General features: G+C 33.4%; 69 protein-coding genes and 3 tRNA genes (1 of these 72 running past the window's edge). 40 read left to right on the top strand and 32 right to left on the bottom strand.

Annotation, left to right across the window (positions count from 1 at the left end):
- Positions 1–188, bottom strand: partial view of a hypothetical protein gene (locus tag K5781_RS07425; protein ID WP_297442288.1) — the beginning only. 868 nt of this gene lie to the left of the window's left edge; only the first 188 of its 1056 coding nucleotides appear in the window; it begins with the start codon at positions 186–188; its stop codon lies beyond the left edge, outside the window.
- Positions 189–223: 35 nt separating this feature from the next.
- Complete coding sequence (locus K5781_RS07420; RefSeq protein WP_297442286.1) at positions 224–5305, bottom strand: hypothetical protein; 5082 nt, start codon at positions 5303–5305, stop codon at positions 224–226.
- A gap of 341 nt (positions 5306–5646) precedes the next feature.
- On the opposite strand from K5781_RS07420, the gene K5781_RS07415 reads away from it, so the two are divergent.
- Positions 5647–5838 carry a hypothetical protein gene (locus K5781_RS07415; protein ID WP_297442284.1) on the top strand — a complete coding sequence of 64 codons (192 nt, stop codon included), beginning with the start codon at positions 5647–5649 and terminating at the stop codon, positions 5836–5838.
- Between the two features lie 34 nt (positions 5839–5872).
- A complete protein-coding gene (locus K5781_RS07410) occupies positions 5873–6250 on the top strand; it encodes a hypothetical protein (RefSeq protein WP_297442283.1) in 378 nt (125 codons plus the stop codon).
- A gap of 61 nt (positions 6251–6311) precedes the next feature.
- Here the strand turns inward: K5781_RS07410 and K5781_RS07405 are convergent.
- From K5781_RS07405 to K5781_RS07390, 4 genes are all read right to left on the bottom strand, one after another.
- A tRNA-Arg gene (locus tag K5781_RS07405) sits at positions 6312–6386 on the bottom strand.
- A gap of 38 nt (positions 6387–6424) precedes the next feature.
- Positions 6425–7246 (bottom strand): hypothetical protein, encoded by an 822-nt coding sequence (locus K5781_RS07400; RefSeq protein WP_297442281.1) that lies wholly within the window; start codon positions 7244–7246, stop codon positions 6425–6427.
- A complete protein-coding gene (locus tag K5781_RS07395) occupies positions 7239–7670 on the bottom strand; it encodes a hypothetical protein (RefSeq protein ID WP_297442279.1) in 432 nt (143 codons plus the stop codon). Before K5781_RS07395 ends, K5781_RS07400 begins: the two co-directional genes overlap by 8 nt.
- Positions 7671–7709: 39 nt before the next feature.
- Positions 7710–8423: an aquaporin gene (locus K5781_RS07390; RefSeq protein WP_297442277.1), complete on the bottom strand. Its 714-nt coding sequence runs from the start codon at positions 8421–8423 to the stop codon at positions 7710–7712.
- A 102-nt stretch (positions 8424–8525) separates the two neighbouring features.
- Between K5781_RS07390 and bcp the strand changes: the two genes are divergently transcribed.
- Positions 8526–8990, top strand: a complete 465-nt coding sequence (gene bcp, locus K5781_RS07385; RefSeq protein WP_297442274.1) for a thioredoxin-dependent thiol peroxidase — start codon at positions 8526–8528, stop codon at positions 8988–8990.
- A gap of 21 nt (positions 8991–9011) precedes the next feature.
- Here the strand turns inward: bcp and K5781_RS07380 are convergent, their stop codons facing one another.
- From K5781_RS07380 to K5781_RS07370, 3 genes are all read right to left on the bottom strand, one after another.
- Positions 9012–9968: a trans-sialidase gene (locus K5781_RS07380; RefSeq protein WP_297442272.1), complete on the bottom strand. Its 957-nt coding sequence runs from the start codon at positions 9966–9968 to the stop codon at positions 9012–9014.
- Between the two features lie 90 nt (positions 9969–10058).
- Complete coding sequence (locus K5781_RS07375) at positions 10059–10250, bottom strand: hypothetical protein (RefSeq protein WP_297442270.1); 192 nt, start codon at positions 10248–10250, stop codon at positions 10059–10061.
- A 68-nt stretch (positions 10251–10318) separates the two neighbouring features.
- Complete coding sequence (locus K5781_RS07370; RefSeq protein ID WP_297442268.1) at positions 10319–11005, bottom strand: trans-sialidase; 687 nt, start codon at positions 11003–11005, stop codon at positions 10319–10321.
- A 63-nt stretch (positions 11006–11068) separates the two neighbouring features.
- Between K5781_RS07370 and K5781_RS07365 the strand changes: the two genes are divergently transcribed.
- Both K5781_RS07365 and K5781_RS07360 read left to right on the top strand, forming a co-directional pair.
- Complete coding sequence (locus K5781_RS07365) at positions 11069–11443, top strand: hypothetical protein (RefSeq protein ID WP_297442266.1); 375 nt, start codon at positions 11069–11071, stop codon at positions 11441–11443.
- Between the two features lie 41 nt (positions 11444–11484).
- Entirely contained in the window at positions 11485–12927 is a 1443-nt protein-coding gene (locus tag K5781_RS07360; RefSeq protein WP_297442264.1) for a menaquinone biosynthesis decarboxylase, read from the top strand.
- Here K5781_RS07360 and mqnC read toward each other — a convergent pair.
- On the bottom strand, positions 12922–14040 hold the full coding sequence (mqnC, locus tag K5781_RS07355; RefSeq protein ID WP_297442262.1) for a cyclic dehypoxanthinyl futalosine synthase: 1119 nt from the start codon (positions 14038–14040) through the stop codon (positions 12922–12924). The genes K5781_RS07360 and mqnC overlap by 6 nt on opposite strands.
- A gap of 155 nt (positions 14041–14195) precedes the next feature.
- Between mqnC and K5781_RS07350 the strand changes: the two genes are divergently transcribed.
- The 10 genes from K5781_RS07350 to K5781_RS07305 all read left to right on the top strand — a co-directional run bounded on the left by K5781_RS07350 (position 14196) and on the right by K5781_RS07305 (position 23732).
- A complete protein-coding gene (locus K5781_RS07350; protein WP_297442261.1) occupies positions 14196–14978 on the top strand; it encodes a 2-amino-3,7-dideoxy-D-threo-hept-6-ulosonate synthase in 783 nt (260 codons plus the stop codon).
- Positions 14971–16029, top strand: a complete 1059-nt coding sequence (locus K5781_RS07345) for a 3-dehydroquinate synthase II (protein ID WP_297442259.1) — start codon at positions 14971–14973, stop codon at positions 16027–16029. Before K5781_RS07350 ends, K5781_RS07345 begins: the two co-directional genes overlap by 8 nt.
- Entirely contained in the window at positions 16026–16697 is a 672-nt protein-coding gene (gene aroD, locus K5781_RS07340; protein ID WP_297442257.1) for a type I 3-dehydroquinate dehydratase, read from the top strand. Before K5781_RS07345 ends, aroD begins: the two co-directional genes overlap by 4 nt.
- Positions 16698–16748: 51 nt before the next feature.
- On the top strand, positions 16749–17570 hold the full coding sequence (gene aroE / locus K5781_RS07335; protein ID WP_297442255.1) for a shikimate dehydrogenase: 822 nt from the start codon (positions 16749–16751) through the stop codon (positions 17568–17570).
- Positions 17570–18424, top strand: a complete 855-nt coding sequence (locus K5781_RS07330; RefSeq protein WP_297442253.1) for a shikimate kinase — start codon at positions 17570–17572, stop codon at positions 18422–18424. Before aroE ends, K5781_RS07330 begins: the two co-directional genes overlap by 1 nt.
- Entirely contained in the window at positions 18414–19682 is a 1269-nt protein-coding gene (aroA, locus tag K5781_RS07325; protein ID WP_297442251.1) for a 3-phosphoshikimate 1-carboxyvinyltransferase, read from the top strand. Before K5781_RS07330 ends, aroA begins: the two co-directional genes overlap by 11 nt.
- 319 nt (positions 19683–20001) lie before the next feature.
- Complete coding sequence (aroC, locus tag K5781_RS07320) at positions 20002–21099, top strand: chorismate synthase (RefSeq protein ID WP_297442249.1); 1098 nt, start codon at positions 20002–20004, stop codon at positions 21097–21099.
- Between the two features lie 4 nt (positions 21100–21103).
- Positions 21104–22474 carry an aminotransferase class I/II-fold pyridoxal phosphate-dependent enzyme gene (locus tag K5781_RS07315; protein ID WP_297442247.1) on the top strand — a complete coding sequence of 457 codons (1371 nt, stop codon included), beginning with the start codon at positions 21104–21106 and terminating at the stop codon, positions 22472–22474.
- The gene (locus K5781_RS07310; protein ID WP_297442245.1) at positions 22471–23322 is read left to right on the top strand and encodes a prephenate dehydrogenase/arogenate dehydrogenase family protein; all 852 of its coding nucleotides are present in this window, start codon (positions 22471–22473) and stop codon (positions 23320–23322) included. The genes K5781_RS07315 and K5781_RS07310 overlap by 4 nt, the downstream gene beginning before the upstream one ends.
- A 5-nt stretch (positions 23323–23327) precedes the next feature.
- Entirely contained in the window at positions 23328–23732 is a 405-nt protein-coding gene (locus tag K5781_RS07305) for an NUDIX domain-containing protein (RefSeq protein ID WP_297442242.1), read from the top strand.
- Here the strand turns inward: K5781_RS07305 and thiC are convergent.
- The 3 genes from thiC to K5781_RS07290 all read right to left on the bottom strand — a co-directional run bounded on the left by thiC (position 23715) and on the right by K5781_RS07290 (position 25692).
- Positions 23715–25043, bottom strand: a complete 1329-nt coding sequence (gene thiC, locus K5781_RS07300; protein ID WP_297442240.1) for a phosphomethylpyrimidine synthase ThiC — start codon at positions 25041–25043, stop codon at positions 23715–23717. The genes K5781_RS07305 and thiC overlap by 18 nt on opposite strands.
- A 232-nt stretch (positions 25044–25275) precedes the next feature.
- Positions 25276–25494, bottom strand: a complete 219-nt coding sequence (locus K5781_RS07295) for a hypothetical protein (RefSeq protein WP_297442238.1) — start codon at positions 25492–25494, stop codon at positions 25276–25278.
- 6 nt (positions 25495–25500) lie between these two features.
- Positions 25501–25692, bottom strand: a complete 192-nt coding sequence (locus tag K5781_RS07290; RefSeq protein ID WP_297442236.1) for a hypothetical protein — start codon at positions 25690–25692, stop codon at positions 25501–25503.
- Positions 25693–25784: 92 nt separating this feature from the next.
- On the opposite strand from K5781_RS07290, the gene thiD reads away from it, so the two are divergent.
- Genes thiD through K5781_RS07275 form a run of 3 tightly spaced genes read left to right on the top strand, consistent with a single transcriptional unit; the run spans position 25785 to position 28289 of the window.
- Complete coding sequence (gene thiD, locus K5781_RS07285; protein ID WP_297442234.1) at positions 25785–27086, top strand: bifunctional hydroxymethylpyrimidine kinase/phosphomethylpyrimidine kinase; 1302 nt, start codon at positions 25785–25787, stop codon at positions 27084–27086.
- Positions 27087–27141: 55 nt separating this feature from the next.
- On the top strand, positions 27142–27843 hold the full coding sequence (locus tag K5781_RS07280; RefSeq protein WP_297442232.1) for a nucleotidyltransferase family protein: 702 nt from the start codon (positions 27142–27144) through the stop codon (positions 27841–27843).
- An 8-nt stretch (positions 27844–27851) separates the two neighbouring features.
- On the top strand, positions 27852–28289 hold the full coding sequence (locus K5781_RS07275; RefSeq protein ID WP_297442230.1) for a GNAT family N-acetyltransferase: 438 nt from the start codon (positions 27852–27854) through the stop codon (positions 28287–28289).
- Here K5781_RS07275 and K5781_RS07270 read toward each other — a convergent pair.
- Together K5781_RS07270 and K5781_RS07265 are read right to left on the bottom strand one after the other, a co-directional pair.
- Positions 28286–28726: a hypothetical protein gene (locus K5781_RS07270; protein WP_297442228.1), complete on the bottom strand. Its 441-nt coding sequence runs from the start codon at positions 28724–28726 to the stop codon at positions 28286–28288. The genes K5781_RS07275 and K5781_RS07270 overlap by 4 nt on opposite strands.
- A gap of 41 nt (positions 28727–28767) precedes the next feature.
- Positions 28768–29784: an HIT domain-containing protein gene (locus K5781_RS07265; protein WP_297442226.1), complete on the bottom strand. Its 1017-nt coding sequence runs from the start codon at positions 29782–29784 to the stop codon at positions 28768–28770.
- 228 nt (positions 29785–30012) lie between these two features.
- Here K5781_RS07265 and K5781_RS07260 point away from each other — a divergent pair, with 228 nt between their 5' ends.
- Complete coding sequence (locus K5781_RS07260; protein ID WP_297442224.1) at positions 30013–31299, top strand: alkaline phosphatase family protein; 1287 nt, start codon at positions 30013–30015, stop codon at positions 31297–31299.
- Here K5781_RS07260 and K5781_RS07255 read toward each other — a convergent pair.
- Entirely contained in the window at positions 31283–31846 is a 564-nt protein-coding gene (locus tag K5781_RS07255) for a DUF309 domain-containing protein (RefSeq protein ID WP_297442222.1), read from the bottom strand. The two genes, K5781_RS07260 and K5781_RS07255, sit on opposite strands and share 17 nt — an antisense overlap.
- Positions 31847–31928: 82 nt before the next feature.
- Here K5781_RS07255 and K5781_RS07250 point away from each other — a divergent pair, with 82 nt between their 5' ends.
- Both K5781_RS07250 and K5781_RS07245 read left to right on the top strand, forming a co-directional pair.
- A complete protein-coding gene (locus K5781_RS07250) occupies positions 31929–32348 on the top strand; it encodes a hypothetical protein (protein ID WP_297442220.1) in 420 nt (139 codons plus the stop codon).
- Complete coding sequence (locus tag K5781_RS07245) at positions 32348–32521, top strand: 30S ribosomal protein S27ae (protein WP_297442218.1); 174 nt, start codon at positions 32348–32350, stop codon at positions 32519–32521. The genes K5781_RS07250 and K5781_RS07245 overlap by 1 nt, the downstream gene beginning before the upstream one ends.
- 66 nt (positions 32522–32587) lie before the next feature.
- Here K5781_RS07245 and K5781_RS07240 read toward each other — a convergent pair whose 3' ends face one another.
- The 6 genes from K5781_RS07240 to K5781_RS07215 all read right to left on the bottom strand — a co-directional run bounded on the left by K5781_RS07240 (position 32588) and on the right by K5781_RS07215 (position 37813).
- Complete coding sequence (locus tag K5781_RS07240) at positions 32588–33298, bottom strand: hypothetical protein (protein ID WP_297442216.1); 711 nt, start codon at positions 33296–33298, stop codon at positions 32588–32590.
- A 167-nt stretch (positions 33299–33465) separates the two neighbouring features.
- Entirely contained in the window at positions 33466–34611 is a 1146-nt protein-coding gene (locus K5781_RS07235) for a tRNA pseudouridine(54/55) synthase Pus10 (RefSeq protein ID WP_297442214.1), read from the bottom strand.
- A 20-nt stretch (positions 34612–34631) separates the two neighbouring features.
- Positions 34632–35957, bottom strand: coding sequence for a signal recognition particle receptor subunit alpha (locus K5781_RS07230; RefSeq protein WP_297442212.1), 1326 nt, complete (start codon positions 35955–35957; stop codon positions 34632–34634).
- Positions 35950–36639, bottom strand: coding sequence for a diphthine--ammonia ligase (locus tag K5781_RS07225; RefSeq protein ID WP_297442210.1), 690 nt, complete (start codon positions 36637–36639; stop codon positions 35950–35952). Before K5781_RS07225 ends, K5781_RS07230 begins: the two co-directional genes overlap by 8 nt.
- 117 nt (positions 36640–36756) lie before the next feature.
- Positions 36757–37167 carry a translation initiation factor IF-5A gene (locus K5781_RS07220; protein ID WP_297442209.1) on the bottom strand — a complete coding sequence of 137 codons (411 nt, stop codon included), beginning with the start codon at positions 37165–37167 and terminating at the stop codon, positions 36757–36759.
- Positions 37168–37201: 34 nt separating this feature from the next.
- The gene (locus K5781_RS07215; protein ID WP_297442207.1) at positions 37202–37813 is read right to left on the bottom strand and encodes a hypothetical protein; all 612 of its coding nucleotides are present in this window, start codon (positions 37811–37813) and stop codon (positions 37202–37204) included.
- A 109-nt stretch (positions 37814–37922) separates the two neighbouring features.
- On the opposite strand from K5781_RS07215, the gene K5781_RS07210 reads away from it, so the two are divergent.
- Positions 37923–38049, top strand: a tRNA-Tyr gene (locus K5781_RS07210).
- Positions 38050–38137: 88 nt separating this feature from the next.
- On the opposite strand, the gene K5781_RS07205 is transcribed toward K5781_RS07210, so the two are convergent.
- Complete coding sequence (locus K5781_RS07205; protein ID WP_014964711.1) at positions 38138–38329, bottom strand: cold-shock protein; 192 nt, start codon at positions 38327–38329, stop codon at positions 38138–38140.
- A gap of 70 nt (positions 38330–38399) precedes the next feature.
- Positions 38400–38711, bottom strand: a complete 312-nt coding sequence (locus tag K5781_RS07200; RefSeq protein WP_297442204.1) for a translation initiation factor eIF-1A — start codon at positions 38709–38711, stop codon at positions 38400–38402.
- A 99-nt stretch (positions 38712–38810) separates the two neighbouring features.
- Here K5781_RS07200 and K5781_RS07195 point away from each other — a divergent pair, with 99 nt between their 5' ends.
- Both K5781_RS07195 and K5781_RS07190 read left to right on the top strand, forming a co-directional pair.
- Positions 38811–39374, top strand: coding sequence for a YkgJ family cysteine cluster protein (locus K5781_RS07195; RefSeq protein WP_297442203.1), 564 nt, complete (start codon positions 38811–38813; stop codon positions 39372–39374).
- A gap of 67 nt (positions 39375–39441) precedes the next feature.
- A complete protein-coding gene (locus tag K5781_RS07190; RefSeq protein WP_297442202.1) occupies positions 39442–39942 on the top strand; it encodes an AsnC family transcriptional regulator in 501 nt (166 codons plus the stop codon).
- Here the strand turns inward: K5781_RS07190 and K5781_RS07185 are convergent.
- Both K5781_RS07185 and K5781_RS07180 read right to left on the bottom strand, forming a co-directional pair.
- Positions 39934–40683 (bottom strand): response regulator, encoded by a 750-nt coding sequence (locus K5781_RS07185; RefSeq protein WP_297442201.1) that lies wholly within the window; start codon positions 40681–40683, stop codon positions 39934–39936. The two genes, K5781_RS07190 and K5781_RS07185, sit on opposite strands and share 9 nt — an antisense overlap.
- A 51-nt stretch (positions 40684–40734) precedes the next feature.
- Positions 40735–41787 (bottom strand): alcohol dehydrogenase, encoded by a 1053-nt coding sequence (locus K5781_RS07180; RefSeq protein WP_297442200.1) that lies wholly within the window; start codon positions 41785–41787, stop codon positions 40735–40737.
- Positions 41788–41881: 94 nt separating this feature from the next.
- On the opposite strand from K5781_RS07180, the gene K5781_RS07175 reads away from it, so the two are divergent.
- The 11 genes from K5781_RS07175 to K5781_RS07125 all read left to right on the top strand — a co-directional run bounded on the left by K5781_RS07175 (position 41882) and on the right by K5781_RS07125 (position 48454).
- Positions 41882–42559 carry a chromosome segregation protein ScpA gene (locus tag K5781_RS07175; protein ID WP_297442199.1) on the top strand — a complete coding sequence of 226 codons (678 nt, stop codon included), beginning with the start codon at positions 41882–41884 and terminating at the stop codon, positions 42557–42559.
- A gap of 11 nt (positions 42560–42570) precedes the next feature.
- Entirely contained in the window at positions 42571–43143 is a 573-nt protein-coding gene (locus K5781_RS07170; protein ID WP_297442198.1) for an SMC-Scp complex subunit ScpB, read from the top strand.
- 68 nt (positions 43144–43211) lie between these two features.
- Positions 43212–43595 (top strand): 30S ribosomal protein S8e, encoded by a 384-nt coding sequence (locus tag K5781_RS07165; RefSeq protein ID WP_297442197.1) that lies wholly within the window; start codon positions 43212–43214, stop codon positions 43593–43595.
- 1 nt (position 43596) lies between these two features.
- Complete coding sequence (locus tag K5781_RS07160) at positions 43597–43896, top strand: signal recognition particle subunit SRP19/SEC65 family protein (RefSeq protein ID WP_297442196.1); 300 nt, start codon at positions 43597–43599, stop codon at positions 43894–43896.
- 74 nt (positions 43897–43970) lie between these two features.
- The gene (locus K5781_RS07155; protein ID WP_297442195.1) at positions 43971–44240 is read left to right on the top strand and encodes an H/ACA ribonucleoprotein complex subunit GAR1; all 270 of its coding nucleotides are present in this window, start codon (positions 43971–43973) and stop codon (positions 44238–44240) included.
- Positions 44237–45190 carry a TFIIB-type zinc ribbon-containing protein gene (locus K5781_RS07150; protein ID WP_297442194.1) on the top strand — a complete coding sequence of 318 codons (954 nt, stop codon included), beginning with the start codon at positions 44237–44239 and terminating at the stop codon, positions 45188–45190. Before K5781_RS07155 ends, K5781_RS07150 begins: the two co-directional genes overlap by 4 nt.
- A 98-nt stretch (positions 45191–45288) precedes the next feature.
- Entirely contained in the window at positions 45289–46059 is a 771-nt protein-coding gene (gene sufC, locus K5781_RS07145) for a Fe-S cluster assembly ATPase SufC (protein ID WP_297442192.1), read from the top strand.
- Positions 46060–46092: 33 nt separating this feature from the next.
- Positions 46093–46305 (top strand): DUF167 domain-containing protein, encoded by a 213-nt coding sequence (locus K5781_RS07140; RefSeq protein WP_297442190.1) that lies wholly within the window; start codon positions 46093–46095, stop codon positions 46303–46305.
- Between the two features lie 45 nt (positions 46306–46350).
- The gene (locus K5781_RS07135) at positions 46351–47025 is read left to right on the top strand and encodes a chlorite dismutase family protein (protein ID WP_297442188.1); all 675 of its coding nucleotides are present in this window, start codon (positions 46351–46353) and stop codon (positions 47023–47025) included.
- An 85-nt stretch (positions 47026–47110) separates the two neighbouring features.
- Positions 47111–48109 carry an aldo/keto reductase gene (locus tag K5781_RS07130; RefSeq protein ID WP_297442186.1) on the top strand — a complete coding sequence of 333 codons (999 nt, stop codon included), beginning with the start codon at positions 47111–47113 and terminating at the stop codon, positions 48107–48109.
- Positions 48110–48115: 6 nt separating this feature from the next.
- Positions 48116–48454, top strand: coding sequence for a hypothetical protein (locus K5781_RS07125; RefSeq protein ID WP_297442184.1), 339 nt, complete (start codon positions 48116–48118; stop codon positions 48452–48454).
- Here K5781_RS07125 and K5781_RS07120 read toward each other — a convergent pair.
- Positions 48451–49467 carry an Lrp/AsnC family transcriptional regulator gene (locus K5781_RS07120; RefSeq protein ID WP_297442341.1) on the bottom strand — a complete coding sequence of 339 codons (1017 nt, stop codon included), beginning with the start codon at positions 49465–49467 and terminating at the stop codon, positions 48451–48453. The two genes, K5781_RS07125 and K5781_RS07120, sit on opposite strands and share 4 nt — an antisense overlap.
- 103 nt (positions 49468–49570) lie before the next feature.
- Here K5781_RS07120 and K5781_RS07115 point away from each other — a divergent pair, with 103 nt between their 5' ends.
- From K5781_RS07115 to K5781_RS07100, 4 genes are read left to right on the top strand one after another with little or no spacing between them, the layout of a single operon-like run.
- Positions 49571–50224, top strand: coding sequence for a bifunctional precorrin-2 dehydrogenase/sirohydrochlorin ferrochelatase (locus K5781_RS07115; RefSeq protein WP_297442182.1), 654 nt, complete (start codon positions 49571–49573; stop codon positions 50222–50224).
- Complete coding sequence (gene hemA, locus K5781_RS07110; protein WP_297442180.1) at positions 50221–51486, top strand: glutamyl-tRNA reductase; 1266 nt, start codon at positions 50221–50223, stop codon at positions 51484–51486. The genes K5781_RS07115 and hemA overlap by 4 nt, the downstream gene beginning before the upstream one ends.
- A gap of 30 nt (positions 51487–51516) precedes the next feature.
- Complete coding sequence (hemB, locus tag K5781_RS07105; protein ID WP_297442178.1) at positions 51517–52497, top strand: porphobilinogen synthase; 981 nt, start codon at positions 51517–51519, stop codon at positions 52495–52497.
- On the top strand, positions 52494–52805 hold the full coding sequence (locus K5781_RS07100; protein ID WP_297442176.1) for a hypothetical protein: 312 nt from the start codon (positions 52494–52496) through the stop codon (positions 52803–52805). Before hemB ends, K5781_RS07100 begins: the two co-directional genes overlap by 4 nt.
- Before the next feature lie 49 nt (positions 52806–52854).
- On the opposite strand, the gene K5781_RS07095 is transcribed toward K5781_RS07100, so the two are convergent.
- The 4 genes from K5781_RS07095 to K5781_RS07080 all read right to left on the bottom strand — a co-directional run bounded on the left by K5781_RS07095 (position 52855) and on the right by K5781_RS07080 (position 54801).
- Positions 52855–53031, bottom strand: a complete 177-nt coding sequence (locus K5781_RS07095) for a hypothetical protein (protein WP_297442174.1) — start codon at positions 53029–53031, stop codon at positions 52855–52857.
- 76 nt (positions 53032–53107) lie between these two features.
- Positions 53108–53728, bottom strand: a complete 621-nt coding sequence (locus tag K5781_RS07090; RefSeq protein WP_297442172.1) for an HD domain-containing protein — start codon at positions 53726–53728, stop codon at positions 53108–53110.
- Entirely contained in the window at positions 53729–54349 is a 621-nt protein-coding gene (locus K5781_RS07085; RefSeq protein WP_297442170.1) for a hypothetical protein, read from the bottom strand.
- Positions 54350–54700: 351 nt separating this feature from the next.
- Positions 54701–54801, bottom strand: a tRNA-Leu gene (locus K5781_RS07080).
- 119 nt (positions 54802–54920) lie between these two features.
- Between K5781_RS07080 and K5781_RS07075 the strand changes: the two genes are divergently transcribed.
- A complete protein-coding gene (locus K5781_RS07075) occupies positions 54921–55235 on the top strand; it encodes a DNA-binding protein (RefSeq protein ID WP_297442168.1) in 315 nt (104 codons plus the stop codon).
- Between the two features lie 89 nt (positions 55236–55324).
- Here K5781_RS07075 and K5781_RS07070 read toward each other — a convergent pair whose 3' ends face one another.
- A complete protein-coding gene (locus K5781_RS07070) occupies positions 55325–56179 on the bottom strand; it encodes a hypothetical protein (protein WP_297442166.1) in 855 nt (284 codons plus the stop codon).
- Positions 56180–56327: the final 148 nt, after the last annotated feature.

Below are 56327 nucleotides of genomic sequence, written 5' to 3'. Positions count from 1 at the left end.
TCAGGTTCTACTTCTGAACATAATCTATCACCACAAACTATTCCTTTTGTTGCAGAACCATATTGTGATGAAGGTACACCTTGACCTTTTAATGCATCAGCTAATGGAATTAAATCCAATGTACCTACAACAGCAAGTAATAATATAGAAATACTAAAAATTGCAATAAAAGATGTTTTGTTTTTCATCTCAATTCATATTATATTTAGTTCTACTTAAAAGATCAGGAAACAATAATCTCAAAATTAACAGTAGGACTGAGAGGTAATGGATTATCTAAACTAGACCATACAAAAATTGTTGCAGTATAACTACCAGGAGTATCAGGAATCCAAGAAACAGAAGGAGACAGTAATTGTCCTTTTGACATAGTACCAGAAATCCAAGATAATGAATTTACAGAATCTGAAGAATCCTGAATTTGAACCAGATAAGTAAAGGGTTGAGTTCCCACATTATTATTCAGAATACTTGCAGATATTTGGATTTGGTTATCCACCTTTATCAAACTAACATCGTTTCCAAAGGAATCAACAATTCGAGGATTATACACAGGTGCACGTTCCATGGGTGGAATAATTGGTCCCACAGTAGTACTAGAGGTAATTTTTAATTCATCATTTCTGGAATAAGGTTTAGGCAAAGTATTGTCTTCATATTTTGCAGTTACATAGTCTCCTTCACTTACTCGTAATTTATGACCAGATGATTGATCTTTTGAAGAAAATGTAATTTGTCCCTCAAATATTCCAGTTGCAGGTCCTGTTTCAGTTACAGTCAAGTCAATACCACCCAAATCTGAATCAGACCAAGCATCTATGACGAATGTGTTTACAGTTTCAGGATTAAGGTTCATGTCAGGATCAATTACACGAATAATGCCATTCCCATTAGCTGATGATGCACCTTGAACCCATTCAATATCTCCAATATTCCATCTAATCAATGCAGATGCAGTAGAGGTTTCTTTATCAGTAAATTGAAAGGATATAGTTAGACCATCATCATTTTTAGTTTCCAAGAAACCGTTTGTAGGACCACCGCCACTCTTTGGTTGAGTTCTAGGATTGGTATCGATTCCATCAATATTCCCAGTTCTAGAATTTCCATCAGCATCATGTTTGAATCCGGTTAGAATTACTTCTCCAGTAAAAATTCCTGTATCACCACCAGTTTCTGCAAGTTTGTATTGTGAGAGTTTGTTGGCTCTAGTAGAAATTTTTATTTCATTTGTAGATTTTGAACCTATTTCATCAATCTTATTTTTATCAAAATTATGATCAGGGGCAGTAATTGTAACATAGACTTTGTCTGTCCATGTATACACTTTCTTATCTAAAGAAATCAAGGATTGGAAATTAGATGTAAAGAATTTCAATTCTGCTTTTTGATCATTTTTACCCACAAAATCAGAACCGGATGTTCCCCAATCAGTATAGGTTATTTTGATTTGATCTCCCCTGTCAAGAGATTTGCCATTAATTTCAGATGGAATTTCGATAGTGGTTTGGAAAATTCCAGTAGAATCACCAGTTTCACGTAATCCAAATGGTTGTGAGTTGAATATTTGTCCATTATTTGTAATAGAACCGCCCATCTTACCCATAGTGGTCTTGATATTATTTGAGTTCCATTCTAGCAAATCAAGTGAATGCGTCTCTGCTTTTTTAGAATCAAAGTTTAGATCAGGATCAATCAAAGTAATTAATGCATCACGTCCTATAATGTAAGATTGAGTATCAGATTGTAATGAACCAATTCGAAGATCAAATGCAGCAGAGCCAGTTACAGCTCGTGGAGAACCAGATGCATCTGTTTGATCAGAATATTCCACAGTGATAATATCACCTTGTAAGATACAATAATTTCCTGTGGACGGAGATACATCAAATCTTGACAGTACACCAGATTTTGTTTTGTCTAATTTTGTAAATCCTGAATCAGGAGTTATCGGACATTTAGTTGAAGAAGGACCATCAACATATCTTATGGGCAAACTAAATTGGAAAACCCCAGAACTAGGAGAAGTTTCTGCAATAGGACCAAGCTCCCTAGTAATTCCACTTTTTGTATTCTTTCCCGTTGTTATCACTCCTGCTTTTGCCTCTTCACCACCAGCTGTAGCTAAAAGTAATGTTGAGCTTCCTCTTGTAACAAATACTTTAACTGGACCGTTAGTTGTTCCAGATATGTTTTGGGAAATAGTATCTTCTCCATTGACAGACAGGTTAAAATCATTATCACTGATACGAACATAAATTACAGTATCTTTAGGTCCTATTTCTTCACCAGAGTCTATTGCATTTACATCTCCATTTTTGGTGATTGCAGTCAAATGATATGGAAAAATCGATAAATTGTTGGGTCTAGATGCAGTAGATTTTCCAGAAGTAAAAAAGTCAGAAACAGAACCTACAGGAACAGGATAACTTGTGCGGTCAAGTTGAACACTTCCACTTGTTGCACCTACAGCAGCACTAGTACTAGTAATTGCAGCCTGACTTGATTGTCCTCTAAAGTCATAGTATCTTGCTCCAATGTCTACACCAGTAGTAGTTTTGATTGTACCGCCACTGTTTCTTGAACAATATTGGGATGGGATTTTAAAATCACCTTTAAACTCCCCAGTTTTGCTTCCAGTTTCAACTAAAGTAAAACCAGTCGAGGCCAATCCATCAGTACCAGATATTGATGAGCAGGACTTTCCATTCTTAGAAACAGATGATTTTATCCAAGTTTCATCATCAAATGTAACTTCCAATAGTCGTCCATACGGTTGATTACTACTAGTAAGTCCTAGATTTGGAAGACCTACAGTATCTACAGCTGGATCATTAGGATATTTTGAAGGATCAACTACAGTGTAAATTTCAACTAAATCTGAATTGGTGTTAAGATCTTTGTCAGACAAAGTAACACCAACTGTATCTCCAGGTTTGAATGTCTTTACAGAAAGTACAACAATACCCATGTGCGATAAGATATCTTGTTGGTCTGAAACAGCAGTAAATACTCCATCTGAACCCAAATCATTGTAGTTTATTCTTGGTGCATCGTTTCCTTTTAATTCATCAATCATTAGAAAGACAGGTTCATCATCTATAGGAATTATTTTCTCAAATGTTTTTGAATCAAAAACGTTCAATTGGTTTAACATGATAAATTCAAGACTTCCTCTGAACTTTCCAGTATTTGCTGCAAGTTCTTCTAACTCCATACGAACAATTTGATTTGCAATTCTTTCACTTTTTAGCTGTCCATCTTTAATCAAACCATATGAGAAAAAGTCAGATACAATAGGTCTTGTCTCTGTTCCAATATTTTGAATTTTTGGATATACAAACATCAAACCGATTTGTTCATTTCCAGAAAATGAATTTGAAAATAAATTAGAATGTAATAGTTGAGGATTTGTAATTTGTTGGGTTGAACTAAGATTGATTAGATTTTGTAAAGAAGAATCAGATGCAATTTTGATTGCAGTAATATCAGATGTTGGATTTCCAGAAGAGTCAAGAATAGGAGAAGAAGATTTTCCGACTAGCAGATAAATGTCAACATTAGAAATAGTGTTGTTAATAGAGCGTATGTCAAAGTTAAACATATTCACACCTCTAAAATTTGTTGTAGAATCAAAGGGGTTGTTAATAGAAGAATAAAGTTTGTTGAGATTTGTTTTAAGATCAATTACCAAAGCATCAGAATCAACATTGCTGAGAGGATCTACTCTTGCCCTGTCACTGAATTTTTCAACTACTACTGAAGAAGTAGTGCCCAAAACTGCGCCTGTAAGGGTAAATTGTTCAGAAGTGGTTGGATTTAAGGTAAATCCATCTAAAAAGGATGCAGAGATTTTACTATTTGTTTCTGTACCACTTTCTCCTAAAGTATATGGATTTCCAGTACTCAATGCAGGAATTGCTTTGTAAGAAGGATTGAAAAGATCAAGGTCTTCTTTTTCTAAATTATTTTTATTTGCATCAGGATCAATCAGAATAACAGGCATTTCTTCGCCAGAGTTCCATTCAGTTCCTTTTAGGGTCTCATCAAGAGACAAACTAGCCTTTCCAAATCCAATTAAAAGAGTTAAGGGTTTTTTGTTATATTCTATAGATGTAGAAGTCCCTCTTTGAGCATCTTGAGTAGTAATCAGTACTGAATTATTATTTGGATCATACGTAGTAAAAATACCGCTGTTTGGAGAAGTTTCAGTGATGGTGACGGGTTGTTTTCCAGCTCCGATTGTACCTGCACCAGAAGATACTAATGAAATATTTTTTTCTCCATCACCATTAGTTTCTGAATGACTATTGTCTTTGATTGTAAGCACATTTGTTTGTCCTTGAGAACTTGGATTGATCTTAAGAATACCGTTATCTTTGAACATCATTGAAGCAAGGTGAGGTACAAGATTTACAGCACCTAAAGTTCCATCAGAATGAGATTGTCCTGACTCACGATATAGAAGATAGTATGTAGATGGATTTGTGGGAGAGGTTCCAAAAGACCAAGAATCTACAGATGTAGGATCAATGTTTAGTGTGAGGTCTGTAATTTTTAAATTAACATCAGAAGATCTAGGATACGATGCTCTATCAAGTTCATGCTTAATGGATTTTTCTACAGAATCAAATGTCAGAGTTGTTTTTTGAGCACCTCCGCCTTTGTTGTATTGTACTATTACATTACCACCTTTTGAAAAATCATACAGTTGTATGAATGGCCAAAGATCCTTTGATGCAACTCCTATCTGTCCAAGATTGACCTTAGTATTACCAGGATTCATTTCTTTTGCTTGCCTTACAACATTAATCGATTTTTTTGAATAAGGCAAAGTTAATGAGCAGTCTTGAATGATTTGATTGGGAGGATTTTTGCCATTTTCTCCACCTACAGACACACCGTTGATAGGAATAGAAATTCCCTCAGTGTCAGAAACGGAGACTCCTAAAATCGAAGTATTTCTAGAACAAAATGTACCAAAATCAAGTCCTTTTCCAGTTAAGCCAACTGTACTATCAGCTATTTGAGCTTGCTTTCTATCAGAGAAATATCCATACCAATTTCCATCAGTTGCCTGAACCATACGCAAATCTTTTCCGTTAACCGTAACGTCAGGTTCTCCCTTTCCTTCACCAGTATTACTGATATTTTGATCACGAATTACCACTTCTATTACTTGAGGACCTGACATTCGATTGTCAAACAAGGAATTGTCTGCAGAAACAAAAAGATTAGAAGTTTGGGCTTCAACATTTGAAAAACTTCCCAAAGACATGCTTCCAGTAAGAATGAGAGTAGTCAAAACAATTGCAGAAATAGTTTTGTTTAAAATCATAACGTTTATCGAATAAAATCAATTATTTTCATAGTATGAAAGCATTGTGATGGAAAAATAAGATTTAAACAATTTTAGATGGAGGAATCAAATTAAAATATCTAGTGCGTCATAAGACTGTGCTGTCTGGATACGAGGGCATCACTATGACATGCTATGTCTATGTCGCACGGAGTATGCATAAGTGAAAGAAATTCTTAAAGATATTTTGTTTTGATTTAGTTCTGAATGAAATCAACTGATTGTTTATACCATCATTATATTCAAAAATCCTCTGGCTTAATAGGTTCTAAACCATAGAACATTTCATGAGTCAAATCATACAAATTGCAAAGGAAAGTACATCCAGAGCATCTCTGAAAATGAATGATGCCAAAAACGCTTCATTATTCAGAGTAGAAAATAATGCTGAAGACATAATGGGACTTTCATGGATGATTTTAGATTATCCAACATTACACTTAGCCCAACCTGAGAGGAGGTGTACTGTAACTGGATAAACCAATTTTAGAAAATAAAGGTGATTTCTATGGAATGTGGAAAGGATATACAGACAGCATCTATACGTATGTCGAAAAAACTGTTCCTCAATATCATCAATCTATAACTAATCTGTTTCAAGAATATATTGAAACATGTAAAAATATTGCATGTTCATCTATTGATATTCAGAAAGGATTTGCATCAAAGATAGGAAATAATGCAAGATTGTCAGAAGCTACAATAAAAATTGTTAACGATATTGAAAGAGAATTAAAATCATCTATAGATGTTCAAAACAAGATTGCAATTGCATCGATTAATGCTACAAAAGAAACACTGAGTACCATTAATGCAAACTCTAATGAATTTGCATCGTTGAATAGACACATCGTAGAAGTTTTACCGTCAATGATCCCAAAAAGAACATAATTTTTTTATTTTTCTTTTTAATTTTTAATTTGAATTTTTAGTAACAAGTTAAAGATAAAAACGGACCCGATCGGATTCGAACCGACGACCTAACGCTCCGCAAGCGTTCGCACTATCCAAGCTATGCAACGAGTCCGAAAAGTTTGGGAAAGTTACGCTTAATTTGGATTGCTATTAGTGAGGTTCTGCAAAAATATAGGATGTTTCATCAGGTTCATGAAAAGTCCAAGCGGTAGGTAACGAAATAGTTTGAATTGATTTTAGATTGCTTTTTTCTATCAATGTGCCCCAACCTGCCTCATTTTTAGGATCAGGAGCATATTTTTGAGACAAAGTTCCAGCAAATACCCATCCAGTATTTTTTTTCAGATTAGGGATCGAATCAATTATTTTTAAGATTCCAGATACCAACGAGACACCACCCATCTGTGCAAGCCCTCCAATGAAAAATATGGATTTTGATAAATTCAATGAAGAATAATCAAATATAGTTGCATCAGAGCAATATGGATTAAAATCCAAAATAAAGGTCAATTGTTTTTGCAAATCAACAAGCATATTATCAATTTCAATGCTAAAGGATTCTAATCCTAAAATTTTTGCACAAAAAGCAATACGACCATCGCCAGAACCAATGTCAACCACTTGCAAATAGCCCAAATTCTTTGCAAGTAATGAACCAAGATAGGCAGACATCATCCAAGTAGGAGAAAAAGGAGCTTTGCTTGAACCGTGCTGTATGCTGTTTAGCCAATATTTGTTAATGTCACCCTCATAGACAATACAATCAACTGAACCAACTTGTTTTTCATATGAATTGTAATAGATAGGATTCTTTGATGCAAATTGATGTAGCAGTTCTAAATGAGATTTCTCAATGGGGAACAAATCAGATTTTGATTTTGGAATTACCTCCTGTATCTGACTTTTACCGTCATATACTTTAACAAATTCTTTTTTTAATTCAACTAAATTTTTTGCAATATCCTCAATCATGAGAAAGACCATTTTCATATTGTTGGACAAACTCTCTAGTACTCATATTCTGACGTAGTTCTTCGAAGAGTTTAGCATCTGATTCTGTTTGCTCTTTTGATTTCTCACCAGAGCCTGATTGCAGAGTCTTTGTCAGTTCTTGAATAGACAGAGATAGTTTTTCCATAATTTTTGGATGGATTGTAGAATCAAACCTTGAAGAAATTAGTTTTTCAGTTTGCTGAATTGTTTTTGTTAATTCCTCAGATTCAGTAGCCTGTTGTTTAAGCATAGATGCCATAGACGAGACATTCATGACTTGATAATATGTCTCGACAATCTCATGAATATTCACATCAGTTTTTGAATCAGCAGTGTCAAATAGAGAAACAAGTTTTTCAGATTCACTGTAAAACATTTTGGAAATATCTTCAGCAGAAGTCATATGTAAAAATTAAAGTTCAAATTTTTAAAAATGTTAGGATTATGCTTCTTGTTCTGCTTTGTTGACATAGATGTAATTCATTATCAAGCCAGCAATGATACCACCAACGATTGGGCCTACCCAGTACAGCCATTGTACTTCCCACAGTCCTGCGTCACCTGCAAATAGTGTAGGAGAGAAAGATCTTGCAGGATTCATTGAAGCTCCAGTTAATGGAACACCTACCAAGTGCAATAAGAAGATCATTCCACCAATTACTGCACCGTAAACGCTCTTTGGGGCTTTTTTGTGAACTGCAGTCATAAAGATTACAGTTACCAAGAAGAAAGTCAAAATGATTTCAACTATCAATCCAGACATCATGCTTCCTCCAAGCAAATCACTTGGTCCTCCATGTGCACCCCAGAAAACATCTTTTCCAACTTCAGGGAACAGTGCAACTAGAGTACCGGTTGCAATTATTGCCCCAATTATTTGAAATACAATGTATCCAATACCGTCTGCAATTCCAATTTTCTTCGTAATCATCATAGGAATTGTAACTGCAGGGTTGATGTGAGCACCAGACACGTGTCCAAATGCATAGACCATAAATGCGATAGCTGCACCGTGGCCCAAAGATATCATAATAATTGCTTCAATAGATAGTCCATCTCCAAAAACAGATGCAGAAAGAATTACCGATAAAGGTCCAAAGAAGACCAATGCAAATGTGGAAATTGCTTCTGCAAGCCAATTTCTAGGACTAACCATGAGCAAAAGCCCCGCCAATTTCCATATAAAAGATTCGGACTGTGAATGTGATCTAATACAGTCATAAAGTAATTAATTATAGATCAATTCATTTGAGAATACATGATTTCTGAAGGAGATTCTGTTCCAAAATTTGCAGTAAATGATGCAAATGGCAACAAAGTAAAGTCTAGTGATTTTAAAGGCAAAAAACATGCCATTTACTTTTACCCAAAAGATTTCACTCCAGGTTGTACAACAGAGGCAGATGAATTTTCAAAAGATTATAAAAAATTCCAAAAAGAAGGAATTGAAATTATCGGCATCAGCCCAGACGATGTAGATTCTCATAAAAAATTCTGCGATAAAATGAAAATCAAATATCCGTTATTAGCAGATGTAGACAAAGAAGTTTCAAATCTCTTTGGTGTTTGGGGTAAGAAAAAATTCATGGGTAGAGAATACATGGGAGTTATGAGAAGTACATTTCTTGTAAATGAAAAAGGAAAAATTTTCAAAATATATCCCAAAGTAAAACCTGCAGGACACTCTAAAGAAGTGCTAGAAGATTTTCTAAATTTAAAATAAAATAAGTAAAAAGGTTGAAGATCAGAAACCTTTTGGTAGTGTGCCTCTAGATGCTTTTGGGGCTTCTGGTTCGGGTTTTGGTTCAAAACCTTTTGGCAAAGTACCTCTACTAGCTGTTGATCTAGCTTTAGCTTCAGCTTCTAAGAGTTGTTGGAATTCTTTTTCTTCATCAATTCTTTGTTGTTCTAATCTTTGCAAGTAATCAGCTTCATATTCTGCTAATTTTTCTTCTCTAGATTTTCCATCATCTGCAACATATGTTGATTGTTGTTGAGGAGGAGCTTGCTGTGTTTGCCCCATACCTTTTGGAAGAGTCCCCTTTGCAGGCTTTGGTGGTTCTGGTGTTGGAGTTTGTTGTGCTGGTGCATCAACGCCTTCAACAGACATATTGATTCCACTAAAACTTCCAAATGTTTTGTCAGCTGGATGGTATGCCATTCTTGCTTTTGTAGCATAGTATTGGTTTGAACATGCTGTGTATCCAGTTACCTTTACTTTTTGATCATTCCAATTTGTAGTTGGAACTTTTCCTACAGGAGCAGTTCTTCTAACATAGTATCTGTTTGGAGATGGAGAATAACCTGTGACTTTAGCTCTGTACTGATGGAAATCAGTCATTGGAGCAGTCATGTATGCATTCTCTAATGCATCTTGAACAGTTGCTGGAGGTTGTGCAGTTGTTTCTGCTGGTTTTGGAGTCTCTGCTGGTTTTTCTTCCATACCTTTAGGTAGTACACCTTTTGGTTTGGTAGTTGCTGCAGGTCTCTCAGCAGGTTTTGCTGGAGCTGGTTTTGTTTCAGCTGGTTTAACCTCAGCAGGTTTAGTCTCTGCTGGCTTTGCTTCAGCTGGTTTTGGCTTGGCTTCAAGCTGTGTTGATAATTTAGTTAATTTTTCCTCTAGCGCTGCTATTTTGGCTTCTAGATCCTTTTTCGTACTTGCTTTTGTTTTTCCTGCCATTCCTTTCAGTAAAGATTGCATTGTTTATTTACATTTTGATCATAAGAAAAAATTAATCAAAAAATTTAGTGAAAAACAAGGATATGTTGTAAAAATTTCATCAGTTTTTATTTAATCAGGTTCCCAAAATTGCATTACAAATAGACAGTTATTGCATCTCCATAATCTAACATGAATTCCGTTGTTTGTATCTGCAGCATAAGTTCCGTCATCCATTTTGATAACAGTTGGCAGATAACTTAGTTCATTATTTTCAAGCCATTCGTTTTGTTTGCAATTAGGACATGGAATTTTTGGAGCCATATGTGATATAGAATATGATCAAAGAAGAATATTACTATTAAAAATAGAAAATAAAGGATGTTGTTGAATTAGAAACCTTTTGGTAGTGTGCCTCTTTTAGGCTTTGGTGGTTCTGGTGTTGGAGTTTGTTGTGCTGGTGCATCAACGCCTTCAACAGACATATTGATTCCACTAAAACTTCCAAATGTTTTGTCAGCTGGATGGTATGCCATTCTTGCTTTTGTAGCATAGTATTGGTTTGAACATGCTGTGTATCCAGTTACCTTTACTTTTTGATCATTCCAATTTGTAGTTGGAACTTTTCCTACAGGAGCAGTTCTTCTAACATAGTATCTGTTTGGAGATGGAGAATAACCTGTGACTTTAGCTCTGTACTGATGGAAATCAGTCATTGGAGCAGTCATGTATGCATTCTCTAATGCATCTTGAACAGTTGCTGGAGGTTGTGCAGTTGTTTCTGCTGGTTTTGGAGTCTCTGCTGGTTTTTCTTCCATACCTTTAGGTAGTACACCTTTTGGTTTGGTAGTTGCTGCAGGTCTCTCAGCAGGTTTTGCTGGAGCTGGTTTTGTTTCAGCTGGTTTAACCTCAGCAGGTTTAGTCTCTGCTGGCTTTGCTTCAGCTGGTTTTGATTCTAGCTGAGTAGAAAGTTTGTTTAGCTTTGCTTCTAATTCGGCAATCTTGTTTTCAAGATCTGCTTTAGTTTGCTTTTTAGCAGCTGCCATAATTTTGGTGGTCAATCCGGGGTTTATGTACATTTGGGTTGATTACGCCAACTAATTTTGATCAAGTTTTATATGCTAAATTGCATAAATGATGACATGGATGACTTTGAAAAAGAATTTCCAGATTTTGATTGGAAGAATACGCCCGCCTACAAGCATCCAGGAGGCAAGAATTGTCCATGTCCAAAACATGAATACATACGAGAGCAGATCAACTTTACAAAACAAGTAAATGAAAAAGGCAAAGAGCCATCAAAAGTCACCCTAAAGTTCTGTCCCGATCATTACAGAGTATACATGGATGAAGTAATTCCAGCAATGCCATTAAAATACAAAATCTTGACAAAAATTGCATTGAAACTCGGAGCTATTCAGGTTGAGCAACTGAAATACATGGAATCAGAATTATGTTTTTACTGCAAATTCGGCTCTGGCGGACATGATAAAAAAACAGAACTTCCACCAATGTAAAAACGAGTTAAGCTTATACTTGATCTGACTAGTGAATCATCGTGGGAATAGAAGACATCAGAGATTTCATTTCAGAACTTGAAAAACACAGGGAATTAAAAAGAGTAAAGACAGAAGTGGATTCGGATTTAGAAGTTGCCGAAATCATGAGAAGAGAGATGTACTCTAATGGTCCAGCAATTCTTTTTGAAAATGTCAAAGGATATGACATGCCAATTTTAGGAAATGCATTTGGATCTATGAAAAGATTAGAGATTGGATTAGAAATGACAGATTTTACAGAAATAGGTCAAAGGATTGCAGACATGACAAAGATGGATGTGCCATCAGGGTTGCTAAACAAAATAAAAAAACTTCCAGAACTTTCCAAAATGACTGCATCATTTCCAAAAGCAGAAACAAGTGGACCAGTAACTGAAATCACATCCACTGATGCATCATTTGATGAAATACCAATTATAAAATCATGGCCCGAGGATGCAGGCAAGTTCATTACACTAGGATTGGTTGCCACCAAACATCCAGAGACAGGAGTTAGAAATCTTGGAACATATAGGATGCAGATAGTTGATAAAACTCATGCATTAATGCACTGGCAAAAACACAAGAGGGGTGCACATCACGGAGACATTTCAAAAGAAAAAGGAGAAAAAATTCCTACTGCAATAATTATTGGAGGAGAGCCTGCCACAATATTTTCATCAATTGCACCAGTACCAGAAGGATTAGACAAATACTTGTTTGCAGGAATTACAAGAAAAGAAGGAATCAAAACAGTAAAGTGCAAAACAATAGATTTGGATGTTCCAGCAAATGCAGAAATTGTTTTAGAAGGATATGTAGATCCTGCAGACATTAGAGACGAAGGACCGTTTGGAGACCATACAGGATACTATACTCCAGTTGAACCATATCCAACATTCACATTAACAGGAATCATGAGAAGGAAAAATCCAATTTACGTTACAACAGTAGTTGGAAAACCAATTCTTGAAGATGCATACATTGGCAAAGTAATAGAACGTTCATTTTTACCATTAATTCAAATGTTCCATCCAGAGGTAGTGGACTTTAGCATGCCAGCGGCAGGATGGTTCCAAGGATTTGCAATTATTTCAATCAAGAAAAGATATCCAGGTCAAGCCAAAAAAGTCATGATGGGTCTCTGGGGAATGGGACAATTATCACTAACCAAAATGTTTGTGGTAGTAGATGAAGATATCAATGTTCATGACATCAATGATGTAATTTGGGCAATTACAACAAGAGCAGATGCTGCAAGAGATACAATAATTATTGACAATACACCCACAGATACTTTAGATCCAGCATCACCGCTAGTTAATTTGGGATCAAAAATGGGAATCGATGCAACTCAGAAAACAAAAGAAGAGGGATACAATAGAGAGATACAACAACAAGTCAAAGTCGATGAGAATACAAAGAACCTAGTAGATTCCAAATGGTCTAGTTACGGTCTATGATATTGAGATAGGATTATAGAAATTATCACGTTCTTCTACTTGATATCCAATCTGATGAATTGCATCCATGATAATTTTATCAGTGAGTTCAGTTGAACGGGCTCCAGTACAAGAAACAACTTCTTCTCCAATCAAGGTACCGCCAAAGTCATCAGCACCATACTGCAATGCAAGTTGAGCCATGCCAACACCATTAGTTAGCCAAGAAGATTGAATGTGTGGGATTAAACCATCAAATACAAGTCTAGAGATTGCAATCATTTTCAAAAGTTGAATTCCACCAGTGCCATACTCTACAATACCCTCTTCATGCATCAAAGTATTATTTGGTTCAAAATTCCAAGGGATAAATGCCATAAAGCCTTTAGTTTTTTCTTGTAGTTTTACAATTTTAGAAAAGTGCTCAACAATATCATTTTTGTTTTCTACATGACCATACATCATTGTTGCAGAACCAGGAATTCCAATTGAATGTGCTTCATCCATAATCCTAATCCAATCATCACTAGAAATTTTCTTTGGACTAATGATTTCTTTTACAGAATCAGTCAGAATTTCAGCACCAGCCCCAGGGATTGATTGTAAACCAGCATCTTTTAATCGAGAAAGAATTTCTTTGGTTGATGATTTTTCGACTCTTGCAATCATATCAATTTCAGATGTAGATAATCCATGAACCCCAACAGATGGGAATTTGTCTCTAATCATCCTAAACGCATCTTCATAATATTCAATTTTCAAATTTGGATTGTGTCCACCCTGAATCAAAACCTGACGAATCTTAAACATCTCCCACGAAGTTTTCACTCTAGCTTCAATTTCATCAAGAGTTAGAGTGTAAGAATCTTCAGCACCAGGAGATCTATAAAATGCACAAAATTTACAATCAGTGATACAAACATTGGTATAATTCAAAATAATATTATTAACAAAAGATGCCTTTTTTCCAAATTGCTTTCTTGTGAGATGACCGGCAGCAAGGCCCATCAAATGAACATCTTCAGATTCTAGCAATCTCAAAATATCTTCCGGACCAGGTCTTTGTCCATTAAGAGAATTTTCCAAAATATCTTTGACGTCACTTTTTTGTATCTGCTCAGTTGTCTGACTCAAGTGATCTTCATCCTTTAGAATTTCTATTTAATTCTTGATAGAAAAAGGAACGGAAAAGAATTAAACAAAAGGCATGATTCATGCGCAATTTTTGAGAAAGCATAGTTTAATGATTCACGTTATTTTTAAGTAGGGCGCAAAAATCAGATCAAATCATGGTATCAGGAAATCAGATTAGACTTAATCGAATTCTAAGAAAAGGGAGAATGTTATGCATTCCAATGGATCACGGAATTTCAAACGGACCTATTGAAGGCCTTGAAAATCCAGCAAATACAATTTACAAATGTGAGGGACACGGTCTCACAAGTGTAATTATCAACAAAGGAATTATCAAATCATTACCAAAACCAACCAAAGTAGGAATTTTAGTTCATTTTTCAAGTAGTACATCATTATCATTAGCACCAAATCGAAAGATGCTTACTGGAACTGTAAAAGAAGCAGTAGCATTAGGAGCAGACGGAGTTTCATTACACATCAACATCGGAGGCAAAGAAGAACCAGAAATGTTAGAGCAACTAGGAATGACTGCAGATCAATGCCATAGATGGGGAATGCCACTTTTAGCAATGATGTATCCAAGAGGAGAAAATATCAAAAACCCACATGACCCAGAAATTGTAGCTCATGTTGCAAGAATTGGTGCAGAATGTGGTGCAGATATTGTAAAGACATTATACACTGGAGATATCGATTCATTTTCAAAAATTGTAAAGAGTACACCAGTTCCAATTGTCATTGCAGGTGGACCTAAAGCAAAAACAGATTTAGATATTCTTCAGATGACAGAAGATGCGATAGCAGCAGGAGCTAAAGGAGTCACATATGGTAGAAACATCTTTGCACATAAAACACCTGAAAAAATGGTAGAAGCATTAGCTGAAATAATTTTCAGAAAAGGAACAGCAAAGGAAGCACTGAAAAAAATTGAGTAAAACAAGAGAATTAATAATTTCACCCAAAGTGTCTCAGACACAATTGGCCAAATTTCTTCCACAATTAGAAGAAGAGGGAATTAAGATGGTGTATCTCGATCCTAAAAAACTAGGTAAGAAAAAAACAAAACTTCAAACAGTATTTCCTTCAAATGCAGCAAATTATGTGGTACTAGACAAAGAAGGAGCAAAACCTAAAGGAAAAAAAGTTGGCAGAAAATTCCAGATTCTCTCAAACTCAGACATTGAGAATGTCCTCAACATAGCAAAAAAAGGACTAGATTTTGTCATCGTTGAAGTAAAAGACTGGAAAATCATCCCACTTGAAAATATCATTGCCAAATTACACAAAATTCATACCAAAATCTTTGCCATTGCAAGAACACCTGAAGAAGTCAGAAAGATGTTTTCAATTTTAGAGGTAGGAGTAGACGGAGTAATCTTTAGCACATCTTCAATCAACGAAGTAAGAGAGGTCATGATATACCTGGGAACAAAGAGTTTCGATATGAAGCCAGCCAAGATTATAGAAATTAAAGAAGTAGGAGACGGAGAACGTGTATGTGTCGATACCGCATCTATGCTTCACAAAGGAGAAGGGATGTTGATAGGAAGTAGATCAAACTTTTTGTTTTTAGTACATAATGAATCCGTAGGTTCCTCCTTTACATCACCAAGGCCATTTAGAGTAAATGCCGGAGCTGTTCATTGTTATACGTTATCCCCAGATGGAACAACAAATTATCTTTCAGAAGTAGAAACAGGATCTGAAGTATTAATCCTCAATTCAAAAGGAAAAGCAAGAAGAGCAACAGTGGGAAGATCAAAAATTGAAAGAAGACCAATGTTAATGATCAAAGCCACAGTGGGAGGAGAGACAGGAGGAATAATTGCACAAGATGCAGAGACAATTAGGTTTGTAAAATCTAACGGACAACTTGTTTCAGTAACCCATCTTAAAAAAGGAGATACGGTCATGGTACATTCAAAGCCTGCAACGGGAAGACATTTCGGAATGGAAGTTTCTGATGAATATATTTTAGAAAAATGAAATACAAAACATGTGTATCAATTGCAGAAAATACACCAGCAAAGATGAAAAAAATTTTAAAAATTGCACTTTCTAAATCAGATTATGTTGAAGTGAGATTTGATTTTCTCAAAATAGAGAAAATTCCTGAAACTCTAGAAATGATAAAGAAAGATCTCAACAGAATTGTATGTACATTAAGACCAAAGACAGAGGGAGGAAGATTCCCAGGAAATGAGAAAGAGAGAATCGCAGTTTTGAAATTAATTGCAGAGTATAATCCATTTCTATTGGATGTAGAATTCAACACATTGAAGAAAAATTTGGATTTGACAAAATATTTGAAATCAACCAAGACAAAATTACTAGTGTCATGGCATGACTTTAAGAAAACACCTAGTACTTTGGAACTAAAAAAGAAAGTAAGTCAGATGGAAAAATTCTCATCAAATGTAAAAATTGTCAGTACTGCAAAATCAACTGATGATTCTACTAGAATGCTAGAGTTGTATAGTAAAAAAGGAAAAAACAACTTGATTTCATTTGCCATGGGAGATTATGGAAGAATTTCAAGGATTTTGTGCCTGTATTTGGGAAGTCCTTACACCTATGTATCGCTAGGTAAAGCAATTGCACCAGGCCAATTTAGTGTAGACGAAGTCAAAAAAATTATCAAATTAAAAAAATAATCAACTTCAAAGTTGAGAGTTTAAATCAATCATATAACTTCAGAAATTAAGATGGGGAAAACATTTGCAGTAATCGGAGATCCTATTAATCATTCTTTATCCCCCAACATCCATAGTGCAGCATTTAGAGAATTGGATTTAGATTCATCATATATTGCATATAGAATTCCAAAAGGAGAACTAGAAGAAGGAATAGAAGGGTTAAAGAAAATCAAGATAGACGGATTTAACATCACCATTCCACACAAAATAGAGATGATGAAATATTTAGATAAAACAGATGAGTCATGCAGTTTGATTGGTGCAGTCAATACTGTTTCAAACAAAGATGGAATTCTTAAAGGATACAATACAGATATGGACGGGTTCTTAGAGCCATTTAAGAAAAAAGAATTAAACATTACAGGAACCAAAGTTCTTCTCATAGGTGCGGGGGGTGCAGCTAGAGCTATAGTTGCAGGATTTGCAAAAGCAAAAGCAAAAAGCATTACCATTGCAAACAGAACACTAGAAAAAGCTAACAATCTTTCAGAATTTGCAAAAAAACTTGGACTAGATGCCAATGCAATACGAATTGATGATGTCAAAGATACTGCAAAAAATTACGACATCATAGTTAATGCCACATCAGTTGGACTCAAAAATGAACAAAGTGTAATTTCATTAGAAGGGATTGATGAAAAAACAGTCGTTTACGATATTGTGTATATGCCAATGAATACTGATTTTATCAAAAAAGCTAAAGAGAAAAATGCAATCGTCATTTACGGATATGAAATGCTTCTTGGCCAAGCAGTAAGAGCATTTGAGATATGGCATAATATCGAAGCACCTTATAATGCCATGAAAAAAGCACTGTTAGGAGGATTTTGATGGCAAAAGCAAAAGCTACCGTCCATGGAGCAGTCTCATTAGTAAATGCGATTGCAAACCAAAAAGGAGCAACATTAGGCATAGAACTAAAAGTAGAAGCCACGATAGAGACAACCCCAGGTAAGGGAATTTCAATTCAGTCAGAAAACAAGAGCCTCAGCTCCAGATTAATAAACAAAACAATTGAGAAGATTGTTTCAAAAAAAGATTTAGAACAAAATAAAATATCAATCACACTTGACTCAGAAATCCCAACAGGTTATGGATTAAAAAGTTCAAGTGCAATTTCATCAGCAATAGCCATGGCATGTGCAAAAATTTTCAAACCAAAGATGACTGATCAACAAATTTTACTAGCAGGAGTAGATGCATCAATTGAATCCAAGGTCAGCATCACAGGAGCATATGATGATGCATGTTCTTGTTATTATGGAGGATTCAATGTTACAGATAATGCAAAGAAAAAGAGAATTCAATTTGAAAAAGGACCATCTAATCTAATTGCAGTGATTTTTATTCCAAAAAACAGAAAGCGAGGTAATCTAAAAAAATTAAAAATGCTTTCATCAATATTTGAGAATGCATGGGAATTAGCAAGAAAAGCAAATTACTGGGAAGCAATGATAATTAACGGATTAGCAACAGCTTCAATTTTAAATTCAGAGCCAAAAATAATCACAGAATTAATTGAGAAAGGAGCACTGGGGGCATCAGTTTCTGGCAATGGACCATCAATAGCAGCAGTTACAAAAAAAGAAAATGAGTCTGCAATGAAAAAAGTGTTTTCAGCACTAGAAGGACACATTATTGTTTCAAAAATTAATAACAAAAAGGCAGAAGTTCATGAAGTGTAAAGTTGGAAAATCTATAATTTCAGGACAGATAGTTTGTCCTCCAAACAAGAGCTATACGCATAGAGCAATTTTTCTTGCATCACTTGCAGGGAAAATGAGTAAAGTGGATAACATACTACTCTCAGCAGACACTAAAGCAACGATTGACACATGTAAGAAATTTGGAGCAGAAATAGAAATTGAAAATTCATCAATTATTGTCAAAAATCCAATAAAAATAGGCACAAAAGTGCCTGAAATCAATACAGAGAATTCAGGAACCACTATGAGGATAGCCTCAGGAATTGCCAGTTTATTTTCAGAAGAAATTACATTGACGGGAGATGAAAGTTTACAAAAAAGGCCAATGCAGCCGCTTTTAGATGCATTAACCAGCATTGGAGCACAATGCAGTTCAACAGATGGAAAACCACCAATCAAAATCAAAGGGAAAATTGCAGGAGGAGAAGTAAAAATTCCTGGAAATTTTTCCAGTCAGTTTATTTCAGCATTGCTCATTAGTGCACCGTTAACTGAAAAAGGAATCAACTTAACTATTGAAGGAAATTTGGTATCAAAACCATATTTGGATGCAACAATATCAACAATGAGAAAGTTTGGAGTAACTGTTCAAACACTTATCCCATACAAAAGATACAATATTTCCCCACAAATCTATAAAGAATGTACGTTTACAATTCCAATCGATTTTTCCAGTCTTGCACTTTTACTTTCTGCTAATGTATTAAACGGAGAAGACATCACAATCAAGGGAAATATTGGGAATTTACCTCAAGGAGATGAAGTCTTTATTGATATTTTAGAACAACTAGGCGTACAAATAATGATGGATGATAATCAAATTAAAATTAAAACACCTGAAAAACTAAATGGAGGAAAGTTTGATTTGAGTAATTCTCCAGATCTTCTCCCACCTCTTGCAATTTTAGCATTAAAATCATCCAAGCCCATAGAAATTTTTAATGTAAAACATGCCAGATTAAAAGAAACAGATAGAATTGCAATTATATCAAGAGAACTATCCAAGATAGGAATTAAGATTCAAGAAAAAGAAGACGGAATGATTTTAGAAACATCCAAAAATATTTCTGGTGCAGAATTAAATTCTGAAGAAGACCATAGATTGTTCATGGCATTTTGTATTGCAGGAATGCATGTAGGAAATTGTTCAGTTACAGATCCAGAATCAGTTCAAGTTTCATATCCAAATTTTGTAGAAGAGATGAAGCGTATGGGCGCAGACATTGAAATCCAATAAAAATTATTTTGAAAAAATTGCCTAAAGAGTAAAAGGCGCGACCCTGTATAGAGTGAAAAGCATTCTCCTCACCCACAACGCTTTAGCGTAGATAACATGTCTTTTTCGCAGGGCCGCGCAAATTATTCGGTATAATTTACACGTTTTTGCATGTATTATGTATGTAATTATGATATTTAAGAATATATTATAATTATTTCATCATTTATTCAATAATTATATAATTTTTAAACAGGTACAAATAAGATTAGAAAAACATCAATCAAGATTTCAAAAATTTCAGAATGAGGAATTATAAGCATCGTTTAGCTTTGATAGTATGTTGCCGGGAAGTTCTATTGGTCAGCGTCTTGTTTTAACAAGTTTTGGTGAAAGTCATGGAAAATCTATTGGTGCTGTTTTAGATGGATGCCCAGCAGGATTAGAAATTGATGAAAAAGAAATTCAAAAAATGTTGGACCTAAGAAAACCAGGTCAAAATGTAATTTCTACTCAAAGAAAAGAAGGAGACATAGTTGAAATAATTTCAGGAGTGTTCAGAGGGCACACCACAGGAGCTCCAATCACCATGGTGATTTGGAACAGTGATCAAAAATCAAAAGATTATGAAAATTTGAAAACTAAACTAAGACCAGGTCATTCAGATTATCCAGCAATGACAAAATATAATCACTTCAATGATCATAGAGGAGGAGGCAGATTTTCAGGGAGACTAACTGCAACGCATGTAATGGGAGGAGCAATTGCAAGAAAATTACTCAAAGTGACATTAGGTATTGAAACAAATTCATTCACTTCACAAATAGGAAAAACAAAGATGGAAAGAGAATTTAATGAAAAAATGATTAATTCAATTTATAAAAATGAAGTGAGATGTCCTGAAAATAAAACGGCAAAAATTATGCGAGAAAATATTTTAGATGCTAGAAAAAAAGGAGATTCACTTGGAGGCATTATTGAATCAATCACAACAAATGTTCCAGTAGGATTAGGAGAACCAATTTTTAGTTCATTAGAATCAGATTTGAGTAAAGCTATCTTTTCAATTCCATCTGTAAAAGGAATTGAATTTGGTTCAGGATTTGCAGGTTCAGAATTATTTGGTTCAGAAAATAATGACCTGTATACAATCAAAAGAGGAAAAATAGTCACAAAAACAAACAGATCTGGGGGGATTTTAGGAGGAATATCAAACGGAATGCCAATTACTATGAGAATTGCATTCAAGCCAGCATCATCTATCGCACAAAAACAAAAAACAGTAGACATTAAGACAAAAAAAGAAACAGTTCTTCAAGTCAAAGGAAGGCATGATCCGTGTGTTGTGCCAAGAGCTCCACCAGTAGTAGATTCACTTGTAGCATTAACTATAGCAGACCATGCGCTTCTTTCTGGAGCAATCAAGCCAACATTGTAAGAAAATGTCTGACATCAACGACCTACGAAATAGAATGGATGAAGTAACTCTAAAAATGATAGAGTTGTTAAAAACTAGAACAGACATAGCAAAAGAAATTGGAGAAGTTAAAAAAAATATTGGAAAAGGAGTTACTGATGAAGCAAGAGAAGACAGTTTACGTGGAAAAGTTATTTCATTATGCGATAGCATAGGATTAGAAGAAACAATTGCCACAAAATTTTTGAATTTTCTATTAAATGAATCAGTAAAAGTTCAATCTACAAACAAACAAACACATCTTTCAATTTTCTTAAAAGCAAAAACACTTGAAGCAACAGGGAAAAAAATTATCCATATGGAAGTTGGAGAACCAGATTTTTTACCACCAAAAATTGTGAAAGATGCATTAGAAGAAGTATACGATAAAGGATTTCTAAAATATGGTCAAGCAAAAGGGATGCCAATATTCAGAGAAGCTTTAGCAAAGTACGCATCTAAAAAATTCAATGTAGATATAAAATCAGATAACATAATCGTAAGCCCGGGTGCAAGATTTTCAATTTTTACTGCAATAACAACACTGTTGAATCCAGGAGACGAAATGATAGTGATAGAGCCTGCATGGCCTGCCTACAAAGATTGTGCATTAAATTCAGGAATCAAAGTCAGAACAATCAACACAACATTTGAAGACAAATGGAATCCATCATTAGAACAAATCAAAAACACAATTAATTCAAATACTAAAATGATTGTGTTAAATTATCCAAATAATCCTACGGGAAAAATTCTGGATGAAAAATTACAAGATAACATAATTGAACTTGCTAAAAAGAATGATCTCTATGTGTTAAGTGACGAAATTTATTCACAATATGCAAAAGTCAATTGGAAGAGTGTTCTTTCTTACAATTATGAAAAAAGCATCGTAACCCAATCATTTTCAAAATCACATGCAATGACAGGATTTCGTGTAGGATATGCGATTGCAGATCCAAAAATCATTGAAAAAATGGCAAAATTGGAGGCATTATGTTTAACAAACGTATCAGAACCAATGCAATACATAGCCATGAAAGCCCTAGAAGCAGACACATCCAATAATACTAATACAGTACAAAACAGACTAGATGTGTTGGCACAAAAAGCAAGTGAAATAGGTTTAGAATTTGTAGTTCCAGATGGCGCAATGTACATTTTTGCAAGAATCAATCAAGAAGGTTTTGACGGAGTACAATTTGCAAATAGCACGTTAGAGAAAGGTTTAGCAGTAGCCCCAGGAGAAGGCTTTGGAAATTATAAGAATTTTATCAGACTCTCAGCATGTCAAGATGAGAAGACGTTGGTTGAGGGAATGAATATACTAAGTAAGATAATGAGTGATAGCAAATGAAGAAAGTCACAGTAGTAGGTGCAGGAGGTCAAATGGGTCAATGGTTTACAAAGTTTTTTGCAGATTCAGGTTTTGAAGTTACAGGGTATGATTCAGAAAATAAAATTTCAACAAAAGGGCTAAAGATTGCAGAATCATTGGTTGGAGGAATTTTGAGTGCAGATTATGTTGTTTTGTGTACCCCTACAAGAAGAACACCTGAAATAATTAGACTAATTGCAAAAGAGATGAAGAGAGGAACATATCTCATCGAAATATCATCTGAGAAATCAAAAGTAGTCTCATCATTATCTAAAATGCCTGCAAAAATTAATCCTATTTGTATTCATCCAATGTTTGGTCCAGGAGTTAAAACGATCAAAGGTCAAAACATTATTTCAGTCCCAATAAAAGATGCTAAAAAAGAATTAACAGTTGCAAAAACATTATTTGAAGGAGCAAATTTTGTTACAATTGATGCAGTTGAACACGATAAAAAAATTGCAGTAATTTTAGGATTAACCCATTTAATGAATCTAGTATTTGCAAACATTATTTCAAAAGATGAAAAAATGAATTTAACTGAAAAAATGTCAGGTACAACATTTAGAGTTCAAAAAACTCTAGCAGAAAGCATCATGACAGAATCACCTGAACTAATTGAAACTATCATAGCAAACCCAGAAATTCGTAGAGTTGCAGAAGAATTATGGAAGGACATCGGACGATTACTCACATCTGTTCAAGAATCAAAGACAGAGGAAGTTGTGAATTATATCAAAGAGTGTCAAGAGAGATTAGCCAAGCATACAGACATCAATGAATCATATAAAAAACTCACAAAAATGGTAAAAGCAGTTGAAAAATAGCAGACATGCGCTCAACAAAAATTGTTACATCATTCATTAGAGATAATGACAAATTATTAATTCTGAAACGAAGTGATAAAGTAAAATCCATGAAAGGATTATGGGCTGGAATTAGTGGCATTATTGAAAATAATGAAGAACCCCTATCAAGAGCAAAAATAGAGATTTTTGAAGAAGTAGGAATTTCAGAAGATAAAATTACTTTGATCAAAGCGACTGAAGAAATGAAAGTAAACTCACCACAATATAAAAATCATGAATGGGAAATATTCCCATTTTTATTTGAATCAAGCAAGCCAGAAATCAAACTAAATTGGGAAAACTCAGATTTTAAATGGATAGAAATAGAAGAATTAGAAAATTTTGAAACAGTTCCCAGTCTTCAAAAAGTATTATTCAATTTGTTGTAGATTTTCATTTTCTTTATCATACTTTTTCTGTTGTGGCAACATCATATAGACACAAGCACCACCACACATTGTACATGGGACATTGTTTCCAGGGTGTTGGCCTGTTCTGCTATGAATTTTTGCAGCTTCTTCAGGGTCAATTGATAATGCAAGTTGTTTTTCCCAATCTAAAGTACGTCTAGCTTCAGTCATTTCCATGTCCCATTTTATTACCTTGTCACGAATTTTTACAAGATCACCAGCATGAGCTGCAATTCTATATGCGATTAATCCTGCTTTTACTTCTTCAGCATTTGGCAATGCCAAATGTTCTGAAGGAGTTAGATAACATAAAAGATCAACACCTTCACTAGCAGAAACTGCTGCACCAATAGCACTTGCAATATGATCATGACCAGATGCAACATCAGTTACAAGGGGACCTAAAACATAATACGGAACATCACCAATTAGAGATTTTGCCAACCTCACATTTGCTGCAACTTCATTTAATGGAACATGTCCTGGACCTTCAACCATCACCTGAACATCCTGCTCATGTGCACGTTTGGTCAATCTAGAAATGTTGATCATCTCTTGAACTTGTAATTCATCATGAGAATCCAATATCGAGCCTGGTCTTAAGGCATCACCAAGGCTAAATGTAACATCATATTTTTTGGCAATTTCCATCATGTAATCATAATGAGTCACATAGGGGTTTTCTTTATCATGTTTTAACATCCATGCAGCAGTTATTGTTCCACCTTTACTTACTACACCTCCATATCTTTGAACTTTAAGAATTCTTTTTGCAATATCTTTTGTAATCCCGCAATGAATTGTAGTATAATCAACGCCATCTTTAGCATTATTTTCAAATGCTTTCAGATAATCATCTTCAGTTAAATTCAAAGGATTCTTGTGAACTTCAACTCCATAGTTATAAGCTTCATAGATTGGAACAGTTCCAAAAGTGATTGGAGCAACATCCAACAAAGTTTGACGAATTTTTTTTACATCGCCACCATCACTTAGATCCATGATAGTATCTGCATGATATTTTATTGCAACTTTTGCTTTTTCGACTTCTTCATCAATGTTGACATTTAATGTGGAAGTTCCAATATTGACATTAACTTTAGTTTTTAGACCTTTTCCAATACCAACATTATGGATTTTCTGAGGTCGAACGTTATTACTTGGAATAATGATAGACCCTTTAGCTATTTTTGGGATTAACCATTCTAATGAAACATCTTCATCTTTTGCCACTTGTTTCATTTCTTCAGTAGCTACTCCTCGTCTAGCTGAAGTCATTTGAGTTGCCATAGCATATTCTATGTTTTTGCCTGATTTAAACAATCACGAAAAACAGAAAAAAGCAGATCGCAATAATATTTCTAGAGATTATATTAACAAAAATGATCGACCTTTTATGCAATAAAGCAGTATAGATCATATGAGAACAATCAGAGAGTGTAGACATTGTGGAAGGGAATTTTACAGTATGAAAGACGAATTTTGTTCTAATGATTGTGTTGCTCAAACATCAGCATAAGCACTAATCAAGATTTAGTTCGTTTTCCAAGATAGCTTTTTCAGAGGTTATTTTAGAAATTCTATCTAAAATAGGCACGATTAATCGTTTAGAATCTTCAGAATTTGTAAAATTTTGTCGGATTTCAGAAATTCTTTGTGACAATTCAATTTCAGCTGAAATCAGAGAAATGTAATTTCGTAGTTTTTGATTTTCAGATTTTAAAGAATCTAATTCGGACATGGCAGTCTATCGAGGAGGACTCCAACTTTCTTCAATATCATCATCCATATTTTTGGAAATAAGATATTGTTTTCCACACTTAAAACACTGCCAGAGAAATTTCTCATCTTTAATTGTTTGATATTGCATGGGCAATAAGCAAGTTGTACATTGTAATATTTCAGGAGGAGAATCATCTATCAAAGGAATTTTTGTCATAAATAAAATGTATCAATCCAAGTATAAAATTGATATTACAAATATTCTGTTTAAGAGAAATACAGATTAGTACTAAAAAATATGAAAATTCAATGAATTTACTTTCCATTGGAGGGTCAGATCCTTCATCAGGAGCAGGAATTCAAAGTGATGTAAAATCATTTTCAGAATTTGGAGTATACGGGGTAACAGTAATCACTGCAATCACAGGACAAAACACATCTAGTTTTGGAATGATTGAACCAGTTTCAAAAAAAATTTTAAAAAATCAAATGGAATCTATTTTATCGGATTTCAAAATTGAAGGAATAAAAATTGGCATGGTTTTCAATTCTGAAATTATCAAAATAATATATCAGCAGCTAAAAAACATAAAAATTCCAATCGTAGTAGATCCAGTAATAAAATCAACTACAGGAGGATTGCTTATTGAAAAAGAAGCAATCAAAGATTTTCAAAAATACATAATCCCACTTGCAACAATTATCACCCCAAACAAATTTGAGGCAGAAATACTAACAAAAACCAAAATAAATTCAAAAAATACAATAAAAAAAATTGCAAAAAATATTCAAAAAATGGGGGCAAAAAATGTTGTAATTACAGGTATTGAAGAAAAAAACAACAAGATAGCAGATTTTGTTTTAGAGAAAAACACAGAATATCAAATTTCAGGAAATAAAATTTCACTAACAAATCATGGAAGTGGATGTAATTATTCATCTGCAATTTTGTTTTATATTGTAAGTGGAAAAACAATTCGAGAAGCAGTAAAATTAGCTAAAGAATTTACATTTAATTCAATTAAAAATGCAAAACAAGTGGGAAAAGGAATCAAAATTACAGAAAACAAGAGTAAAGACAAGATAAACTCGGAATTATCACAATCAATCAACGAATTTGTTAAGATCAAAAACATCTACAAGAATATTCCAGAATGCCAAACAAATTTTGTATATTCAAAACTAAAACCAAAATCTACAAAAGACATACTAGGATTATCAGGAAGAATTGTAAAAGCAGGAAAGGAGGTCATAGTTGCAGGGGATTTGACATATGGAGGTTCAAAGCATGTTGCAACAGCACTGTTAGAAGTAAATAAAAAATTTCCAAAAATTTATTCTGCAATAAATTTAAAATATAAAAATTCAACAATTGCTAAAATCAAAAAAGCAAAATTTTCAGTATCTAGCTATGATAGGACACAAGAACCAAAGAATGTAAAAAATAAAGGATCAACAGTGAAATGGGGAATAAAAAATGCAATTAAAAAATCAAACATGCCACCAGACATAATTTTTCATAAAGGTGGGTTTGGAAAAGAGCCTATGATTATTCTGTTTGGAGAATCACCAAAAAAAGTGATTAAGAAACTAGTAAAAATTTCAGACTAGAATTTTATTTTGAAATTAACCTTGAACATAAATAGTCATATTTCAAATAGGATTTGTGAAGTCAGTAATTTTGGCAGGAGGATTAGGTACAAGATTACTCCCACTGACAAAAAAAACACCCAAACCAATGCTACTATTAGGAAAAAAACCAATTCTAGAACATTTGATAGATTGGAATAAAAAAAATGGAGTTAAATCAATTGTTTTGTGTGTAAGTTATCTTAGAAAAACAATAGAAGATTATTTTGGAGATGGGGGAAAATTTGGAGTAAACATAGAATATGCAATTTCAAACAAACCGCTGGCTACGGCAGGTCAACTAAAAACAGCAGAAGAGTTCATTGAAGATACTTTTGTTTGTATGTACGGAGATTCAATATTTGATTTTAGTCTTAGAAATATGATAAAACAGCATAAAGCAAAAAAAGCATTTGTTACTATGAGTTTAAACGAGTACAAAACTAATTTAGAGTATGGAGTAATTGATGTTTCAAAAACAGGCAAAGTAATAAAATGGAATGAAAAACCAGAGATAAAAGCAAATGTAAACATGGGTTGTTATGTTATGGAACCAAAAGTGTTCAGTCTTATTCCAAAAAATAAATCATATGGAATGGATGATGTAATAAAAAAAGCCATGATAAAGAAAAAATTAGTCAGTAGTTTCGTTACTAAAAATGGATTTATGGACATTGGAAACAAGGAATCATATCAAAAAGCATTTCAAGAATACACAAAAAAACGAGGAAACAACTAAGAAACAAAATGAATGAACCAATAATCAGAGAATTAAAAAAAGAAGATCTATGGAAAGGATTTCTAAAATCATTGGATTCATTAAAACCAGCAAGCAATATTGAAAAATCAAAAGCAGAAGAGATTTTTGAAAAAATCAATTCAAACCCAGATCACATCATAGCAGTTGCCGAAATAGATGGGAAAATAGTAGGTTCTACAACGCTCATCATAGAATCAAAATTCATCCACAATGGAGGTTTGGTTGGACATATTGAAGATGTTGTAGTGGATAAAGAATTTCAAGGCCAAAAAATAGGAGAAAAAATTATGAAATACCTTCTAGAAATATCAAAAAAACGAGGCTGTTACAAAACCATTTTAGATTGTACAGAGGATGTAAAACCATTTTATGAAAAATTAGGATTCAAACAAGTCGCTAAGGAATTAAGATTAGATCATAACTAAAAAAATTCTTTTTTTGGTCGTTTCTTTTTTTCTTTTGTCAAGTATGCACCAACAACAATAACAGGAATAGACAATGCAATAAACAATAGTGGTACATTTTGTACAACATCTGTAAGATAAACATCGTCAACTTTCTCAATTAGAGAATAGCAGACGATCATTCCTATCAACATGATTACCCCTCCTGCAATTATCAATCCCCCAATAGATTTAGAACCATAACGTCTAGTCATAATAAAAGGAACAGCAGCTAGTATTCCAGCTGGAGCAACACCTATAGATATGAATTGGAAAATTTTAGGATCAGCATCAAATTTTATGGAAAATTCTATTGCTTCAGGAACATCAGTCATAAAATTGTAAATGGAAATCATTTCTCCGGCAAACATAGCAAACAAACCAACACTGGTTATAGCTAACCATTTCTCTATTGCCATATTCTAACAAATTCTAGTCGATAAATAAACCATTCAGAAAACTACACAATACCAACTAAGTTGGCCAATTCTTTCCTACAAGCAGCTCCAAGCTTTTCAGCAGCTTGTTCAGGAGATATGTCATTCAAGAATATCCCATAGCCTCTCTCCAACCCAGACCAAGATTTAGTGATAGGATAAATTTCAATATGCCAATGAATTTGTCGGCTGTTTTTCTTTTCTGGAGACAAATGAAAAACCAGATTATATGAAACATTTTTCACAGTTTTTGATAAGCCACCCAAAGTGGCACGTAATATTAGAGACAAATCATTGATTTCTTTTTGAGTGATTTTAGAAAAACTAGTAGTATGTTTTTTTGGAGATATCCAAAATTCATAAGGATATGACGGAGACCACGGACAAAATGCAATAAATCCTTCAGTTTGAAGGACTTGTCTAGGACCGCTTATTTCCTCATTCACAGTCTGACACATTGGACAAACACCTTTTTCATTTAAAATCTTGTGAGAGGCTTCAGCTTCAGTTTCAATTACTGGAGGAATTGTAGAAAATGTTAGGAGATTCAGATGTGGGTGAGGATTTGCATTACCTGCCAAATCTCCATGATCACCATAAATTGAAACATATGTCACGCCCTTTTGTGTATATAGCCATCTTAGTCTATCCTGTACAACAACAAGGACATTTGACCACTGTTCAGTATCAATTGTTGCAAAAGAATCTTTTTCGTTAGGAGATGCAACTACAATGTAATGATATCCATATGCAGGTTCACTGTAAAATGGTTTGTCACTGTATGAATTTTCAGTTTCAATAGAAACTATAGGATTTTTACTTTCAAAAACTCTGATTGCCCAATCTTTTACATATTCGTCTTCATTATCTTGAAGACGTTGTAACATACCATCTTTTGCAACTAAAGATAAAACAGAAGGATTAGTCATAGATTCATTGCCAGGTGCATAAGGGGATTTTTTTGGATCAACTACTTTGTCATCTTTCTTTGAGACAATCATGAAACGCTCAGAAACATAATCTTTGCGCATATCCCCCATAATGGTTAGTGAAAGTAAAATGTCTGTTAAAACGTTTACTAAGATCTATCAGAATCCAATTTTAAAAAATATTTTTCAGAAAAAAATTAAAGAAAAGTAAGAAAATACTATTTTCATCAAATTCCTCTAGCGAAAGAAAAAACAACTAAAGAGATTTTTAATTTTGATCGCAATAATTATTGCAAGATTTAAAACAGAGAATTAGATCCTGAACAATCAGGGAATATTTTGGATAATTCTGATGTTCATATGATCTATGTTCTTTTAGATGGAGTCGGAGATCTACCACATCCGGATTTGGACGGAAAAACGCCATTAGAGGCTGCAAATACTCCCACATTAGATAAAATTGCTAGTAATGGAGCCATAGGAGAAGTAATTTCAGTAGGCAAAGGAATCGCTCCAGAATCAGATATTGCAGTTTTCAACATGTTAGGATACAAATTCAAACATGCAGACTATGCCGGTAGAGGAGTAATCGAAGCTATCGGAGTGGGAATTGATTTCAAAGATGGAGATTTAGCCCTAAGAGGAAATTATTCAACATTAAATGATGACGAAATAATTGTCGACAGAAGAGCAGGAAGACATATTGAAAAAGAGGATGCAGATGGAGTTGCAAAAGAAATTGAAAACAAGATTGAATTATCATCTCCAGATGTATCAGTAGTGGTAGCTCCAACAATAGGGCACAGAGTTACAGTAAGAATTAGAAAAGAATCTCAAAAATTATCATCAAGAATTACCAATACAGATCCTGCATATAGTAACATTGGAGGAATGGGTGTTGCAAAAGCAGTTGGAGATTTTCTAAAAATTGAGAAATGCTTACCTTTAGAAGATACAGAAGAGGCAAAATTTACTGCAAATCTGGTAAATGAGTTTTCAGAAAAATCAATTAAGATAATGAAAGAAAGTCAGATAAACAAAAAAAGACAAAATGAAAATAAAAAAGCATTAAGTTGTATTCTGCTTAGAGATGCAGGTAACAAATATCCAGATGTAATTCCAATTAATCAAAAATATGGAATGAACTTTTCATGTATAGTAGATATGCCAGTAGAGCTTGGAATCTCAGAAGTTCTTAAAATGAAAGCATTCGAAGCTGGAGGATTGACAGATTATGAAGAGAAAGCAAGAGTAGCTGCAAAAGCAATGGATACACAAAATTCAATTTATGTTCATCTAAAAGGTCCAGATGAATTTGGTCATGACGGAGATGCAATTGGAAAAATGAAGAACATTGAAGAAATTGATCAAAGATTTTTCAAAACGCTAGTTGAAAATATTGATTCTAGCAAAGTAGCAATTGTAATCTCTGCAGATCATTCAACTCCATGTATAAACAAAGGACATAGTGATGATCCTGTACCAGTATTAGTTTCAGGAGATTTCATTAAAAATGATGGAACCACACGGATGACTGAAGAACAAGCAAAGAAAGGAAGCATCGGATTACTGCAAGGTGCAGAAGTAGTTTCAAAATCTTTAGAATTAATTAAATCTCAAATCTAGTTAACTTTTTTGCCATCTGCATTTCAATTGCTTTTTTCCTAATTCTATCAACATCAATGGAATGGTATTCTGAAGGAGAAGTTCCTAATTTTTCTAAAGCTCTGCTCAACATCCCAATACCAATATTTTCTTCATTTTCTTGCTCATGTGCAAATGCAACTGCAACTAAAATAATTCCTTGAACTAGTTCTTTTTCTCTTCCATAACATTGATTCCAGACTCCTTCAAATGCTTCGTGACATTCCCAAAACCTTTCATTGTTAAAGAAAAATATGCCATCTTGAATTCCTTTTTCTTTTTCAATATGTTCTTCGAAAACATGTCTAACATTATCAATTTCTCCAATTGGAGTCAGTTTTTCAACTAAAGCATCAAGATCTTCTTTTTCTGCGGCAACATCAAATTCAATAAATTTGGTTGCAACCCTAGCCAATCTGACTGAAACATTTTTCATATCAGATGCAAGATCTCTTGCTTTATGAGCAAGTTCTCTACAGTTTTGAGGCAAATATTTCTCATTTTTAAAATGAAGTAAATATCGCTCCATACCATAATTTTAAAGGAATTTCATAAATTTCTTCTGGAATTGCAATCAAGGTTTATATGAAATATCCAGAGATTTTGGATACATGTCCATAATAGAGACAGTTACAGACGTCGACAACAGCTTTCTGTCTAGAAGAGAGCTGACTTGTAATTTTGCAGGTTTGGGAGGCAAGCTAAAAAGCCTAGAAGCCGCAGACATGGTTACAAAAGAATTCAAACTTGACGGTAAATTTGTAATTCCCATGAGACTAAGAACTCATGTAGGTAAATCCCTTATTACTGGAACATTCTATGTCTACGATGATGAAGGATTAGCAAAAAAACATGTTAATCCTACAATATTTTCAAGGATAGAAAAATCTAAAGCAAAAATTGCAGAAGCTGATGCAGCAGCAAATGAATCTAAAGAGGAGGCAAAATCTGAAGACGCACCTGCAGAAGCTGTTGAGGCAAAATCTGAAGACGCACCTGCAGAAGAAAATAAAGAGGAGAAATCTGAATAATGGCAGGCAAAAAAGGTTCTAGTCCTAACGTTTACCAATACTTCAAGATAGATGGAGACAAAGTCTCAAGAATCAAAAAAAATTGTTCTAGATGTGGAAAAGGAGTATACATGTCTCAACATAAAGACAGACATACTTGTGGAAAATGCGGTTTAACTGAATTCATTCAGTAATTAGTTGTTTTAAAATCAGTTTTGAGAAAAGTTTCATCCAATTGTATGAATTCTAAATCTGAATTGTCAGTATAGTTTTCTTTTATGAATTTTTGAACTTTTTTCTTCTAGTTGTTCTAATTTAGCAATAAAGGTAGGATCAAGTTTTATTTTTGAAAGAGATTCTGCAGATAATTTTACGGTGTTTGTATCTAGAGATATGTTTGATTTTGGAAGATTTCTGTCTGCCCAAAATTTCATCACTTTATCCTCAAGTTTAAAATCACGAAAACCAGCTGGAAATTTCTTTGTAATATGATTCAACAAAGTACGGTCTTTAAACACAACACGAGGTTCAAACAACCGGGTTTCATCGCTGTAAACATTTTCAAACAAATTTCCTGAAAGTTCATCTGATAGGAGTTCCATTTTAGATATTTTTCTCATCAAATCTAAAAAATGTAAAAACTCATGAGCCAAAATTGCATGAATGGTTCCTTTTAGACCATATGCAACTAAAGGAGCAGATATTTGGATAACTACCTGAAATTTTTCTTCAAACAATATAGGAATAGTCCTAGCAAATAAAATCCCAAATTCATATGAATTAGGATTAGGTGAAGACAATACAAGAGAGGGTTCAACATAAGCAATAGGATATTGTATGCCAGATGCTTTTTCAATTCTGTTGATTCCAGCTATAGTTATTGGAAATCGTTTCATTGTTAACTCAAAGACATCATCAGGAATGATACCTTTAGCATGTGCGTCTTTAAAACGAATTAATGGATCCAACATAATCCCTCGATAATTCTAAATGTAAAAATGTTGGTTAGATCAGGAACGAGGTTTACCAGCTTTCTTTTTTTTGCGTGTATCAGCTCTTTGATCAGCGTGTCTCATGTGTTTACCTTTTTTTCTCATTGGCATGAATATTCATAAGATTTAGTGCTAGTTAATTGTTATCATTGTACTTGAATATCTAGAAAATCAAATTCCTTACACATACAAGTAGTTTCAAGAATTTTAGAAACTCCAGGATTAACATCATCACCAATAACAAATCGTTTGATTGGAAAACCTCCTTCAACTTCAATAATCAAAGTAAAGGTATTTGACGAGATTTTTTTGTATTTTATTTGAAGAATATTTTTCTCTAAACGTTTCCCTGATTTGTCATAAACAACCACAGGATTCTTAGTGAGAACTTTTAATTTTTTAAGAAGATTTGAATCAACAGGCATTTCTGAAAAAATTTTGCTACGTATAACAGAGATAAATTTTAGTGATTGTTTAGGAGATTCATTAACCAATTTCATTTTTGACAGGTTTATTGAATTGATTTTAGTATCCGGAAGGCTTGTTTTTCGTTTAGAGGGATTTTGTATTTTTACAAAAAAAGGTCTTCCTTTTCCAAGTACTAAACTTGATTTATCCTCACCTCCAATCCAAGTGAATTTAGCGGTGGTTCCACCAAATTTTTTGAAAATAAATTGAGATATGGTACCCTCAACGCTCTCAAATTCAGCAATTCCATGAAAATGACATACCCTGCAACCTTTTCCTGAACAGTTATCACAAGATTTTTGTTTTTGTGGAAAACCTCGTTTTGTTTTCATATATCTTCCAGATAGAGTGATAGATTTTGAACGCAGGTCACATGTTTCGTCTTTCAAATTAACAGTAAAGGTAATTTCAGGGTCTACATGATCTATTGCTTTTTTTGTTTTTTTTACAAATAATTTACCAAGTTCTTTTGTAATGTCTGTTTTTATGCTATCAATTCCTTTGAGTTTGAATTGGGAACGAACTGAATCATCTCTATCTACAATAGAAGGTTTGATGATAGCACCCACACTAAAAGTTGTAAAAGAATAAGATGAAGAAACATTTAGCATTAGTTTTAGAAAATGATTTAGATTTTCAAAGAGGTTTTTACAAATGTAACATTTTTGTAACGAATTAAAATTCTTCTTTAGTTTTTTTCCTAACATTTTATTGGATGAAAGATGTAATTGTTTGGAAAACAATCTACCTAAACAATGATCACATAAATCATATTTTTTTAAAATTTTATTTGCCGTAGGAACAATTTCCTGATAATTAGACATGTTTGAGAAAAGGGATAAAATTATCCTAATCCTAATTTTCTAAGAGTTCCTTGCATTTGGCGACCTTTTGAAGCTTTCATCATATTTTTAGAATTTTTATAATTTTTGATCAATTCTTTGACTTCACCTTCGGGCCAACCAGAGCCTCTTGAAATTCTTTTAATTCGTGAGGAGTTAAGTAAATCAGGATCAGCTTTTTCTGCTTTGGTCATACTTTGAATAATATATCTCCATTTGGATACTCTACCTTCCATTTGATCAACTTGATCACCTTTTACCATTCCAGACAAACCAGGCATACTGTCAAGCAAACCTTGCAAAGAACCAACTTTGGTCACCTCTTCTAATTGATAAAAGAAATCATCCATATTCATTTTCCCACTAGAAATTCTTTTCATTCGAACATCATCACCTTCATTTTCTAATCTTTTAGCTAAATCCAAAACAGCTTGAATGTCGCCCATTCCAAGTAATCGTCCAACAAATCTAGTAGGAGAAAATTTTTCTAAATCATCAATTCGTTCTCCAGTTCCTATGTACATTATTTGAGCTCCTGTAGCTGCTGATGCAGCCAATGCACCTCCTCCCTTTGCAGAACTATCTAATTTTGTAATTATTACACCACCTACTGGAATAGTTTTATGAAACGCTTCTGCTTGATTGAAACATTGTTGTCCAATTGTACCATCAATTACCAACAAAGCAAGATCGGGGTCTGCAACTTTGTTTATTCTATCCATTTCTGCAAGTAGATCTTGTTCTTCTTTATGACGACCAGCAGTATCAATTAAGATGATATCCAAAGGCTGACCAGCAAAATGTTTTAAACCATTCTTTACAATATTTGGAGAATCTTTGTTGTTTTCTTCACCATAAACCTCAACATTGGATTTTTCACACATGGTTTTCAATTGAACTAGTGCCCCAGGTCTGTAGGTATCAGCACCAATTACTCCCACTTTGTATCCCTGTCGAGTTAAAAATTTGGCAAGTTTAGATGCCACAGTAGTTTTACCACTACCTTGAATTCCAAGTAAAATAATTTTATTTTGTTTACCAGGCTTAAAATCAAATTCAGATTCATTGCCAAGTAGTTTGGATAATTCATCATACAAGATTTTTACAATGTGATCTTTTCTAGAAAGCCCTGGGGGAGGAGTCTCATTCAGAGCACGCTCCTCCAAATGTTTAGTAATTTCAAGTACGAGACGTACGTTAACATCAGATTGCAATAATGCCCTTTGAACATCTTTTGAAAGTTCTTTGATTAATTCCTCATCTATTCCAGAGGATTTTACAATTTTCTTAATTGCATCCCCCAAACTATTCTTTAGGCCTTCAAGCATGGTTGTTCAACTCCGCATCCACTATTTCAAACCTTCCTCTATAATTATCCCAATTTTTTTGAGATTGATTGATTTTGATCGAGTGTGAAAATAGAGGACAATTAATTACAAAAGTTTCTGCCTCTCCACCTTCAAAATTTAAATTAAAACCAAATTTCTCAGATAGTGATTTCAGCATAACAACATCAGATTTTGATATAATTTTACCTAGCCAAGAATCATCTAAGCCATCAGAAGATACAGTAGTCATAATAAAATCAAATTTAGAATCAATTAATTTATTCATGTATGTTACAGGTTCAGCATCCCATAAAGGAGCTAATACCTTTAGATTTAATTTGGAACAAATTTTTTCAAATTTCTCTTTTTGGAAATTACTTTTAATTCCTCCATGAACTAATCCTTCTATATGAAATTCATCTATTGCATTTTGCAATAGATTTGCTAACAAAGATAATTCATTATCAGTTTGATCATCATTTGAAACAGTTGTTAGTTGTGGAATTTGCATAGATTGTGATTGAAGTTTTGTCCAAGTAATGTTTGGATGATGAAGTAAATGACTTTCATCAGACTTTGGAAATATGCTCAATAGACATTTAATTTCATGTCCTTGATTTTGTGCAACATATGTTGCATACATACTATCTTTACCACCTGAAAAAAGAGAAGCTAATTTCATAATCTAAAAAAGATTCAATTCAACAAATTTTTTAAGTTTGTTGAAAAAGGACGCTTCATTACTCATAATCCTCATCACAAAATCAGACGGCTTTTCCGCTCATCATCAGCATCCGCATTAGTTTTTAATGCGCATGATTTTAGTTTTATCCATTACAACCCAGTATTCTACATTTTGACCATTTTCTAATTTCCCTTGAACCTCTTCATCAATCAAAGAAATATCAATGGTCTCAAATGTTTCTGAATCCATAACTTGGACAGTATCACCATTTATTGAGATAATTTGCCCAACTTTTTTGTTAATCATTGGAACATGGATTTGCATACTGACGGGGCCAACATGAGGTCTTTTTTGTCCATCAAAAATCCCCTCTCCAACAATTCTTGCTTTTGCTGCACCGTGTTTTCCTGGTTTTGAAGTATCATATTCGACTATTCTACATGGTTCGCCACTAGGTTGATCAGAATGAGGCAATAGAATGTATGAACCGATTTTCAATGAACCAAGATCAGATGGTTTACTCATGCAAAAACAGTTTTTCGTCGAATATTTAACTTTTCTACTTTAGTTGATCAAGTATAGAAAGACTCATCAAATTGGTCATAATCATTCCTTTTCGAGTAATATCTCGTCTTGTTTGATCACAATATTTTTTTACACTTTGATGGCTTTTCTCACTTGCAACTTCTATTACCACAATATTTTCAGAATAAGGAAATGTAAATTTTGAAGTGTTTAAACAAAATGTGTTCATATTTCCTAGACCAGCTATTTCGATTTTGTCTCTTTTTAGTAAAAGATTTGCTATTTCATGCAAATCATCACCATCATCTCCATATTCTAAATAATAAACAGAAACAAAATTTGTTTCACCTTCAACTTCTCTTTGAAATAGATCGTCTTTAATGTTGAATACAAATGATGTTTTTTCTTGATTATGTTTACTAAGATCCTTTGAGATTTGTTCGCTGTCTTTGAATTTGGCTAAAAGATAATGATTAGTGGCATCCGAAAAATATGGCTTACTTTCATTAGAAAAGGTTCCAGTGACAAAGAATAATTTTTCAATATTTTTTGAATTTGTCCATAATTCCTTAAGTTCAACGGATTCATGATTATGCAAATATGGAGCACATACATACCCAGAATAAGACAATGCTAGTTTAGACATAATACCATCAACAATTGTTCAGAGTATTTATGCTTTAGAGATCATAACGATCAATTAGATAATTTCATCTACGATAGTTTTTTAATAGCAGAGTTCATCGTTTTTTTGTCCCGTGGTAGCTCAGCCTGGTAGAGCTTCCGGCTGTAGTTGTTGGCTTTAGATGGCTGACCGAATAACAGCATATCAGGCATACAGAAACCGGGTTGTCGGTGGTTCAATTCCGCCCCGCGGGACCACAATTTTTTGAAAAATATTTTAAAAATAATAAAAAGATAGACTGTTTAAGAAAACAAAGATGAAATCTTAAATTAAAAAACTAATTGCCTATGCTGTTTTTTTGACTTGTTGTGCAGCTGGTCCTTTTTGACCTTCGCCTACTACAAACTCGACTTTATCGCCTTCGTTAATGAATCCGTCAACATCTGATTTGTGAACAAATAGATCGTCTCCACCTTCTCTTTCGATAAAACCAAAGCCCTTAGTACGGTTAAACCACTTTACGGTGCCTTGTTCCATTTGATTCTCAAACAATTAACTGACTATATTAACTAAAGCATCAAAAGAGAATTTAGTCAAAGACTAAAAATTAGAAATCTTTTGGGATATGGTTATTTGCTTTAAGCCATTCAACTTGAGGAAGGGTAAATCTCCAAACAATATCACCACGTTCATTATCGTTGAAATCCCAAGGTGCAATAATTACAATATCATTATCTCGGATCCAAACTCGTCTCTTTAGTTTCCCTCTAATTCTTCCACGTCGGGTAACATTATCATCACACTTTATCATGACATTTTCTCCACCCATCATTTTCAAGACGCGGCCAAATAATTCACCTTCTTCAGGCAATCTAATTTCTTTAAGAGCACTTTCGTTTTTTACTTGACGCTTTCCCATATAGCATGTTATCATAATGAGCATATAACTGGTAGGGTTTTTTGAAACAAAATACGGCGAATTCATAAGAGATTTTTAACCAGTCATATGAAAAACTACATGGAATTTCGATGTATTGAAGAATGCTCTCAATGCTGTATTGAAAGAGAATATTATCCTAGCAAAAAATTTGGTAAAATAGGTGTACTAATTCTTCCTGAAGAAAAAGAAAGAATCGAAAGACTGGCAACAAAAAATAAGATTAAAATCAAAATCTTACCAAGAATAGGAATTTCACACAAAAAAGATATGCAGCCTACAAAAATTTTAGCATATCAGTTAATGGGTTCAGAAAAAAATGGCAACACTTGTCCATTCTTGAATATAGAAGGTACAGAAAAATCACCACATGGAGGATTTCCGTGTAGAATTTACAATGAAAGGCCTCTTGCATGTTCAGCATACCCGCTGATTGAAATAAATCCAATATCACTTGATCAAAAATGTAAATTCTGTAAAGAAAATAATGATGCAGATAGTAATCTAAATTTAGAAATAGAATCACTTTTAAAAATTAAAGAAAAAATGATTCCAGACACAGGTTTCATTTGGAGATATGCTACAAATATCGGAGAAAAAGAAGATCAGGAAGAAATGGAATCAGGGTGGATTCTAGAGGAATAAATCCCACAAATAGGAATTAGCATACACCCATACAAAAATTCAAAAGGCATTACAACTTTAAAAAAACATGAGCGAAGATGCATGGTCAAATCTAGACAAAGTTGATCAAAAGATTATTGAGATTCTTAATAATAATGCAAGAACGCCATCAAAAGAAATTGCATCTGAATTAAAAAAATCAGGACATGATGTTTCAGATAGAACGATTAGAAAAAGAATCGAACGTTTAGAAAAAAGTGGCATCATAAAAGGATACAAAGCAGTTCTTACAGACGTGTCAGGAATTAACGAATATCAAGCAGTCTTAATGAAGTTAAAACCTTCCAAATCTCTTGAAGCAGTAAAAGATTCGATTAAAGATTTCATTACAAAATTGGATAATTATCTTCTAGTGTCAAATATGGAAGGAGAGTGGAATATGTTAGTGTTATTACAAGTAAATTCTGAAAAAACAAACACTTCACAAAAAATAGTAGAAAAATTTTCAGATGAGTTAATCGACTACAGAATAAATGAAATTGACATTAAAGATGTCAACATATTGAATATGTCATTATTGTTATTGTAATAAAGAATATTCTGATTCTGCAATATCTATTGCTTTTTTTAGCTCATCAAGAGTAAACGGTTTTTGAATAAAAGCAGAGACTCCAGTACTAATCGTTTTGTTAACACGAGAAGTTGTTTTTTCATCTGCAGTAATAACGATGATTTGTAAGCTAATCTTTTCTTTCAACAATTTTGTTGCAACTACATCACCTTCAAGATCAGGCAATCCCATATCTAAAAGAACAACAGGTTCTTTGTTTTCAGAAAATATTTTCTTACAACCCTTAACACCATCTTTTCCATTTTCGAAAATACTAATATCCGAATAACCTAGTTTTTGCACATATGTTTTTAATTTCATGGCAATTGCTTTACTATCATCAATAATTACAACAGGTCTTGTCACTTGAACAGATGTTTGAATAATTGTTTTAGCTTTTTGATATGCATCTTTTGCTTTGTCAAATTCACCTAAACTCAAAAGACATTTTGAAGCACAGAGTAAAGCACCTTTTACATTTGTTGAATTTTTTCCATTAGAATATTTTAAGAATAAATCACTTGCTTCTTTGATTTCATTTTCAGAGTCTTTTCCTTGTCTTTGTTTACATTCGCCTGCAAGCATATACAATAATGCAGATTTTAAAAATTCAGTTTTTTTTAGTGATTCTGCTTGGTTAAGGAACAAATTATGAGCAGTGATGAATTGTTTATTTTTTAAATGAGTTAAAGCAACTTCACAGCTTGTTTTAGTATCCAATATCGATAGTGAATTTTTTAATGTTATAAAATTTTGTAGTAGAATATAGAATCAAGGATTGATTACAGCACGACCAATAATTTTTCGTGCTTTAAGATCCTCCAAAGCAGTATTTGCCTCATCAAGAGAATACCTTTTAGAAATTACAGGATTGATTGAGCCTTTTCTTGCAAGAGCAAGAAGTTCTACCATATCATTGTAATTTCCAGTATATGCACCTTGTATAACAATCGACTTTAGAGGAATGGTTACAAGAGATAATTCAATAGAACCACCAAATAATCCCACTAACACAAGATTTCCTCGTTTTCTTAAAACAGCCAAACCGGTTTTTACTGTTGGAGGAGCATTTACAAAATCAACTACACTGTCAGCTCCCTTATCATTACATATTGAAAGAATTTTTTGAACAGTTTCAGGATCTTTAGAGTTTACAGTAAAATGAGCACCCATTTCTTTTGCAGTTTCTAATTTTGCATCATCTAAATCTACGCAGATGATTTTTGCATCAGTAATTTCACTAGCAATTTGAACTCCCATCAATCCTAATCCACCAGCTCCAACAATTACTATAAACTCAGGAGAGTTTTGATTTGCTTTTTTGATTGCAGTATATGCAGTTAATCCTGAACAAGCAAGGGATGTAGCAGCGTCAGGATCTACACCATCAAGTTTTGCCAAATATTTAGAATCAGGAATTAAAGTATAGTCAGCATATCCACCATTTTGGAAAAGACCCATTGATTTAGGAGTATCACACAAATTTTCATTTCCTACTTTACATGCAGGACATTCTCCACAACCCATCCAAGGGAAAACTAGAACATCATCACCTACAGAAACATTAGAGACATTTTCTCCAATTTCTTCGATAGTTCCTACAATTTCATGTCCAGGAGTAACAGGATATTTTACTCCTCTATCAGTAACTTTCAAAAATTGGCCATCACCAAGATCATATCCACCCTCCCACAAATGTAAATCGCTATGGCAGACACCCTCAGACTTTACCTTTAACAAAACCTGAGTTCCTTGAGGTTTTGGATTTTCAGATTCAGATATAGTTAGAGGTTCATTTGGGGCTGGAATTCGAGCAGATTTCATAGATCAGTTTTCTTTACTAACAATATAAGAGTTGACTGGATGTGAGAAAAAAATAGAGCCCTTAGATATTATTGAATAATCAAAGAGAAATTATGTGAGTGAAGCGCAAACTCCCAATAGTATTTCTCAGGAACCAGTGAATATTCTATTTAGTCCAGCATCAGTTGTAAAAAAAGATGTTTGGGAGATTGACCTAATCCAAATTCTAAATTTGTTAATTAAGATTCTTGAAAAAACAGGTAAGAAAGATCTCAAAGTAGCTGGGATGGCTGCATTATCATCATCATTAATTTACAGAATGAAAGTAGAAAGTATTTTTGCTTTACAAAAAGCAGCTATGGAGAAAAAACCAATGCATCAAAGAACAGATGTCGATATTGAATTAATCGACATTCCTTACAGACACGAATCAACATATCCAGTATCTTTGGATGATCTTTTGGGACTGCTACAAAATCTCATAGGAACTATTGCAAACCCACAATCAAGAAGAAATAAACAATTAGAGATTGAACCAATTGTTGCACCAGACTTTCAAGAATATTTTATTTCTCTGGAGAGCATCATAGGAAAATACGAGGATTTGATAATGAAAAAATTAACACCTACGGGATTTGGATTGTTACAAGATATTATTGCAGACCTTGACCAAGTGGATTCAATCAGATGTTTCTTTGCAGCATTGTTCTTGGCAAGAGATCAAAAGGTAGATCTTGAGCAAGTAGAAGACGATATCAAAATTATCATCATGAAAGAAGAATTAACAAATTGAGGAAATGAATAATGGCAAAAATTGAAAATATGGATGAAGCAACAGCAAGAATAGAAGCTGCCCTATATTCAGCTGGAAGACCATTAAGAATAGAAGACATCATAAGGGCTTCAGGCACAGAATCCAGAACAAAAACAACAGAATTACTTCAAAACATAATGAAAAAAACCAAGTCAGCATTCAAAGCATTAGAAATAGTTATTCTTCCAGATGGATCATATGTTATGCAATTAAAACCAGAATATAGTGCAACAGTTAAAAGATATGCATCAAAACCTGTTCTTCCAAACGCAACACTAAAGACATTATCATATATTGCATACATGCAACCTATTTCTTCAAAACAACTTGTTGAAACAAGAGGATCTGGAGTTTATGCACATCTCAAAGAATTAAGACAACTAGACTACATCACACATCAAAATGTAGGGCGATTAAAAATTTACACTACAACTGAAAAGTTTCAGAAATATTTTGGTATTCAAGGAGATGTTGAAGATCTAAAACAAAGATTATTCTCCAAAGTAAGAAAAACAGCCAACAGACAAACAGCAACTCCTCAAATGACCACAGAAGTAAACTAAGTAGATTTTTTACTTTATGGCTAGTTTTTTGCGTTTTGTATAAATTAGAGTAGTTCAGAGATCATTTCGTGAGAAAATCCGTAGAGAATTTAGCAACAAGTAAAATCACTGGTGGTAGAAGAGTTCCATTAAGAATTAGAAGAAAATATGAAACTGATAGATATCCCAATGAACCAATTAATGCTGCACAAGTTACAGTTACAAGAAGAGTTCGTGGAGATAATAAAAAAACAGCATTAAAGTCAATTGATTTTGTTAATTTAGCAACAGGCGAAGCTAAAGTGAAGAAATCAAAAATTCTCAAAGTTTTAGAGAATGATACAAACAACGATTACAAAAGACGTGGCATCATTACAAAAGGTGCAATTCTAGAAACAGCAGAAGGCAAATGCAGAGTTGTTTCAAAACCAGGACAAAACGGAATCGTCAACGCAATTTTACTAAAGGAATAAAATGAAAGATTACGAGCATGTCGTAATCTGGTTGGATTATTTCAACAAGAATTTAAAAAAATCTAAAGGTCGCAGAGTTGGATTAGAAAAATGTGTTTTTGACCCTTCATTAAAAGAATTGATGGATGCAACGAAAGCTAGTGGATTAGAAATAACAGAATCAGATGATAAAGTAAGATTTCCAAAAAGACCATTTGTTAGGTCAGGATATGTTATTGTACCAAAAGGATCCTCCAAGACAAAAATTCTTAACAAGATTTCAGAGAAGCTTGTGGCAAAAAGATCCAAACAGTCAAAATAAAATCAATTCTAGCTCTTAGCTAAAGTAAAGTTGACAGAAGTCTATGAAAAGAATACGATGATTAGTAATTCTAATTGCAGGAGGTAGGCGAAATAATGCACCTAGCCGGTAGTGGTAGGGTAATCATTCAACTATCAACAGAATTAGTTGAAGGACAAATACTCTGTGACGAAAGAGGAACTAGAGTTGCAAAAGTAAATGAACTGATAGGTCCAGTAAGTAGACCATATGCATCAGCAACGCCATTAACAAACAATATCAAAAAATACATTGGCAAAAATGTTTTCGCATCTCAAGAATCTCCTGCTAACAAATCAAAAAAATTTAGGAGAAGAAAAAATTGAACGTACTAGAAAAACAAAACTGTCCTGAATGTAAATCTACATTAGTAGATGACATGCAGAATGGTGAAATTATCTGTTCTGGTTGCGGCGTTGTAGTCGATGATCAGATAGCAGATTTTGGCCCAGAAACAATTAGCTCAAACTTCGAAGACAAAATGAAGCTAGCAAGAGCAACCGGACAAACAACATATTCTCAACATGATTTGGGAATAACAACTGAGATTTCAATTAGTGCAAAAGACTTTAGTGGAAAAACAATCAACCACGATGTCGCAAATCAAATGCACAATCTCAGAAAATGGCAACAAAGAGTAAGAGTTTCCTCACCTAGAGAGAGACGATTGGCAAATGTTTTAACAAAAATGGGAGAAACATGTGACGGTCTAAATCTTTCAAAAAATGTTTTGGAAACTGCATCTATGATATACAGAAACTTGGATGGACATGTTGATGTGAAGGGAAAATCAGTAGTTAGCATTACTGCAGCTACAATTTACATGGCATGCAAACAATGTGACGTAGTAAGATCATTAGAAGAAATTTGCCGAGGAATTTGTCCAGCAAAAGATGTTAAATCAAAATCAAAGCTTGCAGCTAGATACTATAGAACCATGGTGATGGAAATGGGACAATTACATGCACCAGTTGTAACCATGGACAAATACATCTCAAAGATAGCAAATATGACACAAACTGAGGTTAGAGTTGAAAGACTAGCCTTAGAAATTGCTGAAAAAACCAAAGACAGCAGTATTGCGGATGGAAAGGCTCCAAACGGAATTGCCGCAGCATATCTGTATGTAGCATCTGTTCTACTTGGACAAAATGTCTTGCAAAGAGACGTGTCAAGTATTGCAGGAGTTACAGAAGTTACTATCAGAAACAGATGTAAAGAAATTCTAACATGCTACAAACTCAAAATTACTTTGAGACCATCTCTGGCCAATTAATCATACCCCCCCCCTCTTTTCATTTTATTATCAAAAATCACGATTAGGATTAGCTAAATTTCGTCGGTATTATATAGAGAATCAAAGCGAATTGCAACATGGCAGTCTTAGAAATCAAAGATCTTCATGTATCAAGAGAAGGAAAAGAGATTCTAAAAGGAGTCAATTTGAAAACAGGTCCAGGAGAAGTACATGCCATTATGGGACCAAACGGTTCTGGTAAAAGTACATTAGCTTACACATTACTTGCACATCCAAAATATGAAGTCACTAAAGGAGATATTTTGTTAGATGGTGAAAGCATTTTAGATTTAACTGCAGATGAAAGAGCAAAAAAAGGACTATTCTTAGGATTTCAATACCCAACAGAAGTTTCAGGAGTAGGATTTTCCCATTTCTTAAGAACAGCTTACAATTCTCTAAGTAAAGCTCTCGAAGGAGATGACAGAGAAGTATTCATTACAGTTAGAGAATTTCAAAAATACCTTAAAGAGAATTTAGAAAAAGTAGGATTAAGAGAAGAATTTCTTTCCAGGTATCTTAACGAAGGCTTTTCAGGAGGAGAGAAAAAACGAGCAGAAGTTTTACAGATGGCAGTATTAAAACCAAAAATATCCATTTTAGATGAACCAGATTCAGGATTAGATATTGACGCAGTGCAAGCTGTAGCACAGGCAATTAGTAAAGTATCTACCAAAGATGCAACAGTAATCATAATTACTCACTATGCGAGAATTTTGAAATTCTTAGACAAGTTAGATTTTGTTCATGTGTTTGCAAAAGGACAAGTATTGAAAACAGGAGATGCAGCACTTGCAGATAAATTAGAAGCAGAAGGTTATGAATGGGCCTTAGAACAATCAGCCTAACCAATTTTAAACAGACAATTTTCTAAAAAACTATTGATTTACAAAGTTCATGTAGAATTTTCTAAAGAATTTTTAGAAATTAAAAATAATGAAATCAAGATTGGGATAAAATCAAAACCCATCAAAGGAGAAGCAAACAAAGAAATCATGAAAAAAATTGCCAAGCATTTCAAAACATCAACATCTTTAATCCAAATTAAATCAGGTCACAAATCATCTGAGAAGATCATTGAAATTCAACAATAGAAAATCTAGTTTTTGTTTAAATAGGGTTTCAAAATTGAAAAATACATGTCAGAAGAAAACAATCAATATTATTTTAATTTCTCATTTTTCAAAGTAGACCCTAAATGGAGATGGATGGCAGACCTGGCAAAAGAAGAATCTGCAAAAGAAGTTGAAAATGTAATCAATAATTCAGGAATTATGTTTAGATCATATTCCAATTTAGGATTAAGAGACGATGCAGACTTTTTATTTTGGTTTGCAGCGAAATCTGTAGAAGAAATTCAAAAAGTAATAGAAAAAATTTACAAAACAGTATTTGGAAAATACATTATTCCTTCTAGGACATATTTGTCATGTACAAGACCATCTCTTTATGTACAAGAACAAAAAGCCCATGGATTTGTAACTGGAACTGATCCAAAAAAACATGTCATAGTGTATCCATTCACTAAGACAAGAGAATGGTACCTGCTTCCAAAAGAAAAACGTCAGGAAATAATGGATGAGCATATAGAAGTGAGTAAAAAATATCCACAAGTTGTTCTCAACACAACATACTCATTTGGAATTCATGATGAAGATTTCATGCTTGCATTTGAGGTAGATGATATTAGAGATTTTCAAGATCTAATTATGGATTTGAGAGAGACACAAGTATCATCATATGTTAAAAACGACATTCCTATGATAGTGTGTGTGAAAAAAGACATTGTCCCAATGATATCCAGTTTGGGATAATCCTTCAGATAATTTAAAAATCAAATATCATGAGTGCAAATCTTGGATAAACATAAATGATGAAATTTCAGATCAAAAAATAGTTTTGAAATACAACAAACTGGGAAAAACAGATATCGAAATCTCAGAGATAGGATTTGGGGCATGGGCAATTGCTCTTGATTGGTGGGGCAAAAAGATTGAAGAAGATGAAGCAAAAATAATGCTCAAGAAAGCTTACGATGTAGGAATTAATTTCTTTGAGACAGGGGATTTGTACGGTAAAGGACTTAGCGAGAAGTTAATTGGAGAAGTATTCAAAGATATGAGAGACGAGATTGTTATTTCGACAAAGTATGGTTATGATTTCAGTGAAGTTGAACAAATAGGACACAAAGAACTTCCACAAAGATTTGATGAAGATTATACAAGAATGGCATTAAGAAATAGTCTAGAGAGATTGCAAACAGATCATGTTGACATGTATGGTGTACATAATCCAAAATTGAAAGATGTAAGAAATGATTCTATTTTCAATTTACTAGATAGTTTCATCAAAGAGGGAACTATCAAAACATATCAGGTGGCCCTAGGTCCTGCAATTGGATGGACGCAAGAAGGTATGGAAGCAATGGATAAACCAAATCTTAGTGCAGTTCAAACTGTTTACAACATATTGGAACAAACACCAGGAAATGAACTAATGGAAAAAGCTGTAGAAAAAGATGTTGGAATTTTAGTCAGAGTTCCTGAAGCATCAGGGATTTTAACAGGAAAAGTAAATGCAGATACAAAATTTGACGATAACGATCATAGAGCAGTTAGAAAAAGAGAATGGCTCAAAGCATCACTGGAAAAAGTAGAGCAATTCAGGCCAATTGCAGAGAGAAACGGATTAAATATTACAGAATTTGCAATGAAATTTATGATGACAAAAAAAGGATTTGCAACAGTACTTCCAACAATGATCAGTGAAGAGGAAATTGTAAATTATGCCCAAATGTCAGATGGAAAATATATTTCAGATTCAGATATGAAAGAGGTGGAAGAATTGTACAATACTTGGCCTTCGTACGAATTAAAAGCAACACCTCAAGCAAATTAATCACAGATGAACAATTCTATAGATTCAGAAAAAACTGTTGAGATAATTGAAAAAATGAAACTTGCCAAAATTGGCAAATATAAAAAATGGGAAACCATGATTAAAAAAATTAAAAACAAACAAACTCTCAACCCTGAAGAATTAGAATATTATTCAAACATCACCAGAATTTACAAAAATTCAAACATCACATCAAGAAGTAAAGTGTATCATACAAAATTATCAGAATTGGATAAAAAACCGCCATGTAAAGAGTGCGGAGAAGATTCTCTATACTACTGCAACATGAATGATGAGTATTTTTGTACAATCCATGTGGTAGGACATGATGAGAATGAATTCTAAGAAGCAGGAACAGTTTCTTCTAAACTAAAAGAATTTTCTACAAAGTATTCAACACGGGTTTTCTTGAATTCACGCGAGCTGAATAATATTTTGTATTCGTCAACATGTATTTGGTCTTGAATGGTTTTTGCCATTTCATTTGCCTCTTCATGTGTTTTACAATGGATCATAGAAAATACATTGTATGGCCAATCAGCATATGTTGGTCGTTCATAACAGTGACTTACCTGAGGGAAGGAGCCCAAAGTTTCTCCAACTTTGTTAATTCTATCTTCAGGGACTTTCCAAACAATCATCCCATTTGCAGTAAACCCAACTTGTCTATGTCTCAGTATAGCTGCAAATCTCCTCATTACACCAATATCTTCGTAATGCTTCATTTTTGCAAATAATTCATTTTCAGTAATTCCAAGATTCTTTGCTGCATTTACAAAAGGCTCATCAATAATATCCATATCTTTTTGTAATTCACGAATAAAGTCTTTATCTTCTTCAGTTGGAACAAATTTTACATTTTTAATTTCTTTTTTCTCCTCAGTTGGGGCTACATCATGTTTCTTTTCATCAACCATGTCAAGTTTTACACCAATTTTGAATAATTGTAAAGTGGGAAGCATTCTAACTTTTTTAATTCCTTTTAGAACATTGAATTTTTCTAATTCTTCTTTCAAATCAGAACCTGGAGGAACTGCCAAAGTAAACCAAAGGTTGAATTGGTGATCTCGTTCATAATTATGACTAACACCAGGATGGCGATTGATTTGACTTGCAACATATTCTAGTTTATCATCTTCAATCTCCATTGCAACTAAAGAACTAGTATAACCAAGTTTTCTTGTATCAAAGATAGCACTGAGCTGTCTTAAAACCCCAGTTTCTTTTAATTGGTTTAATCTAGATTTGATTTCTTCAGGAGTAGTATCAAATTTTTTAGCAATGGCATCAAAAGGTCTAGTCACAAGTGGAAAAGTCCATTGAATTTCATTTAGAAGTTCTTTATCAGATTCATCCATTGAAGTCAATAACTCAATAACTTGGCCATTCAATTAAAAATGTAGCTAGAATCCCAGGCTTTAATTTTTAATACATAAATAGAAACTATAGACCCTTTGATCGATGATAGTCGATTTTAATCTTCAAGGAAAAAAGGTAATCATCATAGGAGGAGGAAAAGAGGCAGAAAAAAGAGTCAACTCCATAATAAAACAAGAGTGCAGCATCATAGTAATCAGTGATTTAATTAATTCTCAAATTAACAAATTTGTAAAAACAAAGAAAATAAAATTTGTAAAACAAAAAATTTCAAATACGAAATTTATTTCAGAATTTAAACCAGATTTGATAATGACAACTACAGATGATAAAAAAATAAATCAAAAAATCATAACAGACGCAAAAAAGAAAAAAATCCTTGTTTACAGTTCAGATAATCCAGATGAAAGCGATTTTTCAAACCCAGCAATAATAGATTTTCAAAATATGATACAGATTGCAATTTTTACAGGAGGCAAGAGTCCGGCAATGGCCAAAAAAATTAAAGACAGATCGGAGAAAGTTTTCAAAAAAATCATAACAAATGAAGATATTGCTCAAATCAAAATCCAAAAAATTTCTAGAAAAATAGCCAAAGAAACCATACTCACCCAAGAAGAAAGAAGAAAATGCCTGCGTAATATCATGAGTGATAATGAGATTGATCAGTTAATAAAAGACGGTCAGGTAAAAAAAGCCGAAAAGCGAGCAATCACAATATTGAGGAACTGGAAATGAATCAAAACATCATCAATGCACGTGTAACTTTTCGTAATGCTCCAATCCACATTTTAGAACAATTTACAATCAAAGATTTGGATAATGCATATGAGCAATTTAAAGAAGATTCAGGGTTAGACGAATGTGTCATTATTCAAACATGTAACAGAATAGAACTTTTTGGCAAATCTAAAACTCAAAATTTAGAGAAAATCAAAAAAACATGGGCCACAATTACAGGACTAGAAGAAGAGGCATTTAATGAAAATGTGGAATTTGTAGAAAATCAAGAAGCGTTACACCATTTGTTGAAATTGACATCAGGGTTAGACTCCATGGTATTAGGCGAGGAACAAATCCTAGGTCAAATAAAAAATTCCATTACTTTTGCCAGAGAAGTAAAAGCATCAGGACAGCATCTTAACACACTATTTGACAAAGCAATTAGAATTGGAACAAGAATAAGGAATTCAAGTGGAATTGGTGCAGGAGGAATTTCTGTAGGTTCCATGGCAGTCAAACTAGCAGAAGAGAATATTGATGAATTAAAAACAAAAAAAGTTCTCCTTATTGGAACGGGTGAAGTATCTACACTAGTAGCCAAATCATTGCAGAGGCGTGGATATGCATTTGATGTTACAAGTAGAACAATTGGAAGATCAGAAACATTTTGTGAAACAATGGGAGGCAATCCAATTAAATTTGAAGCAGTTCTTTCAGGATTTGATAATTATGATGTAATCTTTGTTGCAACCACTGCACCATATTTTCTAGTAACTAATGAAAGAATCACAGAAGCTATGAAAAATAAGGATAAAGGAATGATGATTTTAGATTTATCAAATCCTAGAACAGTAGATGAAAAAGTAGCAACCATTGGAGGGGTCAAACTTATGAATTTAGATCAAATTGCAGAAATGGTAGAAAAGAACATGAATGCACGATTAAACAAGGTAAAAACCGTTGAAAATATAATTAATGAGGAGGTTTCTGTATTAGAAGCCTCAATGAAAAGATTAGATGCAGAACCACTGGTAAAAGATGTATTCAAGAACATAGAGAATCTCAGAGAAAAAGAATTACAGAAAGCACTTCAAATGTTAGATGAAAAAGATGAAAAGAAAATCAAAATTATTGAAGAGTTAACCAAAGCAGTGGTTGAAAGCATAGTTGCAACTCCAATGAATAACATAAGAAAAGCATCAGAGCAAGGTAAACCAGATGTTGTAGAGTTGGCCAGTAAATTATTTGACTATAAAAAACAGAATCAGGCAGACTAGGATTATATTTTAGCTAAAAGGAATTGTAACATGTCATTTCCAACTAGACGACTTCGTAGACTAAGAACGTCAGGTAAAATGAGAGAATTAATACAAGAAACTACTCTTTCCCCAAAAGATTTCATTTGTCCAGTATTTGTTCAAGAGGATTTGAAAGAAAGAGTAAAAGTGGAATCGATGGCAGAGATTGAAAGATTACCATTAGGGGATGTAAACGGTGAAGTTCAAAAAATTATCGATTTAGGAATTCCTGCAATTATGATATTTGGGATTCCATCACAAAAAGATGAAGCAGGGAGTTCAGCATTTGACGATAATGGAATTGTTCAAAAAGCAATTTCACAGATCAGGGGAGAATTTGGAGATAAAATCGTAATCATGGCAGATGTTTGTCTATGTCAATTTACATCTACAGGACATTGTGGCATTATTCAAGGAGATAAAATAGATAATGATATCAGTTTAGATACTCTAGCAAAAATTGCTGTTAGTCAAGCAAAAGCAGGAGTAGATACAGTGTCACCTTCGGCCATGATGGATGGACAAGTTGCTGCAATTAGAAAAGCACTTGACAAAGAAGGATTTACAGATGTTTCAATTATGTCACATTCTGCAAAACATCGTTCAAACTTTTATTCACCATTTAGAGACGCAGCAGAGTGTGCTCCAAAGTTTGGAGATAGAAAAACATACCAAGTTCCATTTACAAATGCAAGAGAAGCAATGATGGAAGTAGAAACAGATATTGAAGAAGGAGTAGACATTGTCATGATAAAACCTGCATTATCATATTTGGACTTGATTGCAGAAACTAGAAAAAAATACAATGTACCAGTTTCGGCATACAGTGTTTCTGGAGAATATGCTTTGGTAAAAGCAGCATCACAATTAGGATATGTGAATGAAAAAGACATTACTTTAGAAATTTTACATTCCATCAAAAGAGCAGGAGCAGATATGATAGTAACATATTTTGCAAAATCAGCTTCCAAATTCCTTCAAGAACCATGAGAAACGATGAACGTTTTGAAATTCAAAGGGCATTTGATTTATTGCCACATATTGTAGGGGCAAGTTGGACTGCAGTATGGTTTAGAATGAAAGGTATCAAAAAACCGACTAGAGAAGAATTTAGAGAAAAAACCATAGAATATTTAAAATTAATCGAGCCGGTCTTTGGATCATACCCAGAAGAAGAAGAATTTGCAGACATTACAAAATACATCAACTTTAGAAAGAATGAAGAATATGAGAAAATAAAGGCGGGAGAAAATAAAGAAATTGAAACACGATACGACAGATATGTAGATTATGGCTAAATTTTGGCTTTGTGATAGATTTTGTGTGTAAAATTATTCCACAAATTTATTATTCATAACCAATGGTTCTCATGCCAACACATGGTTTGTTGCCTTTACTCCAACATTTACAGGAACAAGAAACAGCTTTTCCACTTTTCAAGTCTTTAACAACTTTATGAAAAACCCCTTCTCTTACTTTTGATTCAATCATTATTGTTTCATATTCATCAGATTCAGTAGTCATTTTTTAAATCCCATTTCCCAAACACTAGAATTCACACATATATCGCCACATTAATTGATTATCAATAATTGTATGCCTAAATTTCCTGTCGAAGTTGTCTTAGAAATTCTTTGAGAACCTTAGTTCTCTTTTTTGCTTCTATTTTTCCTGATTTTGTATTCATCAAAGATTCCAATTTTAGTAATTTTTGATAAAAATGGTCCACGGTCCAAACTTTGTCATTTACATTTCTTGATTTACAAAACGGGTCATCAATATTGTATAGTGGTCGTTTTAGTGAACCTCCAGTAGCAAAAACTCTTGCAATCCCTATGGCCCCTAATGCATCTAGTCTATCAGCATCTTGAAGTATTTTTCCCTCAATTGTAACAGGGATTTTATTTTGGGAAAAACTATGATCACGAATAGCATCTGAAATTATAATAATTTCTTCTTTTGAAAAGTTATATTTTTTTAATATGGTTTTAGATTTTTTTGCACTTTCAATAGAGGAATTTTTTGAACGATTGTCTGATTTAGGGTAAGAGACAACATCATGTAGTAGCGTAGCACAAAGAACTAATTTTTTGTTTACTTTTTCTTGTTTGCATAGTTTTTGAGCATTTTTGTATACTCTCATTATGTGTTCAAAATCATGTGCAGGATCGTTATCCATCATCTCTTTAATCTCATTTTTGAGAGAATCAATCACATTCATTTAGAATCTCCATATTTTTGGTTTGACAAATTTTAATTTTCTTTGAGTAATTAAAAGGGTCCAATTGATAGAGGCAAAAAGAATTATCAATCCTATTCCTGCACCATCAATTAATAAAATTCCAGTTAGACGATCCTCAAACAATTCCAAGAAAGGAGTCAATACGGCATTACCAGAATAAATCATTACAATATACGAAATAGTTCTACCAAACCAAAATCCAATATAGATACCTAAGCTTTTTGCACGCATTAAACCATAAGCAATAAACAGCATATTGCTTGGAAGTGGTGTTGCACCAAATAGAAAAGATGCAATCACATAACCGTATTTTTTTTGATTAAGGTAATCTCCAATCACATCAAGATTTGATTTTTGTTCTTCTGCAACAAATCTTCTAAAAATAACACTAATCTGTTTAAGAATAAATCTGCCAAGAGTAGCTCCTGTTGCTCCCACCATAGAGAGAATTATAATATTCAAAGCAGGGTCAAGTAGATAAAATGACGTCAAAATAATCCAGCTTGGAGGCATAAGAATAGGAGATGCATTAACTCCAATCAATACAAGAAATATCCCAAAATAAGAAAATTTACCAAAAATTTCAAAAATATCGAACATCTTTCAAAAATCATATCACTTTTTCATCTTCTAAACCCTTGGATCCATATTTAGTCATGAAAAAATTTCATTATGATCTAAAAAATTATAAAAATTACATTTTTTTAAAAACAATGATCATGTATTGTAAGAAATTGGATCAATCATGCAATATCCTTATAAGCAATTTATGCCTAACACAATCATGTCTGAGATGGTTTGGAAGTGTTATAGATGCAATCTATCTTTCAAGGACGACCAACTTGCAGACATGCATAAACAGATTTCAGATCATTCAATTACAAAAGTAAAGACAATTGTAGCATAATTACAAGAATTTTTCAAAAATAATTCATTTTAATGAAAATTTAGTGCAGAGGGTGGGATTTGAACCCACGAACTCCTGAGAGAAGGGATTTCCTATTGGATGGATCTTGAGTCCCTCTCGGTTGACCGGGCTTCGATACCTCTGCAATGAGATTGAATATAGACCGATATTTCTCGATTACTATTTCAGACAATTAAAAATCTGATCCATTTTACGGCAATTATTTGACAAAGCTTATAATCATGCAAAATGGTTTCAAAAACAATGTCAGAATTCATACCAATTTCCGAAGCAAAAAAAATGCGAAGTGGAGTTAATGTTGAAGCTGTTGTTAAAAGCAAAGGAGAACCTAGAACTGTCAATCTAAAAAGTGGCGGTACAGTAGATGTCTGCGATGCAGTAATTTCTAACGGTGAAACTGAAGATGACCAAATGAAACTCACTTTGTGGGCAGACGATATCAAAGCAGTAAATGTAGGAGATACAGTTGTTATCACAAATGGATATACAAATGAGTTCAAAGGAGAAGTATCTCTAACCAAAGGTAAATTTGGTAAGATGGATGTTAATCCTCAATAAGTATAGAAACTAGATTCATTTTATTTTATTTTATATTTCCTGACATACATACAGAAATGAATGAAAATCAATTCCAAAATAAAATTATTTCAAAAATCTTTCAAAGATTTTAAAAATTTGGGATTTACATCAAAGCCATTTTCAGGATAGCAATTAAGCATCCAACCATTATCAATTTCATAAAATTCTATATTATTACAATCAGTATCGTATTCCAATGGAGAATTATCAAATTCCCAATCGAATCCATTTTTAATCTCATCTAAAGGGTAATTATGACCTTTAACTAAAGAGATAGTATCATCAGAATTCAAAATTACTTCTGCATATAATGCATTGGGATAAAGATAGATTACATTAGGGTGATTCAATATTGCATCAAATTCAGATTTAGTTACATACTCATTATGTAATAAAAATACAGCGTCATATTGATTTAATATTTCAGGATTTTTAGATATCAAATAATCATTTGTGAAAGGATATTCCAATAACTCAAATGTCAAAATTGCAGCTTCACTTGATGTAAATTTCCAGTGTGAAACTAAAGGGACAGTTAAACAAGATTCATCACAATTTCCAGTATAATATGAATAAAATCCAGGATTAGAATATGCCGATGCTGTGAAAAGAGGCAACACTACAATCGCATTTTGGGTAGAATCATACCGAATTTCATCATACAGCAAATTATTTTCAGGATTTAATTCAAATTTTAAGTTGGAAGGAGGATTAGAATTATTTTCAGAAATGGCAGGAATAAATACATGAAAAATAGAGCCAGAATTTTTTACCAGAGTCCATTGTGTAGAATTAGAAGTTTGAGAAATTTCAGGAGTGTCAGAATTATTATTCATTAAAAACAAACCACAAATAATTGCAATAGATGTTAAACCAATAATTGCAATAACTAATCCACGTTTTTTCATATTAAAACAAATCAAGTAAGTTAAAGGGTAATTTATTAGAATAAAACATTAGTTTGATTAGAACAACTATCTCCTAGGTTTCTTTTTAGCTGCAGTCTTTTTCTTTGCAGGTTTCTTTTTAGCTGCAGTCTTTTTCTTTGCAGGTTTCTTTTTAGCTGCAGTC

This window comes from Nitrosopumilus sp., assembly GCF_025699255.1.
Lineage (GTDB): Archaea > Thermoproteota > Nitrososphaeria > Nitrososphaerales > Nitrosopumilaceae > Nitrosopumilus.
The sequence above is the reverse complement of the archived record's forward strand: the minus strand, read 5'-3'. Positions and strand labels throughout refer to the sequence as shown.

What these genes read in the sequence shown, in the direction of transcription:
- K5781_RS07415 (WP_297442284.1), top strand. Translation starts at nt 5,647, where the DNA reads ATGAGTCAAATCATACAAATTGCAAAGGAAAGTACATCCAGAGCATCT.
- K5781_RS07410 (WP_297442283.1), top strand. Translation starts at nt 5,873, where the DNA reads ATGTGGAAAGGATATACAGACAGCATCTATACGTATGTCGAAAAAACT.
- K5781_RS07400 (WP_297442281.1), bottom strand. Translation starts at nt 7,246, where the DNA reads ATGATTGAGGATATTGCAAAAAATTTAGTTGAATTAAAAAAAGAATTT.
- K5781_RS07395 (WP_297442279.1), bottom strand. Translation starts at nt 7,670, where the DNA reads ATGACTTCTGCTGAAGATATTTCCAAAATGTTTTACAGTGAATCTGAA.
- K5781_RS07390 (WP_297442277.1), bottom strand. Translation starts at nt 8,423, where the DNA reads ATGGTTAGTCCTAGAAATTGGCTTGCAGAAGCAATTTCCACATTTGCA.
- bcp (WP_297442274.1), top strand. Translation starts at nt 8,526, where the DNA reads ATGATTTCTGAAGGAGATTCTGTTCCAAAATTTGCAGTAAATGATGCA.
- K5781_RS07380 (WP_297442272.1), bottom strand. Translation starts at nt 9,968, where the DNA reads ATGCAATCTTTACTGAAAGGAATGGCAGGAAAAACAAAAGCAAGTACG.
- K5781_RS07375 (WP_297442270.1), bottom strand. Translation starts at nt 10,250, where the DNA reads ATGGCTCCAAAAATTCCATGTCCTAATTGCAAACAAAACGAATGGCTT.
- K5781_RS07370 (WP_297442268.1), bottom strand. Translation starts at nt 11,005, where the DNA reads ATGTACATAAACCCCGGATTGACCACCAAAATTATGGCAGCTGCTAAA.
- K5781_RS07365 (WP_297442266.1), top strand. Translation starts at nt 11,069, where the DNA reads ATGGATGACTTTGAAAAAGAATTTCCAGATTTTGATTGGAAGAATACG.
- K5781_RS07350 (WP_297442261.1), top strand. Translation starts at nt 14,196, where the DNA reads ATGGTATCAGGAAATCAGATTAGACTTAATCGAATTCTAAGAAAAGGG.
- aroD (WP_297442257.1), top strand. Translation starts at nt 16,026, where the DNA reads ATGAAATACAAAACATGTGTATCAATTGCAGAAAATACACCAGCAAAG.
- aroE (WP_297442255.1), top strand. Translation starts at nt 16,749, where the DNA reads ATGGGGAAAACATTTGCAGTAATCGGAGATCCTATTAATCATTCTTTA.
- K5781_RS07330 (WP_297442253.1), top strand. Translation starts at nt 17,570, where the DNA reads ATGGCAAAAGCAAAAGCTACCGTCCATGGAGCAGTCTCATTAGTAAAT.
- aroA (WP_297442251.1), top strand. Translation starts at nt 18,414, where the DNA reads ATGAAGTGTAAAGTTGGAAAATCTATAATTTCAGGACAGATAGTTTGT.
- aroC (WP_297442249.1), top strand. Translation starts at nt 20,002, where the DNA reads ATGTTGCCGGGAAGTTCTATTGGTCAGCGTCTTGTTTTAACAAGTTTT.
- K5781_RS07315 (WP_297442247.1), top strand. Translation starts at nt 21,104, where the DNA reads ATGTCTGACATCAACGACCTACGAAATAGAATGGATGAAGTAACTCTA.
- K5781_RS07310 (WP_297442245.1), top strand. Translation starts at nt 22,471, where the DNA reads ATGAAGAAAGTCACAGTAGTAGGTGCAGGAGGTCAAATGGGTCAATGG.
- K5781_RS07305 (WP_297442242.1), top strand. Translation starts at nt 23,328, where the DNA reads ATGCGCTCAACAAAAATTGTTACATCATTCATTAGAGATAATGACAAA.
- thiC (WP_297442240.1), bottom strand. Translation starts at nt 25,043, where the DNA reads ATGGCAACTCAAATGACTTCAGCTAGACGAGGAGTAGCTACTGAAGAA.
- K5781_RS07295 (WP_297442238.1), bottom strand. Translation starts at nt 25,494, where the DNA reads ATGTCCGAATTAGATTCTTTAAAATCTGAAAATCAAAAACTACGAAAT.
- K5781_RS07290 (WP_297442236.1), bottom strand. Translation starts at nt 25,692, where the DNA reads ATGACAAAAATTCCTTTGATAGATGATTCTCCTCCTGAAATATTACAA.
- thiD (WP_297442234.1), top strand. Translation starts at nt 25,785, where the DNA reads ATGAATTTACTTTCCATTGGAGGGTCAGATCCTTCATCAGGAGCAGGA.
- K5781_RS07275 (WP_297442230.1), top strand. Translation starts at nt 27,852, where the DNA reads ATGAATGAACCAATAATCAGAGAATTAAAAAAAGAAGATCTATGGAAA.
- K5781_RS07270 (WP_297442228.1), bottom strand. Translation starts at nt 28,726, where the DNA reads ATGGCAATAGAGAAATGGTTAGCTATAACCAGTGTTGGTTTGTTTGCT.
- K5781_RS07265 (WP_297442226.1), bottom strand. Translation starts at nt 29,784, where the DNA reads ATGGGGGATATGCGCAAAGATTATGTTTCTGAGCGTTTCATGATTGTC.
- K5781_RS07255 (WP_297442222.1), bottom strand. Translation starts at nt 31,846, where the DNA reads ATGGAGCGATATTTACTTCATTTTAAAAATGAGAAATATTTGCCTCAA.
- K5781_RS07250 (WP_297442220.1), top strand. Translation starts at nt 31,929, where the DNA reads ATGTCCATAATAGAGACAGTTACAGACGTCGACAACAGCTTTCTGTCT.
- K5781_RS07245 (WP_297442218.1), top strand. Translation starts at nt 32,348, where the DNA reads ATGGCAGGCAAAAAAGGTTCTAGTCCTAACGTTTACCAATACTTCAAG.
- K5781_RS07240 (WP_297442216.1), bottom strand. Translation starts at nt 33,298, where the DNA reads ATGTTGGATCCATTAATTCGTTTTAAAGACGCACATGCTAAAGGTATC.
- K5781_RS07235 (WP_297442214.1), bottom strand. Translation starts at nt 34,611, where the DNA reads ATGTCTAATTATCAGGAAATTGTTCCTACGGCAAATAAAATTTTAAAA.
- K5781_RS07230 (WP_297442212.1), bottom strand. Translation starts at nt 35,957, where the DNA reads ATGCTTGAAGGCCTAAAGAATAGTTTGGGGGATGCAATTAAGAAAATT.
- K5781_RS07225 (WP_297442210.1), bottom strand. Translation starts at nt 36,639, where the DNA reads ATGAAATTAGCTTCTCTTTTTTCAGGTGGTAAAGATAGTATGTATGCA.
- K5781_RS07220 (WP_297442209.1), bottom strand. Translation starts at nt 37,167, where the DNA reads ATGAGTAAACCATCTGATCTTGGTTCATTGAAAATCGGTTCATACATT.
- K5781_RS07215 (WP_297442207.1), bottom strand. Translation starts at nt 37,813, where the DNA reads ATGTCTAAACTAGCATTGTCTTATTCTGGGTATGTATGTGCTCCATAT.
- K5781_RS07205 (WP_014964711.1), bottom strand. Translation starts at nt 38,329, where the DNA reads ATGGAACAAGGCACCGTAAAGTGGTTTAACCGTACTAAGGGCTTTGGT.
- K5781_RS07200 (WP_297442204.1), bottom strand. Translation starts at nt 38,711, where the DNA reads ATGGGAAAGCGTCAAGTAAAAAACGAAAGTGCTCTTAAAGAAATTAGA.
- K5781_RS07195 (WP_297442203.1), top strand. Translation starts at nt 38,811, where the DNA reads ATGGAATTTCGATGTATTGAAGAATGCTCTCAATGCTGTATTGAAAGA.
- K5781_RS07190 (WP_297442202.1), top strand. Translation starts at nt 39,442, where the DNA reads ATGAGCGAAGATGCATGGTCAAATCTAGACAAAGTTGATCAAAAGATT.
- K5781_RS07180 (WP_297442200.1), bottom strand. Translation starts at nt 41,787, where the DNA reads ATGAAATCTGCTCGAATTCCAGCCCCAAATGAACCTCTAACTATATCT.
- K5781_RS07170 (WP_297442198.1), top strand. Translation starts at nt 42,571, where the DNA reads ATGGCAAAAATTGAAAATATGGATGAAGCAACAGCAAGAATAGAAGCT.
- K5781_RS07160 (WP_297442196.1), top strand. Translation starts at nt 43,597, where the DNA reads ATGAAAGATTACGAGCATGTCGTAATCTGGTTGGATTATTTCAACAAG.
- sufC (WP_297442192.1), top strand. Translation starts at nt 45,289, where the DNA reads ATGGCAGTCTTAGAAATCAAAGATCTTCATGTATCAAGAGAAGGAAAA.
- K5781_RS07135 (WP_297442188.1), top strand. Translation starts at nt 46,351, where the DNA reads ATGTCAGAAGAAAACAATCAATATTATTTTAATTTCTCATTTTTCAAA.
- K5781_RS07125 (WP_297442184.1), top strand. Translation starts at nt 48,116, where the DNA reads ATGAACAATTCTATAGATTCAGAAAAAACTGTTGAGATAATTGAAAAA.
- K5781_RS07120 (WP_297442341.1), bottom strand. Translation starts at nt 49,467, where the DNA reads ATGGATGAATCTGATAAAGAACTTCTAAATGAAATTCAATGGACTTTT.
- K5781_RS07115 (WP_297442182.1), top strand. Translation starts at nt 49,571, where the DNA reads ATGATAGTCGATTTTAATCTTCAAGGAAAAAAGGTAATCATCATAGGA.
- hemA (WP_297442180.1), top strand. Translation starts at nt 50,221, where the DNA reads ATGAATCAAAACATCATCAATGCACGTGTAACTTTTCGTAATGCTCCA.
- hemB (WP_297442178.1), top strand. Translation starts at nt 51,517, where the DNA reads ATGTCATTTCCAACTAGACGACTTCGTAGACTAAGAACGTCAGGTAAA.
- K5781_RS07100 (WP_297442176.1), top strand. Translation starts at nt 52,494, where the DNA reads ATGAGAAACGATGAACGTTTTGAAATTCAAAGGGCATTTGATTTATTG.
- K5781_RS07095 (WP_297442174.1), bottom strand. Translation starts at nt 53,031, where the DNA reads ATGACTACTGAATCTGATGAATATGAAACAATAATGATTGAATCAAAA.
- K5781_RS07090 (WP_297442172.1), bottom strand. Translation starts at nt 53,728, where the DNA reads ATGAATGTGATTGATTCTCTCAAAAATGAGATTAAAGAGATGATGGAT.
- K5781_RS07085 (WP_297442170.1), bottom strand. Translation starts at nt 54,349, where the DNA reads ATGTTCGATATTTTTGAAATTTTTGGTAAATTTTCTTATTTTGGGATA.
- K5781_RS07075 (WP_297442168.1), top strand. Translation starts at nt 54,921, where the DNA reads ATGTCAGAATTCATACCAATTTCCGAAGCAAAAAAAATGCGAAGTGGA.